This window comes from Pseudomonas sp. BF-B-30 (genome assembly GCF_019956305.1).
GTDB classification, from domain to species: domain Bacteria; phylum Pseudomonadota; class Gammaproteobacteria; order Pseudomonadales; family Pseudomonadaceae; genus Aquipseudomonas; species Aquipseudomonas jessenii.
Genome location: NZ_JAHBDG010000083.1, coordinates 115214 through 172884, shown reverse-complemented (window position 1 = coordinate 172884; position 57671 = coordinate 115214). Strand labels below are relative to the sequence as shown.

The following is a 57671-nucleotide window of genomic DNA, read 5'->3' as shown; positions in this document are numbered from 1 at the left end:
GCGTCAGTACGGTCTGCCCCGGGGCTTTCTGAATAACTACATTCACATCAGAAGTGTATTCATTTCCCGTCCCGACAGAGAACGTCATGTGCAGGTTGTAGCCAGTGGTCTGCTGGATGGCCTTGGACTCATCCTCGCCGATACCGCCGGACAGGTAGGTGATGCCGTTTTGTTCCTGGCTTTGCACCTGCACCCCCTGGCCGTCGATGGGCTCAAGGCTGGCGGCAGGTGTCATCGCTGGAAACAACAGCACGCCTACAGCGGTGAGGGGCAACAGGAGTGTATGGAGGTATTTCATGATGGCGACTCCCGGGTTCTGCGGAACCCAATCGTTACACTCTTTGGATTTCCAGCCGGAGGGAGGCGTTTAGATTGATTTGGCCTGAGTACGAAACGTACTACGCCATTTGTTCCTCAGCCCTCGCCCACCATCAGACCTGTCCTGCCGGACAACCCGGTATTTCCTGCCTGTTTCTCGGCAACCCCCGGCATCTTCGAAGGGGCTCTCTTGTCATTCTCTTTCGCTGTTCAACCTGCTGCGGAAGACCTCATGACGGCCCCCACCCCCAACGACACTCACGACCCACATCTGGCATCACTGCTTGGCAACCTTGGCAAATTGATCCATCAGGCACGTCAGAAAGTGCTTCGGGCAGCCGACACCGTGCAAGTGCAAACCTGTTGGCAAACTGGTCGGCATATCGTTGAGTTCGAACAGAACGGCGCGCGACGGGTCAGGTATGGCAAAGAGTTACCGTCGACGGTGGCCAAAGCACTAACTGCGGAGTTCGGAAAGGGATTTGACGCTTCCAACCTTCGGTACATGCGTCTGTTCTATCAAGCCTTTCCAATTCGTGACGCACTGCGTCACGAATTGAGCTGGACCCACTACCGCCACCTGCTTCGGGTCGACAACGACAGCGCTCGTCTCTGGTACATGAACGAATCAGCCACCCAAAACTGGTCAAGCCGCGCCCTGGAACGCCAGATCAATACGCTGTACTACGAACGCCTGCTGGCGAGCCGCGATCGCGGCAGCGTCAAGCAGGAGGCCGCCACCCACATTCAAAACATGAAGGCCAGCCCTCGGGATTTCGTCCGTGATCCGGTAGTACTGGAGTTTCTTGGTTTACCCAATGCCGGCAAGCTTCAGGAAAGCGAGATCGAACAAGCGCTTATCGAACAATTGCAGGGCTTCTTGCTGGAGCTGGGAAAGGGCTTCGCATTCATTGCCCGCCAGCAACGCATCAGTACCGACAGCAAAGACTTCTACATCGATCTGGTGTTCTACAACTACTTGCTCAAGTGCTTCGTCATCTTCGATATCAAGCGCGGTGAACTGACCCATCAGGATGTGGGGCAGATGGACATGTACGTACGCATGTACGACGACCTGAAACGCGGCGTGGAAGACGGCCCCACGGTCGGCATCATTCTCTGTGCGCAAAAGGATGAATCCGTGGTGCGGTATTCAGTGCTCGAAGGAAACGAGCAACTGTTCGCCAGCAAGTACAAGCTTGTCCTACCGAGTGAGGAGGAACTCCGTAATGAGCTGGATCGGGAACGGGTGGCACTTGAAGAACGATTGCTCAATCAGTAAATGCGTTGAGGCGAATGGATTGTTCATCAACGGCATCAAGACTATCGTTGGCAGCTACCCGCAAAGGTCTGACACCGATGAATTTGCAGGACACGCCTCCGCTGGCCCCCAGTCGCAACGAGTTGCCGCTGCCGGATACCACGCCCGGCAAACCGTTCAAGGAAACCGCCTCGGATGGTTTCATCCTCGGCGGCTTCACCTGGCGACACCCTTCTCGGGACACCGCTCGCCCGGTCGTGATCATCAATGCCGCCACCTCGGTCCGTTGTCACCACTACTCGCGCTTCGCCGACTACCTGTTCGTCCACGGCTTCGATGTCATCACCTATGACTACCGCGGCATCGGCGAGTCGCGGCCGGCATCGCTCAAGGGTCTTCAAGCCTCGTGGACCGATTGGGGAGCGCTGGATTTCGAGGCGATGCTCAAGCGCGCACAGCGTGAGTTCCCACAACAGCCTATCGATGTGGTCGGCCACAGCTTTGGCGGCTGTGCAGCGGGCCTGGGGGCGTCCGGGCACCTGATACGGCGCCTGGTGACGGTCGGTGCGCAATTCGCCTACTGGCGCGACTATGCGCCCGCTCAGCGCTGGCGAATGTTCGGCAAGTGGCATGTGGTGATGCCACTGGTGACGATGCTGTGCGGCTACTTTCCGGGCAAGCGCCTTGGCTGGCTGGAAGACACACCCGCCGGCGTGGTCCGTGACTGGAGCCTCTCCACTGCCCGCTACGAGAAACGCTCCAGCGGCCGCACAATCAGCAAAACCGCCGGGCAGCTGCCCTTTGCCGGCGTCACCGCGCAAACCCTGGCCATCAGCATCAGCGACGATCCCTACGGCACGGTCCCGGCCATCGAACGCCTGCTCGGCTACTTCACCGGCAGCACAAACTCTCACCTGCGTATCCGTCCTGAAGACATCGGCGAAGAAGAAGTCGGACATTTCGCCTTTTTTCGCAGCGCATACCAAGCCACACTATGGCCCATTGCATTGGCCTGGTTGCAAAACGGCGAACTGGTCCCCGGCACACCCGGGCGAACGGTGCCACGCAGCTGAGCCACCCGCCCCTTTCAACGAATTACGGAACGACGCCCATGGCCTCCGCCAACAAGCAGCAAAAACGCGCCTCCCGCGCCAAGGCCAAGGCCAAGCAAAACCGCACCCAGCGAGCTGCCGCACCGGTGGAACTGGACCCGAACGACGATCGCATCGACTTCGAATCGGTGGACCTGACCGAACTGTTCAAGAAAATGATCGACGCCGAAAAGATCAGCCAGCAAGCCCTGTGCACGGCCTTCCTCGAAGACCCGTTGCTGGAACTGGTGTACGAGCAGGAAGGCGAGGAAGGCGCGATGGACTTCATCCTTGCCGCGCTGATCGAATATCGCCAATGGTCAACCGAAACCGACGAAGCCGGCGCCCTGGCGTGGATCGAATCACCGGCCTTTCAGGCCGACTACGTGGCGGCGTCCGACGCCATTGCCGCGCAAACCCAACAGAAACCGAACTGAGTTCCCATGGCCTCCCTGAACAAGCAACAGAAACGCGCCAAGCGCGCAAAAGCCAAAGCCAAGCAGATCAATATCCACGGCCGAAAACCCGCCGCGCTGGACGATGATCTTGGCCACCTCGCCGAGCCGATCCCGGAATACACCCTGGCGATGTTCAGCAAAATGCGTGACGCGGAAGCCGTCAGCCGCAGCGAAATGCTCTCGGTGCTGCTGACGAACCTGGCCTTTATCATCATCGACCATCCAGAACTGCTGGACATGGAAAACGCCGACGACGAAGGCATGGCCGCCACCCACCTGGCCGCCGACATGCTGATCGACTACCGCATGTGGGCCGACGGCATGGACCGCGAGACCGCCCAGGCGTGGCTGAGCGAACCGCAGTTCATTGCTGACTTCGGTGACGCACTGGATGTCTACCGCGAGTCGCTGGAAGCGCCGGAAGAAAAAGCCGAGTAAGGGTTACGACTCAAACAAAAACGGCCGCTTGTCATCACTGACAGCGGCCGTTTTGCGTTACGCGGTATGGATCAGTTCAGCACTACCGCGCCACGCTTTTCCAGTTTGCGACGGCGAGCCACCAGCAAGCCGGCCGCTACCACCAGAGCACTGAGCAAGCCGGTCGCGAGAATTTCCACGCGATGGGCTTCCTGGAACAGCATGATGGTCAGGGCCGCGACGATGAAGACGATCACCGCGTAGGTCAGGCCCGGGAACAGCCACATGCTGAAGGCAATTTTCTCCCCGCGCGCTATACGCTGCTTGCGCATGCGCAGTTGCGAAATCGCAATCACCAGGTACACCAGCAATGCGATGGCGCCGGAGCTGGCCAGCAGGAATTCGAACACCGCAGCCGGAGCCACGTAGTTGGCGAATGTTGCCAGGAACGCTGCGCCAGTGGACAGCATCACCGCCCAGTATGGCGTGCCACTTTTGTTGGTGCGGGTGGACATGGCCGGCGCATCGCCGCGCTTGCCCAGGGAGAACAACATCCGCGACGAGGTGTAGAGCGCCGAGTTCAGGCAGCTGGTCACAGCGACCAACACCACGATGTCGACGATCATCTTGGCGTTAGGGATGCCCATGCGCTCAAGTACAGTCTGGTAGGAGCCCAGGCTTGCCAGTACCGGGTCGTTCCAAGGCACCAGAGCCACGACGATGAAGATCGACACGAGGTAGAACAAGCCGATCCGCCAGATAACCGAGTTGGTGGCCTTGGAGATTTGCTTGCCAGGGTTCTTCGATTCCGCGGCCGCGATGGTCACGATCTCGGTGCCCATGAAGGAGAACATGGTGGTCAGGATGGCACCCAACACCGCGCCCATGCCGTTTGGCAGGAAGCCTTGGGTGTCGAACAGATGGGAAACGCCGCTGACCTGGCTGCCCGGCAGGAAGCCGAAGATCGCCATGAGGCCCAGAACAATGAAACCGATGATGGCCAACACTTTGATCAGGGCAAACCAGAACTCGAATTCACCGTAGTTCTTCACGCTGAACAGGTTGGTCACGGTCAACAGCATCGTGATGACCAGGGCGAAGGCCCAGATGTCCACGCCAGGGAACCAGGCATGCAAGATGGTCGCGGCAGCGTTGGCTTCCAACGGGATCACCAGAACCCAGAACCACCAGTACAACCAGCCGATGGTGAAGCCGGCCCAGTGACCGATCGCGCGGTCGGCGTAAGTCGAAAACGAACCGGTGTCCGGCGAGGCAACGGCCATTTCGCCGAGCATGCGCATCACCAGCACCACCAACATGCCGGCGGCGGCGTAAGCCAACAGAACAGCCGGACCTGCAGCGGCGATGGCGTGACCCGAGCCAACGAACAAGCCGGCGCCGATAACCCCGGCAATCGACAGCATGGTCACGTGGCGCGGTTTGAGCCCCTGTTCGAGGCCATTAGAGCTTTGGGTACTGCTCATTAAAACTACCTTTGTAAGGAGAAGCGAATGCGTGCATCCCGTTCGGCGGACCTTCTCGTAAAAAGAAGCCAACAGGGCGTTCTGGATTCTGCACGCAATAATTGCGCCAAAATATTTCAAAACCCTCTAGCCCGGCGATCTCGCCTCGACCGGACGGTCATCGCAACCCTTTGAATTTAATGGCACTTTGCCAAAGCGTTACCCTGCGACCCACTTTTGCGGATACATCAGCGCACCGGAAACACACCTGAAAAGGGCTCCGCGCACATTAAAAGTGCACAAGCGGTGCATTTGGCCGGATAGCGCTTCCAACACCCTGTCAAAGCTGGCAACATCGCGCCTTTTTTTGCGGCAGCCACCGCGCTTTTTATCGACAGGCAAGGTTCAAACGGCTGTTCGGTTGTTGATGGGGCGACAGTCTGCTGCGCTGATGCGACAACCTGCCACGCACCAGCCGTTTACCGTCCCTAGCGCTGTTGGCTGCCATTGAAACGCTATGCTAGGTTGGCCGCCTCGCCAGGAAGGCCGCCAACAGCAGGAGCGCAACATATATGAGGAACGCACATGGCTGAGGCCACGCCCGCGCTTGAAATCCGCAACTTGCACAAACGCTACGGTTCGCTGGAGGTGCTCAAAGGCATCTCGCTGACCGCCCGCGACGGCGATGTGATCTCGATCCTGGGTTCCTCCGGCTCCGGCAAGTCCACGTTCCTGCGGTGCATCAACCTGCTGGAGAACCCGCACCAGGGCCAGATTCTGGTCGCCGGCGAAGAACTCAAGCTCAAGGCCGCGAAGAACGGTGAACTGGTGGCCGCCGACGGCAAGCAGATCAATCGCCTGCGCAGCGAAATCGGTTTTGTGTTTCAAAACTTTAATCTGTGGCCGCACATGAGTGTGCTCGACAACATCATCGAAGCCCCGCGCCGCGTGCTCGGTCAGAGCAAGGCCGAAGCCATCGAAGTGGCCGAAGCCCTGCTGGCCAAGGTCGGCATCGCCGACAAGCGCCATGCCTACCCGGCGCAGTTGTCCGGCGGCCAGCAACAACGCGCGGCCATCGCCCGCACCCTGGCCATGCAGCCCAAGGTCATCCTGTTCGACGAGCCCACCTCGGCGCTTGACCCGGAAATGGTCCAGGAAGTACTTAATGTCATCCGCGCGCTGGCCGAAGAAGGCCGCACCATGCTGCTCGTGACCCACGAAATGGGCTTCGCCCGTCAGGTCTCCAGTGAAGTGGTGTTCCTCCACCAGGGCCTGGTAGAAGAGCAAGGATCGCCACAGCAGGTGTTCGAAAACCCGCTTTCGGCGCGCTGCAAACAATTCATGTCCAGCAACCGCTAACGGAGCTACCCACATGCAAAACTACAAAAAGGTCTTCCTGGCTGCCGCCGTCACCCTGGCGTTCAGCGCCGGTGCCATGGCCGAAACCCTGAAGATGGGCATCGAAGCGGCTTACCCGCCGTTCAACAATAAAGATGCCAGTGGCAATGTCGTCGGCTTCGACAAAGAGATCGGCGACGCCCTGTGCGCCAAGATGAAAGTCGAGTGCACCGTCGTGACCTCCGACTGGGACGGCATCATCCCGGCCCTGAACGCCAAGAAGTTCGACTTCCTGATCTCCTCGATGTCGATCACCGACGAGCGCAAGCAAGCGGTGGACTTCACCGACCCGTACTACTCCAACAAGCTGCAGTTCATCGCCAAGAAAGACATCGACTTCAAAACCGACAAGGCCGCGCTCAAAGGCAAGATCATCGGCGCCCAGCGCGCTACCCTGGCCGGCACCTTCCTGGAAGACAACTATGGTGACGACATCACCATCAAGCTCTACGACACCCAGGAAAACGCCTACCTCGACCTGACTTCCGGCCGCCTGGACGGCATCCTGGCCGACAAGTACGTCAATTACGAATGGCTGAAAAGCGACGCTGGCCGTAGCTACGAGTTCAAGGGTGACCCAGTGGAAGAGAGCGACAAGATCGGTATTGCCGTGCGCAAGAAGGACCCGATCCGCGAGAAGCTGAACACCGCGCTGAAAGAAATCGTCGCTGACGGCACCTACAAGAAGATCAACGACAAGTACTTCCCGTTCAGCATCTATTGATACTGACCTGCCTGACCGGCGCCTGATGGCGCCGGTTCTCGGCCTTGCCTGCCGCGATTTGAAAAGAAATCCATGATTATCGACCTCTACGGATTCGGCCCGGCGCTCGCCGCTGGCGCGCTGATGACTGTGAAACTGGCACTCTCGGCCCTGTGCCTGGGGCTGGTACTCGGTCTGCTCGGCGCCTTGGCCAAGACTTCCCCGTACAAGCCGCTGCAATGGCTTGGCGGCACTTATTCGACCCTGGTTCGCGGTATCCCGGAATTGCTCTGGGTGCTGTTGATCTACTTCGGCACGGTCAACCTGATGCGTGCCCTGGGCGAGTTCTTCGGCAACCCCGACCTTGAACTCAACGCCTTCGCCGCCGGTGTGATCGCGCTGGGCCTGTGCTTCGGCGCCTACGCCACGGAAGTGTTTCGCGGTGCGATCCTCGCCATCCCCAAAGGCCATCGTGAAGCCGGCGTGGCCCTGGGCCTGTCGAAATGGCGCATCTTCACCAAGCTGATCATGCCGCAGATGTGGCGCATTGCCCTGCCCGGCCTGGGCAACCTGTTCATGATCCTGATGAAGGACACCGCGCTGGTGTCGGTGATCGGCCTGGAAGAAATCATGCGTCATGCGCAAATCGGCGTGACCGTCTCCAAGCAACCGTTCACCTTCTATATGGTGGCCGCGTTCATGTACCTGAGCCTGACGGTGCTGGCGATGACCGGCATGCACTTCCTGGAAAAACGTGCCGCTCGCGGCTTCGCGAGGAGCACCCAATGAACTGGGAAGTCATCATCAAGTGGCTGCCGAAACTGGCTCAGGGCGCAACCCTGACCCTGGAACTGGTGGCCATCGCCGTGATCGCCGGTTTGCTGCTGGCCATTCCACTGGGTATCGCCCGCTCGTCGCGCCTGTGGTGGGTGCGGGCATTTCCCTACGGCTACATCTTCTTTTTCCGTGGCACGCCGTTGCTGGTTCAACTGTTCCTGGTCTACTACGGCCTGGCGCAGTTCGACGCGATCCGTAACAGTTCGATGTGGCCGTACCTGCGCGATCCGTTCTGGTGCGCCACGGCGACCATGACCCTGCACACCGCGGCCTACATTGCGGAAATCCTGCGGGGCGCCATCCAGGCGATTCCACCGGGCGAGATCGAGGCGGCACGGGCGCTGGGCATGTCCAGACCCAAAGCGCTGTTCTACATCATCCTGCCGCGCGCCGCGCGCATCGGCCTGCCGGCCTACAGCAACGAGGTGATCCTGATGCTCAAGGCCAGCGCCCTGGCCAGCACCGTGACCCTGCTGGAATTGACCGGCATGGCCCGCACCATCATTGCCCGGACTTACCTCCCGGTGGAGATCTTCTTCGCCGCGGGCATGTTCTATCTGGTAATGGCTTACGTGCTGGTGCGTGGCTTCAAGCTGCTGGAGCGCTGGTTGCGCGTCGATGCCTGCCAAGGGCGTTGATACCGGCGTGTTGACGGGCGAGGCCCTGCTCGCCCGCTTCACCGCGCTGGATGCTTTTCTGACAGAGCATCAGGCACTGTGGAAACCCCGACCGTTCACTCATCGGCATCTTCCCTGGGAAGCGTCCTACCCGGAGCTGGCCGCATGGCTACGCAAGCGGTCGCTGGAAGACGCGGAAAACGCTCACAACCAACCTGCCCTTCTGAATGCACCGGAGCCCTTTGCTTCCCTGGCAACAATGTCCGCTGGCTTGAGTGCCGTGGATGAGTTGCCGGCTCGCACACTCAAAGCGGCGGGCCATCGGTTGAACGTCGATGTACCGGGGCGCAAATGGCAACAGATCGAAGCCTTCGCCAGCCGATTGCAGTTTTCCGAAGCACCGCAGCATTGGATGGACTGGTGTTCGGGTAAGGGACATCTGGGCCGCCGCCTACTGCAACCGGGGCAACAACTGACGTGCCTGGAATACGATCCGGCACTGGTAACCAGCGGCCAGGCACTCAGCCAGCGCCATCACCTGCATGCGCTGCATATCGAACAGGATGTGCTCGCGGCAGACGCAGCTTGTTTACTGGGTGCGTATCACACGCCCGTCGCGCTTCACGCCTGCGGTGATTTACATGTGCGGCTGATTCAACTCGCCAGCGTCACAGGCTGCAAACAGCTCGCCATCGCGCCGTGTTGCTACAACCGGATCAGTCTTGCCCAATACTCGCCGATTTCCTCGACCGCCCAAGGCTCCGGCTTACAGCTTTCCCTCGACGACCTCGCGTTGCCCATGAGCGAAACCGTTACCGCCGGTGCCCGCGTGCGACGTCAACGCGACACCTCCATGGCCCGGCGCCTGGGCTTCGACTTGCTGCAACGGCAACTGCGCGGAATGGACGAGTACCTGCCAACCCCCTCCCTGCCCAGCGCCTGGCTGGACAAACCCTTCGCCGATTACTGTCATCATCTGGCCACTCTCAAAGAGTTATCCACAATCGGCCCGCAAGATTGGTCAGCCCTCGAAGCCTCTGGTTGGCAGCGACTGGCCGAAGTGCGCAACCTTGAACTACTACGCGGACTTTTCCGACGCCCACTGGAGCTTTGGCTGGTCCTTGACCGGGCACTTTTCCTCACCGAGCAGGGCTACAGCGTCCGCGTCGGCACCTTCTGCGAACCCCCGCTCACGCCGCGTAATTTCCTGCTCCTGGCCGAACGCGCTTAAATACATCCGACCTGTGGATAACTCTGTTGATGAAATAATCGTGGATCCAATATCCACGCCTGTTTCAGGGCTAAATCCACACTGTTCATTTTTTATACACCCGCATAAAAAATCGAAAAAACAGGTATTTGCGAACAAACGAGAACGGATCCACAAATTCGGCCTAAACCCAGTGCGCTGCCAATGGCATTGTGCATAAGCATTTAATCAAAACGACATAAATGCCTAATCCCGGATCGCAGACAGGGGAAATTGCACCCTTTCATTACTCTTGATATACACACACGCAAGGGCGCCGGCAGCGCGGCCACGAACAAGAACATTCCTCCGACAGGATGCGCCAGTGACGTTCATTTCCTACGCACAGAATTTCGAAGACATACGCCTGTGGCGCGCCCTCAAAACCGTCGAGAACGGCTTCTACATCGACGTCGGGGCAAACGATCCCACCCATGACTCCGTCACCAAGGCGTTCTACGACAACGGCTGGACCGGCATCAACGTCGAACCGATGCCCAACTATTTCGAAGCCCTGAGCCAGCAACGTCCCAAAGACATCAACCTGCAGTGCGCTGCCGGGGAAAGTGCTGACGAACTGACCTTCTACGGCATCGCCGGCACCGGCCTCTCGACCCTGGACCCGGCCATGGCCAAACTGCACCGAGACGCCGGCATGGACGTGCGCAACCAAACGATCAAGTCCCGCACCCTGGCCTCCATCTGCGAAGAACACGCCCAGGGCCGCGCCATTCACTTCCTGAAAATCGATGTCGAAGGCCACGAAGAAACCGTCCTGCGCGGCATGGACTTCAGCCAATGGCGGCCATGGGTGATCCTTATCGAAACCCCCTGGGCCCGCGACCAGGCCTGGGAAACCCTCGTCACCGACGCCGGCTACCACTCCATCCTGTTCGACGGCATCAACACCTACTACCTCGCCGAAGAACACCTGAACCTCAAACCCGCCTTCGACATCCCGCCGTGCAACCTGGACGAGTTCCAGTTCTGCAAAGGCCACAAGTTCAGCCACCCCGTCAGCGACGCCGAACACCAGCTCGCCGCCGCCCTGCAACGCGCCGAGCAGGCCGAAGCACAGCTGCGCGCGATGCAAAACAGTCGAACCTGGCAAGCCATCCAGAAACTCAAGAAAACCCTGCTGCGAGCCTGACCTGAAGCCCGCGCAAAAATAGTCAAAATTCAGGGGTTTACAGAAGCCAACCAATCGCTATAATCGTCGCCCTGACACGCCGGTATAGCTCAGATGGTAGAGCAACTGACTTGTAATCAGTAGGTCCCGGGTTCGATTCCTGGTGCCGGCACCATACAAGGTTCCAGAGAAGGCTTTCAAAATCTCTGAAACCCCCGAAAAACCCGCCTTCTGGCGGGTTTTTTCGTTTTAGCGTTCCGTCGGGTTACGTCAAAATCTGGTGGATTCCAGCCGTTTTAGGGGTAGATTTAAGGGTACACAGCCAGTTCGATAAAAGGGAGTACCCTTATGTCGCGCACCACTGCCCCACTCAGCGATTCGGCCTGCCGCTTGGCAAAACCCACTGATCGCGCCTATAAGCTTTTCGACGGCGACGGCCTCTACCTTCTAGTCCAACCCAATGGCCGTAAAGGCTGGCGTCTCCGATACGTCAAACCTGACGGCAAAGAAGGGCTCACCTCGTTCGGTAACTATCCTGTCATTAGCCTCGCCGACGCTCGCCGCAAGCGCCTGGAAGCCAAGCGCCTCTTGGCCGAAGGGATTGATCCAGTCGAGAAGAAGCAGAAAGCCAAGGCCGACGCCGCAATTAAGGGGCGAACATTCGAAAGTATCGCAATGGCGTGGCACAAACAAATGTCGACGAAGTGGGCGCCAGGTCATTCCAAAACGGTGATGAGCCGCCTCAAGACCCATGTCTTTCCACTTCTTGGCGCTCGGAATATCGCAGAATTGGATACGTTCGACCTTCTCCAACCCTTGGAAGCGATCAAGCTACGGGGAACAATTGACGTCGCGTTAAGGGTACAAAACTACCTGCAAAGCATCATGCGCGAAGCCAAACGCTCTCGACTGATTACCGCGAACCCTGCGTACGACCTCGAAGGCTCGATCAAAGCTCCGCGAGTAGTTCACCGGCCTGCCCTACCCTTATCGCGTTTGCCGGAATTACTCGTACTCATCGATACCTACCACGGGCGAGCACTGACCCGACTTACAGTGCTGCTATCCCTACACGTGTTCGTACGCTCCAGCGAACTGCGCTTCGCCCGCTGGAGCGAATTCGATCTCAAGCGCGGCACCTGGGAAATACCGGACACTCGACCCGCGTTGGACGGAGTACCCTTTTCCACAAGGGGTACAAAGATGGCCGGGGATATCCACCTTGTCCCCTTATCGCCGCAAGCCGCAGCCCTGCTCGAACAGATCCATGTCCTCACTGGCAAATTCGACTTGGTGTTTGCAGGCGATGCCAAGCCCTGGAAGCCAATGTCTGAAAACACGGTAAACAGCGCGCTTCGAAAGATGGGTTTCGACACCAAAAACGAAATCTGCGGCCATGGCTTTCGCTCAATGGCCTGTAGCGCGCTGATTGAATCTGGACTGTGGTCCGAGACCGCTATTGAAAGGCAGATGAGCCACAAGGAACGCAACAACGTCCGCGCCGCTTACATCCACAAGGCAGAGTTTATCGAGGAGCGTAGGCTGATCATGAACTGGTGGAGCCGGTACCTGGAGGCCAACCGGCAGGAGCATGTCACTCCACACGAATTCGCGAACCAGACCGGAGCAAACGTCACTCGCCTAAAAACGAAGCGTGGCGCAACTGAGTAAGCGCTCGGTCTTCATATCTCAGTGATCCGCTTGTCCACGCGGGTCCATCCAACCAGGGCTGCAAAGCCGCCCTGGTTGGATGGACCTCACTTAAAAAATCTAATGCCCACGCAACTGTCTGTGGAAAACCACTGATATCCACCGGTGGATAATTTCATCCACAGCCGCAGAACCCCCAAAAAATCGAGCCTTGACCGAAATTATCCACAGGCGTAGAAAAGATCGTGCCAGCGCTGTCGTTGACAGCAACCCAGGTAGCCAGAACCTTTAAAGCTACGCCACTCCGTGGTGGTTCTCCCCCAAGTGCGATTAGCGTCCGGCGGCTCGCACAGTCACAGCAATGTGATGGATGCCTACTTCTCAGCTTTGCCTACTACGGCAAAATCCACCCTACCCGGCTGCCCTGCAGCAACCTATCCGCTTGGCCATTTCACTGCGCCAACCTGCGTCCGTCTCTTTCTTCCGGAAAGAGACGGACGCTCCTACCGCTGCTGCAGCCCAACTCGTACAAGGCTTTGCGGCATTCCCCCTCGTGATAATCGGCGTGACAAACACCGAAATCACCAGCAACAGCGATGCAGATGATGGTGCCGCAGCCCACGGAATGGACTGCACCTGACTGACAGTCAGGTATGCCCCGGTCGTCGCTTCACTGCCTTCACCTGACTCAGGATCTCGCGGCGCTGGTCTCGTCAGCCAATGCAGCCTCCACCCGCCCACTTCCTCGGAAGTGTTCAGGAGGCCAGATCATGAGATGCCCAAGCTCCCGGTCGTAAGGAGCCGCCAGTCCCGCGTTAGTGGACAACCCTCACAGGTCGCAGGGGCCTTGATCCCTGATAACACTCAACATTCTTGGCGGGATGACGTGGGGGAAGGTTTTAAGAGTTTGGCTTCGAGAGGAATGTGATCATGGCGTTGGTCGGTAGACGGGATGGGCGCAATTTTGGCTATGGTCGGCAGCTGAGCTATGCCGGGCCGCAAGCGCTAAAAGATCTGTTTGGCGGCGGGCATTACGGCACGGTGAAGGCGCACGGTGATCGCTGGCAGGCGTTTGTGCGCTGGTGTCGGTCGGAGGATGGCCCGGGGTTTAACGATGCTCGGCAGATTGATCGGCAGACCTTGTTGGACTATGCCGGACATCTGCGGCAGCAAGTTGAACAAGGGGCTATCTGCATCGCCACCGCGCAAAATCGGTTGTCCAGTGTCAACCGAACGATGGCTGCGCTTCGCGGTGATCAGTATGTGAAGGTGCCGAGCCCGAGCAAGGCGTTAGGAATGCGGCGCACCAGTGTTCGTCGCTCGGTGCCACAAGGCCAAGACCGCGAACACGTGAAGCGGATCGTCGACGCCCTCTGCGGACATCAGCAGCCACGTGCTGCCGCCATCGCGCAGTTGGCGCGAGCAACCGGGATGCGCTTGCGTGAGGCCATCTTGGCTGACCTTCCGCGCCTGCAAAGAGAAGCCGAAAACTACGACAAGATCAACATCCAGGATGGCACCAAAGGTGGCCGCGGCGGCGCAACCGCGCCTCGTTGGATCACGGTGGATGACCATATTCGCGAAGCGCTCAGGTACGCCGAACAGGTCTCTCCCGACGGTAGCCGCAACCTCCTGGCACCGAACGAGAGCTACCTTGATTTCCAACGGGAAATCGTCCGCCCCGCCCGAGATATCCTCCATACGCACAACCTCAAAGGCTTCCACGAACTGCGCGCGGCTTATGCGTGCGAACGCTATGAGCAGATCACCCATCACCTAGCGCCCATCAACGGTGGCAGGTGCAGGCGCCTCGATCCACGCCTTGATCGAGAGGCCCGCTTACAAATCAGCTATGAGCTGGGACACGGTCGAATCGACGTGGTATCGGCGTACATCGGTGGTCGGGTATGAATAAACCATTCGATATGGAGATCTTCTTGTCTGGGGCACTGACTGGCGCACATGCCACACGCGAACGTCACATCCGCCAGACCAAGACTATTCAAGCAGCCATTTCTGAACGCTGGAGCCGAGATAATCCATGGACATGGCAAAGAAAGCATCTCGTTTGGTTTTTGAACCATCACATGAGCTCAAACTCGAAATCGACGCGCTACTACTACCTGCTGACCACAAGCCTGATCACTCTGCGCCTAGGAAAATCCTGGAATTTTCCACGTTAGCCGAATGCCAGCAACTGCGCGCTCTGTATCCCTCACCGGCAGATTGAGCCAGCCAACGACTTGACGGGGATTAGGGCGGACCTCTTGAGCCCCTGAACCTAACCTCTGTTGTTTGATAACCTCTATGTATTACTGATGGACTGAGGGTTGTAGCTCGAGGCTACAGGCTTCACCTGAGACGTAGAGGCTGAAGGCGGTGATAAACAGTAGTCTGGTGGCGAAGCTAAGGGCTGAGAATGCAAGATTGGTTGCCTTGCTGGATGCTCATGGCATCGAATGGCGCCCGCCTGCTGAGCCAGTCAAGATAGCGATTGTCCAAGCAGAACAATCACAGCAACTCGATACTGATGGAAAGCTTGCCCTATTCCGAAGCTTGTTTCGTGGTAGGACGGACGTTTATCCCATCCGCTGGGAAAGCAAGGCAGGCAAATCAGGATACGCACCCGCTTGCGCAAACGAATGGAGGCCTGGCGTTTGTGAGAAGCCCCGAATTAAATGTGGCGACTGCGGTAACCGCCAGCTGCTTCCGCTGACCGATGAGGTGGTCTATCGCCATCTGGCGGGCGAAGTGGTCGTTGGTATCTACCCCCTACTCTCTGATGACACTTGTTATTTTTTGGCGGTCGACTTCGATGAGGCCGAATGGCGTGATGATTCCAAAGCTTTTGTGCAGTCATGCCATGAGCTGAACGTCCCGGTGGCGCTGGAAATATCGCGCTCAGGCCAAGGGGCTCATGGCTGGATTTTCTTTGAGCGTAATGTTCCTGCCTGCGATGCGCGCCGCCTCGGTGCCGCAATCATCAGTCATGCCTGTGAGCGCACCCGCCAGTTGGCGCTCAGCTCCTATGATCGACTGTTTCCAAACCAGGACTATATGCCCAAAGGCGGCTTTGGAAATCTCATCGCGCTCCCTTTGCAAAAGCGGGCCAGGGCTCACAACAACAGCGTTTTTGTAGACGACTCGCTTGAGCCTCATCCTGATCAATGGGCCTTCCTGGCATCGATTCAGCGCATGAGTCCAGAAGATATCCAGCCCGTTATTATCCAGGCGATGGGTAATCGGGACCCTCTAGGGGTCGCCTATGTCGATGACGAAGGTGATGCAGAACCTTGGAAAGATCGTGAATCGAGATCACGTAAATTGACATGCCCGTTGCCTGCTGCTGTCAACATCACGCTGGCTAACTTAATTTACTTTGAAAAGTCGGAATTGCCACAGCCATTGGCAAACCAGCTTGTCCGGCTCGCTGCCTTTCAAAATCCTGAGTTCTACAAAGCTCAGGCCATGCGCATGTCAGTGTGGAACAAGCCAAGGATTATCGGCTGTGCCCAGAACTTCCCCAAACATGTTGCGTTACCACGTGGCTGTTTGGATGCTGCGCTGGAGCTTTTAGGGGAAAACGGGGTTACCGCTATTCTTAAAGACGAACGCTTCGCGGGCGACCCCATCGACGTGAGTTTTCTCGGGACCCTGCGTTCTGACCAAGAGGCTGCTGTCAGCGCAATGCTAAGTCATGACACCGGTATCCTCTGCGCACCGACTGCTTTCGGTAAAACAGTGAGTGCTGCTGCGTTGATTGCCGCACGTGGCATTAACACGTTGGTGCTTGTGCATCGGACGGAACTGTTAAGGCAGTGGCAAGAGCGCTTGCAGGTGTTCTTGGGAGTCGGGAATGGTGTCGTTGGAACTCTTGGAGGCGGAAAAGCGAAGCTTACCGGCATCATCGACATTGCCGTAATGCAGTCGTTATCGCGAAAAGGCGAGATCAGCGATCAGGTAAAAAACTACGGCCAGATCATCGTTGATGAGTGTCATCACCTATCAGCAGTGTCATTCGAGGCACTACTGAGGAGCGCGACCGCGCGGTACGTGCTGGGACTCACGGCAACCCCAGTGCGCCGAGATGGGCAGCAGCCTATTATTTTCATGCAGTGCGGACCGATCCGACATTCTGCTGCTCGGCCAGCGAATGCGCCTCATGACCTATCTGTCGTGCCTCGATTGCTGTCCAAACCAATAGTGGTCCCCGACGGCTTTGGGATTCAGGACGTTTTTCGGCGTCTAGCCGACGACTCTGAGCGGACAGCCAAAATCGTCTCGGAGATTGAGCTGGCGTACAACGAGGGTAGAAAAATTCTAGTGCTAACGGAGCGGACGGAACATGTGGATGCCCTTGAATTAGAATTGAAGCAGCGTGTGCATAACCTTTTCACGCTTCATGGGCGAGTGCCTAAGAAACAGCGCCTTTCCCGTATGCATGAGCTTGAGTCCCTTCCCCCTGATGCTCCACGGGTGCTGTTGGCAACAGGAAAACTAGTAGGTGAAGGCTTCGATCACCCGCCGTTGGACACGCTGGTGCTGGCAATGCCCATCTCATGGAAGGGAATCCTTCAGCAATATGCGGGGCGGTTGCATCGATCGCATGCCGATAAGGCCGACGTGCGAGTGATCGACTTCGTTGACGAGGGTAATGTCGCGCTGCTGAGGATGTGGGATAAGCGCCAGGCGGGTTACAAAGCGATGGGCTACCGTATGGCTGATTCCATGGCCACCATGGACCTACTCTAACTCTAACGTGGTTGACAGTTGACACATATACGGCCCCACGTTCATAGACGAATGACCGGCCGCTGTGGGGTCGACTCCGGCCCTTCGCCGTTAGTCACGTCAAGCAAGATCCTCAGGCGTACGAGGACCTTGAGGTAGTGTTAGAGGTAGAATCGCACAGGACTTTAAATATTAATCAGCTAATTCAATAGCTTATAAAATAGTTCGACTCCTGGTGCCGCACCATATAGAATAACGACTTAGGCTCACCTTACGGTGGGCCTTTTTCGTTTCTGGCTCCAGACTCCTTCAATTTTCCCCGTTCGTTCCCCGTTTCGTGCCCGCCACTTCCTAAGTTCTTGAGCCGCCTCAAAAATATTGGGGAGTTGCACAGCGCAGCTCTTTATTGAGGCGCTATGGGAAATTGCAGTCCACCGCGATTGGCAGCAACCGGCCCAGGCTGTGTGAAAACGCACTGAGTACATCGAAAACTGTGGGCTACGGACGTTGCCTGCGAAACTGGCAGACGGAAGCGCGAATTACCCTAGTCAGCTACATAGGCGTTCGTAGTTGCTGTTTTGGCCGCGTCAGCAGCCCAAACAACCAATCACGGACGATCAAGCGGCTGGATTCACGCCCTGATCGCTTCAAGCAGTCCTGAGATGCCGAAGATGCTCATCATTCGTTTGAGGTTGTAGGCGAGTACATGAAGGCTCATCTCAGTACTTACCCTTGGTAGGGTTTTGGTCAGGAAGTGGGTACTTCCCATCCAGTATTTGAGCGTTCCAAAAGGATGTTCAACGGTCTGTCGGCGACGCCTCATCATCGTTGGATCATTTTCCAGCCGTACCTGCATCGCATCTCCTCAAGCACCTGACACATCCAACTGGTCAGGTGGAATGCAAATGGGTGGGCGAGTCGACGGAGTTATCAGCCGCACGTCGCTCCGTAGTGTCAGGGCTTGGGCAGTACCAGGATGCGATTTTCGCGTCCGCGAAAATGGAAGCTACCTCATGCTAATCACCCTGTGTGCCCCTGCTCAAAAGTTGAACGGGAACAGTTGAACACCTGGGGCAGTTTTCGGTCAGCGGCAGCATGCCAAATCATCACATAGTCAGTATTGCTCGTCATAATGACCATTAATTCGTTAAATCAACGCACTTTTCGTCTTATCGTCGCACTCGCTTGCTTCTAGACTACTTTCCCCTGCGGGCTCTGCCTTCTTGTTCACCAGGAGCGCGACCTGTCGAGTGTTACTTCTTCCATAGTGTCATACGAGTTCCATAACAGTACTCATGTGTCACAAGCGCTCATGTTGGTCCTTAGGAATAAAAACAATGAAAAGAAAATTTCTGACCCTTTCTGCGTTGGCTTTGTGTGTAGCTGCCGGTTCCGCGCTGGCCAAGGAGTACAAGGAGTTGCGCTTCGGCGTTGACCCCTCTTATGCGCCGTTCGAATCCAAGGCCGCCGATGGCAGCCTGGTGGGCTTCGATATCGACCTGGGCAACGCGATCTGCGCTGAGCTGAAGGTCAAGTGCAAGTGGGTTGAAAGCGACTTCGACGGCATGATTCCCGGCCTCAAGGCCAACAAGTTCGATGGTGTGATCTCTTCCATGACCGTCACGCCGGCACGTGAGAAAGTCATCGATTTCTCGAGCGAGCTGTTCTCTGGCCCGACCGCGCTGGTATTCAAGAAAGGCGCGGCCGTCGGCACCGATCCGGCTTCCCTCAAGGGCAAGAAAGTCGGCTACGAGCAAGGCACCATCCAGGAAGCCTACGCCAAGGCCGTGCTGGACAAGGCTGGGGTAGAGACGCAGGCCTACGCCAACCAGGACCAGGTGTACGCCGACCTGATCTCCGGCCGCCTCGATGCCTCGATCCAGGACATGCTGCAAGCCGAACTGGGCTTCCTGAAGTCGCCACCAGGCGCCGACTTCCAAATCAGCGAACCGGTCGAAAGCCCCCTGCTGCCAGCCAAAACCGCCGTGGGCCTCACCAAAGGCAACGCCGAGCTCCAGGCCTTGCTGAACAAAGGCATCAAGGCACTGCACGACAATGGCACCTATGCGGCCGTCCAGCAGAAGCACTTTGGCGATCTGAATCTCTACAGCGGCCAATAATGACCCTGCGCCCATTTCCGGATGGGCGCTTTCTGGATTGACGTAGGGCTGCCCAATGTTCGAAAACCTGTTGATGATCCTGGGGCTGTCAGGCTTCAGCCTCAAGGGCTTTGGCCCGCTGTTGCTGCAAGGTTCCTGGATGACTGTCAAATTATCCTTTCTGTGCTTGCTGGTGAGCGTTGGCCTGGGCCTGATCGGCGCCAGCGCCAAGCTTTCGAAATCGGCACTGCTGCGCGTCCCTGCGCAGGCCTACACCACACTGATCCGCGGGGTGCCGGACCTGGTGCTGATGCTGTTGATCTTCTACAGCCTGCAAACCTGGCTGACCAGCCTGACCGAAGCACTGGGCTGGGACTATATCGAAATCAACCCCTTTAGCGCCGGGGTCATTACCCTGGGCTTCATCTACGGGGCGTATTTCACCGAAACCTTCCGTGGCGCCATCCTTGCCGTACCCCGAGGGCAGATGGAAGCGGCTACCGCCTACGGCCTGACCCGCGCCCAGCGCTTTCGCCTGGTGGTGTTCCCGCAAATGATGCGTTTTGCCCTGCCGGGCATCGGTAATAACTGGATGGTGATCCTCAAGGCCACCGCGCTGGTGTCGATCATTGGCCTGGCCGATCTGGTCAAGGTGGCCCAGGACGCTGGCAAGAGCTCCTATCAGCTGTTCTTCTTCCTGATACTGGCCGCCTTGATCTATTTGGTGATCACCACCGTTTCGAACTACGTCTTGCGCCGGATGGAAATCTTCTACGCCGCAGGCACCCGGGAGGCCGTGCGATGATCGAGCTACTGCAGGAATACTGGAAACCGTTCCTGTTCCAGGACGGCACTCACATCACCGGGCTGGCCATGACCCTCTGGCTGCTCAGTGCCTCGATCTTCTTCGGCTTCGTGATGTCGATCCCGCTGTCTATAGCCCGGGTCTCGACCAATGTCTGGGTGCGCTGGCCGGTGCAGTTCTACACCTACCTGTTCCGTGGCACACCGCTGTATATCCAGTTGCTGATTTGCTACACGGGGATATACAGCCTGGCCGCGGTACGAGCTCAGCCAGTGCTGGATGCGTTCTTTCGCGATGCGATGAACTGCACCATCCTGGCGTTCGCCCTGAACACCTGCGCCTACACCACGGAGATCTTCGCCGGGGCGATTCGCAGCATGGCCCATGGTGAAGTCGAAGCAGCCAAGGCCTACGGCCTGACCGGCTGGAAGCTGTACACCTACGTGATCATGCCGTCCGCCCTGCGTCGCTCGCTGCCTTATTACAGCAACGAAGTGATTCTGATGCTGCACTCGACCACCGTGGCCTTCACCGCGACCATCCCGGACATTCTGAAAGTCGCGCGGGACGCCAACTCGGCGACCTTCCTGACCTTCCAGTCGTTCGGCATCGCCGCGTTGATCTACCTGGCAGTCACTTTCTCCCTGGTCGGCCTGTTCCGCCTGGCTGAACGCCGTTGGTTGTCCTTCCTCGGCCCGGCTCACTAATTCAGGATGCTTGTTCATGTACAAACTGACCGTTGAAAACCTGCACAAAAGTTACGGCAACCATGAAGTCCTCAAGGGCGTTTCACTAAACGCCAGGACCGGCGATGTGATCAGCCTGATTGGCGCCAGTGGTTCGGGCAAGAGCACCTTTCTGCGTTGCATCAACTTCCTGGAAACGCCCAACGACGGCGCCATGAGCCTGGACAACCAGCCGATTAAAATGGTCCATGACCACCACGGCATGCGCGTGGCCGACGCCAATGAACTGCAACGCATCCGCACTCGCCTGGCGATGGTGTTCCAGCACTTCAACCTGTGGAGCCACATGACCGTGCTCGACAACATCACCATGGCCCCGCGCCGAGTGCTGGGCGTCAGCAAGAAGGACGCGGAGGATCGCGCCCGGCGCTACCTGGACAAGGTCGGTTTACCGGCACGGGTTGCCGATCAATACCCGGCGTTTCTCTCGGGCGGTCAGCAGCAACGGGTCGCCATTGCCCGTGCCCTGAGCATGGAACCGGAGATCATGCTGTTCGACGAGCCGACTTCGGCCCTGGACCCGGAACTGGTGGGCGAAGTGCTCAAGGTGATCCAGGGCCTGGCCGAAGAAGGCCGCACCATGATCATGGTGACCCACGAAATGAGCTTTGCGCGCAAAGTGTCGAACCAGGTGCTGTTCCTGCACCAGGGACGGGTCGAAGAACAGGGTGCGCCCGAGGACGTATTAGGCAACCCCAAAAGCGAGCGCCTGAAGCAGTTTCTAAGCGGCAACCTGAAGTAAGTCCCATAAGCAGACATATCGTTTCGGTCACGGTGTTCGATAGCGCGTATCAGCAAGGAAAAATTGTGCCGAGCCGATATGTCTCGCTCCTTTAAAATGGTCGATCAAGTAGAAGCAACCGTGCCGCCAGAGCTGTCATCACCGCAGCGAAGCTATAGGCACCAAGGCGTTTAGATATCATGCCTTCGCGAAAGCGCACATGCAGCTGTCCGGCGCAAAATCCGAGCAGGGAATGGAAGATCAATGCGATCAGCGCAAGCAACAAACCCAAGAACATTAATTGCGAGGTGACACTACTGGTGCCTACGGTGACGAACTGCGGTAGGAATACCATGAAGAACAACAGCGCCTTGGGGTTTAACAAACTGTTGAGCGTGGCTCGGACAAAGATCTTCTTCAGCGAGGCCTGTGTGGCTTGAGATTCAATATCCGAAGTAGAAGTCTTCAATGCCTGCCACGCCAGCAACATCAGATAACAAGCCCCGGCCCAGCGCAGCAAGTCAAACGCCGGCGCCCAACTCATCACCAACACACCGAGGCCTGCGCTAACCATGACGGTCATCAGCACATCGGCCAGGGTTATTCCCAGTGCTGCAGCGAGGCCGGCACGCCATCCATGAGCAACCGCATGGCTGCTGACGATAGCCATGTTAGGGCCAGGAACGATCAACAACAGCAAGGCGGCAACAATGAACAGGTAAAGGTTAGTGGTATCCGGCATAGAGCATAAGTCCGTGAGTGAGGAGTAATGCTAACCAGTAGTAAATAGGCAGGAGCAGATACAGTGCGGATGGATTTGGCCGCAACAGTCTGGTTCGGACAGGAAAAATAATCTGGTCGACGGCATGGTAAAGCAGATGCGGTTGGCCGCTTCTGGCTGTGGATTCAACTGGTCGACGCAACAGATTGGCTAAATCGTTCAGCGGGTGTTTCGTAGTTTAGTGTTTTTCGAGGGCGGCTATTTAGCTGCCTTGCTACTTCATTGAGTGTGGCGTACGAATGAAAAGGCCGCATAGGCAAAAGCGTCGACAAAAAAGCGATCGCTAGCAGATTCAATCTGCCCTTCGAAGTATTGGCTTCCTGGCTCCACACCCTGACCTTCATCCGAAACTGCTGCACCCACCACTCACGGTTATGGAACCGAGAGCTCTCAATTCGACCATCCTTACCAAAAAAATGGGTTATTCCAAACAAAACCCTCGTAGCAATACGAGGGCTTTGTTGTTTCAGGGGTTTGAAAAAACGCTTTCAGTGTCCCGCGCTCTGACCACCGTCCACATGCAGGATTTCGCCAGTGACGAACTTGGCGCCGTCCAGATACACGACTGCTTGCGCAATATCATCGATCTCGCCCATGTGCCCGACCGGGTGCAGATTGCCCAGTGCGGCATGGGTTTCTTCGCCGTGCATCGGGGTCTTGATGATGCCCGGGCTGACTGCGTTCACCCGGATCCCGCGCTTGGCGTATTCGATGGCCAGGGATTTGGTTGCCGCGTTGAGGCCGCCCTTGGTCAGTGAAGCCAACACCGATGGCACGCCGTCGATGGCGTGGTCCACCAGGCTGGTGGTGATGTTGACGACGTGGCCGCTGCCTTGCTTTTCCATCTCGGCGATGGCGAGTTGGGTGATGTAGAAGAAGCCATTGACGTTCACCGACAACACATTGGCGTAGTCTTCTGCGGTGTACGCGGTGAACGGCTTGGCGATGAAGATCCCGGCATTGTTGACCAGGGTATCGATGCGACCGAAACGGGAAATCGCTTCACGGATGACGCGCTGGGCGGTTTCCGGCTCGCCGATGTCACCGGCCACGGTGAGAATGTCCGGATCGGTGGACGGCTTGATCGAGCGCGAAGTGGCGACGATCCGGTAACCGAGTTCACGAAAGGCTTTGACCATACCGTCGCCGAGACCTTGGGACGCGCCGGTGATAACGATGACTTTTTTCGAAATGCTCATGATGAAGACCTCTGACAATTAAAAGTGGGGTAGAAAATCTGTAATCAGGCGTTCGCCATTTGTCTCAACATCTGTTCGTAGTACTCGACCGATTGCGAACCGGACACCAGGTGGCGACCGTTCAGCACCATGGCCGGAACCGAGTTGATGCCGTGCTGGCGGTAATACATTTCAAGCTCACGCACTTCGCTGGCGAATGCGTCGGACGCCAGCACCTCTCTCGCCCCTGTCGCATCCAGCCCCGCTTCAGTCGCCAGACGCACCAGCGTCGAGTGATCGCTCGGGTTCTGGCCTTCGCTGAAGTAGGCCCGTAGCAGCACCTTCTTCAACTCGACTTGTCGCCCTTCCTGCAACGCCCACAGCAACAAACGGTGCGCATCGAAGGTGCTGTAGAAATGCGTGCGCTTCTCCAGATCGAACTTGAAGCCGATGGCCTCGCCGCGAGCGATCTGCATGGCCTTGCCGGCAGCGACTTCGTCGGCTGTTCTCCCGTACTTGCGCATCAGGTGCTCGACCGCTTGCTCACCTTCGGCCGGCATGTCCGGGTTCAACTCGAACGGCTTGTAGGTCAGCGCAACCGAGACTTCCCCGGCCACGTTCTCAATCGCCTGCTCCAGCGCCGTCGCCCCCAGCGCGCACCAGGGGCACACCACATCGGAGATGAAATCGATGGTGACGGAGGACGTCATGACTGCCCTTCCGCCTCAGCCAGTTGCTTGCGGTACTGGGTGGTGGTGATGCCGGCGTAACCCCAGTTATCGGTGTCGACTTCTTCGATCACGATGTGGGTCAGGTCAGGGCGTTTGTTGAGGACGCGCTCCAGTGTTTCAGTGATCTCGGCAATCACCTGAGCTTTCTGCTCAGTGGTAACGCCATCTCGGGTGATGCGTACGGTTACGAAAGGCATGAGGGAAACTCCAGTGACCTTCCCGTCGGGATGATGGGAGAGGCGTTGGAGCTCAATTTATGGAGTTTGCTGGAAGGGATAAAGGTGGGAGCGGGAACTTCATTCGTTACGCGGTGTAATGAGTACAGTAGGACTCTATACCGTTTTTTCTGTCATCCAATTACTTACGTGTCGCAATTTTCCACTTTTTGCGACACGTCTTCGGGACATGTCGCTGCGGACGACACGTTCGCGATGAATCGCGAATGCATTTGTTAAGGCTTACCCCGCGCGATAGAGCTGATGCGGCTCTCATTCATATCGCGAACAAACTCCAGCAAGTCCTTCTGAAACTGATTTGTTCGATATCCCCTTCTGTTACCTCCCACAGCAACCTCGATCACCTCGTCAACCGAGTCGATATTCCTGCGAATGGTTTGAGCATCAAGCATTGCGCAAGCCCGTTTCACTGCGCACACCAGCTATCCGCATTTCCGCCGAGGAATCATTACCCCTTGTTGTTTCGATCAATTTCTCCATTTTGTAATGGTCCCCATCGTAAAAAAGTCAGATGTCGATGTGCGCGACTTCGCCGATCTGACCAACACCACCACAAGGCTACCGCTCGGGTTGACACAAACATCATCTGTGACAGAGAATTTGCCCAAGAGCGCGAAACCGACTGCCTTCAGGTGGCAATAGTCGGCGTTAGGAACCCCGTTGATGACCTGAAAATCAGCGCTCGGGTGAGACCTCTTCTCCCTTGCTTGAGGGAGCACAATATCAAGCAAGCTTCTCAAAAAAAGCAGCCTACTCAGGCTGCTTTTTTTGTTTGGATAATAGGTAACGTTGATAAACCAACCCGCCGTGTCGGTGCTTGTTCAGCGCCTTTTTGTCACAGTTCATGAAGTTCCAAAGTACATACCCACGGTCAACATGGATTACTACCAACATTTGGTACTTTGTGTGGTATGCGCCAATGAAGGCGAGACGATAGGAGTCATCGCTGTAGGAAACCCGCCAGATTTCTAATGGATTCTTCAGCGTATCTACAGCAAATTCAGTGAAACGCTCTCGGGCGTTAGGGCGTTTTTCCACTATGTGACGTAGATGCTCACGCCGAACCGTCACGGGTAAATATGGCGTTTCGATCAGCACCGTGTCAGTCCCTTCATGCAATCCAAAACCTAGCGCTACCTGCCTTAGAGCGGAGCAGACATCAACGGCCCCTGGTAGCTCTCGAACCACCTTGGTTTCCAAGAGTATTGATATGTCTCGCAGATCCGGCAAACCTAGATCCTTCCAGCTTTCCTGATCAGGAGCTTCCTTTACCCCTGGAGCTTTCATTCGGTGATCTCTCACGGTAACAACTGCTATTTCAGCCTGTTGAATCGTCACGAGAAATCAGGTGGATCCTCTTTTTCCCTCAGAGACTTCCGACAATCTTGAAGGGCATCGCCATTGCCATTGAAAGAGCCGTTTGGAAAATTCCAATTAGTCACAAAAAGCCCCGAACCAGTCGGGGCTTCTTCTTTTTTCTCAGCCTTGCATCAGACCTCGAGACCACAACCCATCATCAAAAGACGTTGATCGGGAAATCCACAAACACACGCACTTCGTTGCCGCTGACGTTGTACTCGCTCGACTTCTGCGACACGCGCAGGACCGAGCTGCGCAGTTTCACGCTGAGGTCTTTGGCCGGGCCACTTTGGACGACGTATTTGATCTGGTTGAAGATCTCGCGCTCGGTGCCGCCTTCGCTGGTGGAGGTGGTGATGTTGTCACCGCGCACATAGGCCACGTTGTAGCTCAGGCCCGGTACACCGAAGGTGCTGAAGTCCAGGCCGTAGCCCATTTGCCAGCTGCGTTCGTCTTCGGCGTTGAAGTCGGACCAGTAGGAGTTCGCCAGGTAGATGGTGTTGCCACCGTCGCCGATGCGGCCTTGATCTTTCTGGTAACCGCCGTAGGCGTAGCCCAGGTTGCTGTCGTCGGTGCTGCGCTGGTGTGCGAGGGTGAACGAGTGCGGGCCGGTGATGAAGGTGGCCGCCAGGCTCCAGATCTTGTTGTCGTCTCCAGTGATACCGTTTTCGCGGACGTAGGAATCTTCCAGCTTGGTGCGGTAGCCGTTGAAGTCCAGGGTCAGGGACTGATCCTTGTCGATCGGGAACACGTAGTTGGCGTTCACGTATTGTTTCTTCAGCACGTCTTCGACGTCGGAAGCGTAGAGCGCGGCCTTGAATTGCTCGGTGAACTGGTAGCTACCGCCCAAGACGTTGATCGACTTCAAGCCACCGCTGTCACGGCCTTCGGCGCTTTTGCGCGATTCGGCGGTGAAGCGGCCGGCGTCCAGTTGCAGCCCTTTGATCTCCTTGGAGGTGATCAGGGTGCCGGTGTAGCTTTCCGGCAGCAGGCGCGAATTGTCGTAGTTCAGTACCGGCAGGGCCGGCATCTGGTCGCCGTAGGTCATTGTGGTGCTGGACAGGCGGAATTTGATCGCCGCGCCGCCCTTGGACAGATCGTCAGCCGGCTGGCCGCTGTCGCCCTTTTTGAAGAAATCGATGCCTTGCGCGCCGCTACGGTCTTCGTTGCGCTCCAGGTTCAGAGCGTATAACCCGAAAGCGTCCACACCCACGCCCACGGTGCCTTGGGTGAAGCCGGACGAGAACGTGCCGATGGCCGCCTGGCCCCACTCGGATTTATCCGGGTTGCCGTCTTTGTAGTCACGATTGATGTAAGCATTGCGCAGCAGCACTTTGAGGCTACTGTCTTCAACAAAACCCTTGGATTCGGCCTGGTCGTTCGCCATGGCCTGTGTCGCACTCAACATCCCCAGAGCGATCAGGCTGATTCGCTTGTTCAACATTTTGTTCTTTTCCTTATTTCCGGTTGATACGCGCTGTGCCGAACGGCCGAAACGGCGCTATCGCGCTCTTTTTTCATGACGAAAACAAAAAGGCCCGCCCACGATTTCTCGCGGCGGGCCTTTTTATAATTTTTGATCGTGGCGGTTGGCCACAGGCGTTGGGCTGGATCGTAGCTGCGCCCTTAACGATGTGTCAATTTCATGAATCTTCTAAAAATAGGCGAAAACCGTCTAAGAAATTGCTTTACGCAGCAGGAATGTTCAATTGCTGCAGCCATCGAGGCCGCAGGCTGCTACGGAAATGGATGATCCCTGATCGGGCAGCGACTGACTCAGCCACTGCGCAAATGCCTGGGGTTTGCCCAGCCACGGCCCGATATCGATCAGGGTGAATTGTTCATTGTGCTCAAGCGCCAGGGTCAGAAAGCCCTGCCCGCCGACCTTGGCCAAAAGCGCCCGGCTGTTCCTGATATGGCCTTCGGTGTCGGCCGCCCTGAAGGCTCTTTCGAAGGTTTGACGGTCCAGCCCCATGCCGTGGGCCAGTTCAAACAGTACCGATTCGTCGGCGATGCGGCGCCCCTCCACGTAGTGAGCACTTTGCAAACGTCCCAACAACTCCAGCCCGCGACCTCCCATTTGCTCGGCAGCCAGCACCGCAGCGATGGGTGGCGCCGAGTCGAACACGGCGGTGTGATCACGCAGCAAACCTTCGAAATAGGCCTCACCGAACGGCTGTCCGCTGTATTCGGCAATGCGCCGATCATGGGGCATGACGTAACTGCGCAGTTGTGGCGATACCTTTTGCCGATTGGCACCCGTCATCATGCCGCCGCCGTGGGCAATCACGGGCAGCACAGCCTGGGCGGCCTGCACCAGCGGTTTGGCGCCGTAGCACCAGCCGCACAATGGGTCGTAGATGTAATGCAGGATCATGGGAAGGCTCCGACAGAAATTCAGGAAAATTCGATGTCGGCAGGTTAGTGCTCCAGCGGCTCCGGAAAAACGCCGGATTGGCTTTCAGTCTGTTGCTTGAATCGGTCGAATGGTTGCGCAAGTCCTCTGTATCAACTCAGACACAACTCGAAACAATCAAATGATATAGATTCTCAATTACATCTAACAGCAGCAAATGACAAGCATTACTATTCGCGCCCCTTGCACGCTTCAACCTGAAAATTCTACGGATGCGCTTTTCAATGCCTGCCCCTTTTCGCCTTGCGCCCTACAGCCTTGGGCTTTCTGCCTTGTTGTCTGCCGGTTTTTCCTACGCTGCACCGACTACCTTGCCTGCCACATCGATCAGCGCCGAAGCTGAAGCCGACGACCCGCGCGTAACCCAAACCAGTACAGCAACCCGGACCGCGACACCGGTGCGCTACGTGCCACAAGCCATCGACTCGATCAAAACCTCGAACGTCATGGATTACGGCACCAACGATCTGGGCACGGCGCTCAGCGGTATCCCCAACGTCAGCAGCGGCGCCGATACTCGTTTCGACAGCCTGCGCATCCGCGGTTTCGACGCCAGCAACGACTTCTATCTCGATGGCATCCGCGACGACAGCCAGTACGTTCGCGACCTGCACAACATCGAACGCATCGACGTTTTGAAAGGCCCCGCCGCTGTGCTGTATGGCCGTGGCAGCCAGGGCGGCATCGTCAACCGGGTGAGCAAGCTGCCCGAGTTCGGTCGCCGCTCGACCATTGAAGCCCAGGGCGGCAGCGAGGATTTGCGCAGCCTGTATGCCGACCTCAGCGCCGACCCTTCCGAGAACATCAGCCTGCGCCTGAACATGGGCAACATGGACGAGAACAGCTTCCGTGATGGCGTGAGTGGCAATCGCCAGTTGTTCGCGCCCTCGATGAGCTGGCAGCTGACACCCGACCTGAACTGGTTGGTGCAGTACGAATACAGCCGCTACAACCGCACGCCGGATCGTGGCATTCCCGGCGTAAACGGTCGCCCGGCAGACGTGGGGCGCGATACAGCCTACGGCAGCGAAAACGATTTCATCGACGACAAGGCGCAGTCCCTGCGCTCGAAACTCACGTATGAACTGAGCGACAACTGGCAACTGCGCCAGACACTGGGTGTTTTCAAGCTCGACAGCGATTTCGACAATACTTACTTGACCGGCTATGTCCCGGCCACCAACAAGGTTACGCGCCAGCACTGGCAGCAGGACCTGAACACCCGCAATGTCTACAACAACGTCGAGCTGGAAGGTGGTTTCGATACCTTCGGCCTGGAGCACCGCTTGCTCACTGGCATCGAAATCGGCAGCCAGCGCCGCGACCCACTGCTGTACACCGCCGCCACTTCCGGACCGGGCAGTTCACCGGTGCCGGCGCTGGACCTGAACAACCCGGACCGCAATTTGCGTCATACCGGGCGCATGGTGGTGTCGAGCAACACCCACACCGAGGTCGAGAGCCGTGCGGTGTATGTGCAGGATCAATTGCGCCTGAACGATCAATGGCAATTGCTCGCCGGCCTGCGTTACGACACGTTCGATATCGAATCGACCAACAAGGTGCGCAACATTTCCGAAGACAGTGACAGTCATAGCACCAGCCCTCGCGTTGGCGTGGTCTGGACGCCGCTGCAAAATCACTCCTTCTACGCCTCCTGGAGCAAGACGTTCTCGCCGGTCGGCGGTGGCTTGATCGGCATCACCCCGGGCGCGGCAGGTAACAGCAATGACCTGAGCCCGGAGCGGACCAGGCAGAAGGAAATCGGGGTGAAGAGCGACTGGCTCGACGATCGCCTGAGCACCACGCTGGCCATCTATGAGCTGGAGCTCTACAACCGTCGCACCAGCGACCCGAACAACCCGACCATTACCCTGCTTTCAGGGCTGCAACGCTCTCGCGGGATCGAGCTGACCGCCGCTGGCAGGATTACCGGCAACTGGTACATGCGCGGAGGCGTGGGTCTGCAGGACGCAACCATCGAAAAGGACAACAACGGCCTGGAAGGCAAGCGCATCAACAACGTGGCCAAGCACAACGGCAGCCTGTTCCTGACCTGGAAACCGGAAATGGGCTGGTACGCCGAAACCGGCTTGACTCTGGTTGGCGACCGCTATGCCGATAACCTCAACACCACCGTGTTGCCGGGTTATGGTCGCTGGGACGCCTTGGCAGGCTTCCGCCAGAAGGATTGGGATTTGCGCGCGGCGCTGAACAATATCAGCGACAAAACGTATTACGAATCGGCAACCAGTGCATTCCAGATCCAGCCGGGGACACCGCGTAGTCTGGTGGTGACGGGGACCTACAGTTTCTAAACAGCATTTATCCCGGTGTGAACCAATAACACTGGTTCACACCATTCCCTTGTGGGAGCGAGCTTGCTCGCGATAGCGGTGGGTCAGTCAATATAAATGCTGACTGGTCGGGCGCCATCGCGAGCAAGCTCGCTCCCACAGGGGATCGCGGTGATTGCATAAATCTGCGCGCAAAAAAAAACGCTGCCATCCCGGCAGCGCTTTTTTTGTTCAATCCGTTGTTGTTCTTCTTATCCTTCCATCACATCCCACAACGCATCCAGTTCCGCTTCGCTGAATAAACCAGCAGGGTAACGCTCGATCATTGTCCGGCGCGGATCAGTATCGCTGATCTGACGCATTCCATTGGACTTGAACCAGTGCGCCAGGATCTGGAGCGATTCGCTATTTACGGCCAGGGGATGCAACGCCTTGTCGCTCACTACGTTCACTTCGGCGTTCATTTCAGCGCTCTCTCCCGGTTTGTGAGCGGCTAACTTATCCAAGGTTTATGACAGAACATGGAAGTCCTCCCTCCCCCGAGTTACAACAGCGGAGATACAAGAGCTGTGCCAAGGTTTCTGAAGTGTGGCCTGGCAGATACAAAAAAGCCCGCAGGCCTGTAGGGCCGCGGGCTCCGTGCAATGCGCAAGGCTGATCGACAGCCTGAGGGATTTCGTAATCAACTCAAGCTGTTACGACCTCACTCACTCCTTGTGTGGCGCGGGTTGTTGCTGGGTAAGACAGTGAATATTGCCGCCCCCCAGTAACAGTTCGCGACCAGGCACCATTACCACTTCATGCTGTGGGAACAGGTTCTGCAAGATTTCCTTTGCCGGACCATCCTGCGGGTCGTCAAAGCTCGGCGCGATGATGCCGCCGTTGACGATCAGGAAGTTCACGTAGGAACCGGCCAGACGAACAATAGGATTACGTTCCTGCGTACCATCAACCGGATCGACACCGGCACACTCTTCCTCGGTCGCAAACAGCGGACCCGGGATCGGCATCTTGTGCACCGTGAACGGGCGCCCCTTGGCATCGGTGCTGCTTTGCAGCTCTTTCATCGCCGCCTGACAGCGCGGGTAGTTCGGGTCCTGCGGATCATCGGTCCAGGCCAGCAGCACTTCACCCGGGCGCACGTAGCAGCAGAAGTTATCCACATGGCCATCGGTTTCGTCGTTGAACAAGCCATCCGGCAGCCAGATGATCTTATCCACAGCCAGGTTTGCACTCAGGACCGCTTCGATTTCCGCTCGATTCATGTGCGGGTTGCGATTGCGGTTGAGCAGGCATTCTTCGGTGGTGATCAGGGTGCCTTCGCCGTCGACGTGAATCGAACCGCCTTCCAGCACGAAGCCTTCGGTGCGATAGCGGGGGCTGCGCTCGATCTCGAGGATCTTGCCACCAACCTGCGAGTCACGGTTCCACGGCGAATACAGGCCGCCGTCAAAACCGCCCCAGGCATTGAAGTCCCAGTTCACGCCACGGACTTCGCCACTGTTGTTGATGACGAAGGTAGGACCGGAGTCGCGAACCCAGGCGTCGTCGCTGGACATTTCCACCACACGAATATTCGGTACGTCCAGACGGGCACGGGCGTTTTCGTACTGGCCGGCGGAAACCGCCACGGTCACCGGTTCGAAACGGGCGATGGCCTTGGCCACTGCCACGTGAGCGGCTTGTGCCGGTTTGCCACCCAGGCGCCAGTTGTCCGGGCGCTCGGGCCAGATCATCCAGGTCTGGGTTTGCGGTGCCCATTCGGCTGGCATATAGAAGCCGTCGGCGCGAGGGGTGCTGTTCAACGTGGTCATGGCTCAGGACTCCGGAGTGACATTGATACCTGACAGAAATGGAAGCGTATGTGTAAACGCCGTGGGCTGTGGCGACTTTATATCCGATAAATATCGGCTTTTAAAGCACCTTACATCCACCGTTACAAAAACAATCGATTAAAAGCCGATATCAATCGAATTAACACCACACCCCATGTGGGAGCGGGCTTGCTCGCGAAGACGGTGTATCAGTCGAGTTCAATACTGCATGACACACCGCTTTCGCGAGCAAGCCCGCTCCCACATTGGCCCGCATTTACAGGGGGGGATGTGTTTACAGCCCTTCTGCGAGCACCTTCGACAGCATGTCCACGAAGAAATCCACACTCTGGCGCGAAGTGACCATCGGCGGCTTGATCTTGAGGATGTTCAGGTAATCGCCGGTCGGTTGCATGAAGATCCCCAGCTCACGCAAGCGATCGCACAGTGCGGTGGTTTCTTCGGTGGCCGGCTCCAGGGTTTCACGGTTGCGGATCAACTCGACGCCCAGGTAGAAACCGGAACCGTGCACCGCGCCCACTAACGGATGAATATCGATCAACGCTTCGAGTCGCTCCTTGAAGTGTCCGCCAACGACCTGGGCGTTCTCCCAGAGTTTTTCCTCTTGCATCACATCCAGCACGGCCATGCCGACCTGGCAACTGACCGGGCTGCCGCCGGCGGAAGAGAAGAAATAACCCTCGGCCTCCAGCGCCTCGGCGATTTCCCGGCGGGTGATGACCGCGCCCAGTGGCTGGCCGTTGCCCATGCCCTTGGCCATGGTGATGATGTCCGGCACGACGCCCTGCTCTTCGAAGCCCCAGAAGAAATCGCCCATGCGCCCGTAGCCGACCTGCACTTCATCGGCGATGCACACACCGCCCCTGGCCCGGACCATGGCATAGACTTGTTTCAAATAACCTGGTGGCAGCGAGATACCGCCGGCATTGCCGTACACCGGTTCGCAGATGAAACCGGCCAGTTGGCGTTTCTGCTCGGCGATTTTCGCCAGGTTGTGTTCGACGCTGCGTACATAATCCGGCGCACTGTCTGGGCCACGGAACTCACCGCGATAGGTGTTTGGCGCGGTCACCGGGTGCACCCAGTCCGGGCGGCTGCTCAAGGCCTTGGGGTTGTCAGCGATCGAGGTCGACACCGAATCCGCGCCCACCGTCCAGCCGTGATAGGCCTCCAGCACACTGAGCATGTCGCGACCGCCGCTGTAGGCCCACGCCAGGCGAATCGCCAGGTCGTTGGCCTCGCTGCCGCTGTTGACCAGGAACACGCGGTCCATGCCGTCAGGGGACAGCTTCAGCAAACGTTCGGAGAACTCGGCCACGGCTGCGTAGTTGAAGCGCGAGTTGGTGTTGAGCAACGACCACTGGCGGCTGGCGACTGCCGCCATGCGTGGATGGCCGTGGCCCAATACCGCTACGTTGTTGAGCATGTCGAGGTAGGAGCGACCCTGCATGTCGATCAAATGGTTGCGCCAGCCGCGTTCGATGCGCGGTGGATCAACGTAATAGTGTTTTTGTGTGCGGGCGAAGCTGGCATCGCGCCGGGCCAGCAAGGTCACTCCGTCGAGCTCGGCTTCGGCATCACAGGCCAGCCCCAGCAGCGCCGCAGGTGACGGGCACAACGCCTGCCAGGCGGCGGCGCGCGATGGCGTGCAGAACAACGGCGCATCGATCGACGCGCCACGGCACAACTGCACGATCAATGGCCCGCTGACAGAACCCAGCACCTGGCCTTTGACCAGGGCCGCGCCGCTGTGCAGCGACGGCGTGACACCCCAAAGCCGCACACTCAGTTGCGGGCCATCCAGTTGCAGCACGCCCGCCGATGGCTGGTGCACAACCCCGGCAAACGGCGCTTCGACCGCCGTGCCCTGAGGCACTCGCAACTCGACGTGCAGCGGGCAGGTGTCCGGTTCAGCGGCGCTGTCCGGACGGGTGTGGGACAGGCGGTATTGCCCGTAACGACTGGCCGCCAGGCCATGTGCCGCGGCCGCTTCATCCAGCAGACGCTGATCGACACCCTCCTGCTCCCAGTTACCGGCCTCGAAATGCGGGCTGAGCACACCGAGGTCGATCAAGGCGAACTCACGTCCCACCAGGCTCGGTAACAGCGGCGCGAAGCCTTCGCTGCCGATGGTGGGCAGGTTCTGGCCGACGGCGGTGAGGATCGCTGCTTCCATCAGCGCCAACGGCACCGACGTGGCCACACGGAAGATCTCCCATTCGTGGACCAGGTTGTCGCGGCTGTAGACATTGCCCGGATCGATGCTGACCTGTTGTTCGCCGCTGAGCACCAACACCGCCGCGCGGGCGATGATCAGCGGCCACAACGCCAGCAGCTCTTCGTGTTGCAACGGGTTGACCGCGTGATACGCCTGGATTGCCGGCAAAATGCAGAACGGATCGCCCTCGCCATGATGCAGCAGCGCGGCACAGGTCACCGACAGATCGGTAATGCGCCAAGTGCGCACCAGGTCGCCGAAATCGATCACGCCTTGCAGTTGCCAATGGCGCTGCGCATCGCGCTGCCACACCACGTTGTCGTCGGTAATGTCCATGTGAATGGCCTGCACCGGCAGTTTGTCCTGCAGTGGCTGCAAATGCCGCTCGGCTTGCCCGGACGCTTCGACGATCAGTTTGCGCTGGGCTTCATCCTTGATCACTGGCAGCAAATGCGCGATCAGGGCGTGGGCATGGCGGGCGTCCCATTGCAGGGTTCGCACCAGCCCCGGATGGTCGAAATCCGCCAGGGCCAGGTCCATTTCACCGCACAGGCGGCCGAAGCCTGACACCACCGTCGGGTTGAAATGGCCCAGGCTCGTCAGTGGCTGGCCTTCGATGTAGTCGAGCAAGCGAACGTGCACCGCCTGGCCACCCACGTCCAGCGACAGCAGGTCTGCACCGTTTTTCGCCGCGATAACACGCGGCACATTTACATCGGGGTGCTCGCCCAGATGCTTGAGCCCGGCGTGTTGCGCCTGAAGCTCCAGTACCGAGTAGTCGCCACGGCAGATTTTCAGGACGAAACGTCCCCGCTCGCTGTCGACGCGGTAGTTCAGGTCTTGCTGGCTGCCAAGGGCCTGCAACCTGCCGCTGAACCCGTAATGTTCTTCCAGCAGCCCTAGCGCTTGCTCCGCAGACACCTGCGGGCTGGGCAAACTGGCGCGATGAATCAACGTGGCGAGCGGCATACAACAACCCCTGAAATTTTATTAGGCGCCTATATCGCCACTGGTTCGGGCGATACGCAACCCCCCCGGAACCGGCAATGGTCATTTGCCGGGGCTGGAACAGGCCGGTAGATTTTAACTTGAGTACTCGCCCCGGTCGGCGCTTTGCGCAAGAATGGCGGCCATTCAACGCACACTGCTGGAGAGCCACCATGAATGTAGTGACCACCGACCTGCCCGGTGTTCTGATCCTTGAACCCAAGGTCTTTGGCGACGAACGTGGTTTCTTCTATGAGAGCTTCAACGCCAAGGCTTTCGAAGAAGCTACCGGCCTGAATCCTCAGTTTGTTCAGGACAACCATTCCCGCTCGCAAAAAGGCGTGTTGCGTGGTTTGCATTACCAACTGAGGAACACACAAGGCAAACTGGTTCGTGTCACAGCCGGTGAAGTGCTCGACGTTGCCGTGGACATCCGCCGCAGTTCGCCACATTTCGGCAAATCGGTGGCGGTGGTCCTGTCCGCCGACAACCATCGCCAGATCTGGATACCGGAAGGCTTTGCCCACGGTTTCGTGGTGCTGAGCGATTTCGCCGAGTTCCTCTACAAAACCACCGATTACTACACCCCGTCCGCCGAGCGCAGCATTCGCTGGGACGACCCGGACCTGGCTATCGATTGGCAACTGGAAGGCACGCCGCAGCTGTCGGCAAAGGACCAGGCCGCTGCATTCCTCAAGGATGCCGAAGTCTTCGCCTGAAAACCCGGCGCAAGATTCAGCGCAAAAACGCACCTGCCCTACAGTGCGCAGACTGCGCCCGCAAGCCTAGGCATAATGCGCCTGTACCCACAGGCGCATGCTGCTCATGAAACCGACTCTCCCTCCCAGACCCCGTTGGCGCAGCCTGGCCCTGCTGGCACTGTGCCTGGCGCCGTTGTTGTGGCCGCTGGAACATCTCGCCGAGCGTTACTACCGCAGCGAGCTGGCCAGTCAGAATCGTCAGACCCTCGACCTCTACGTCGCCAACCTGCTGGGTACCCTGCATCGCTATGAAGTGTTGCCGCAGATCCTCGGCGACCTGCCGGCCCTGCGCGCCGTGATCGGCGCACCGGACGATGGCGTCACCCAAGGCAACGCCAACCGCCTGCTGAAAAACATCGCCGCCCAGACCGGTGCCGAAGTCATGTACCTGATGGACACCACCGGCAAGACCCTGGCCGCCTCCAACTGGGACAAACACGACAGTTTCGTCGGGCGCAATTTTTCCTTCCGGCCGTATTTCAGCGAAGCCATGGCCGGGCGGCTCGGGCGCTTTTTCGGCCTGGGCACGACCTCGGCCAAGCGCGGTTACTTCTTCGCCGCTGGCGTGCGCGACGGTGAAAAAATCGTTGGTGTGCTGGTGGTCAAGGTCGACCTCGACCACACCGAAAGCCTGTGGGGCAAAACCCCGGAACAATTGCTGCTGACCGACCACAACGGCGTCGTCATTCTCACCTCGCGACCGGAGTGGCGATTCCGCTCGACCCGCCCGTTGAGCGAGGGCGAAAGCAAGGCCATCACTGCGATCCAGCCCTATCCAACCCGCGATCCAAAACCGCTGAAGCTCAACCCGGACGCCTGGCTGACCCAGACCCGGCAGATCGCCGAAACCGGCTGGGACGTCAGCATCCTCGCCCCGCGCACCTTGATCGACCGCCCGGTACGTACGGTGGTGGCCATCGGTGGCGCAGCGCTGCTGGTGTTGATGCTGCTGCTTGGCCTGATGATGCAGCGCCGCCGCCATTACCTCGAGCGCATTGCTTTCGAAGCCAAGGCCCGCCGCGAACTGGAAGGCCGGGTTGCCGAGCGCACCAGCGATCTCGAAGGCCTGAACCGGCGCCTGAAACAGGAAGTGCTGGAACGCGAACAGGCCCAGCAGGAGCTGGTACGCGCCCAGGATGATCTGGTGCAGGCCGGCAAATTGTCGGCACTGGGCACCATGTCGGCGAGCATCAGCCACGAACTCAATCAGCCGCTGGCAGCGATTCGCAGCTACGCGGAAAACGCCGAAGTATTGCTCGATCACCAACGCACCGACGATGCCCGTGGCAACCTCAAGCTGATCAGCGAATTGACCGGTCGCATGGCCTCGATCATCGCCCACCTGCGCGCCTTTGCCCGGCGCGACCGGCATGCCCCGGAAAGCGTCGCCCTGCAACCGGCGCTGGACGATGCCCTGGCCTTGCTGGCCAAGCGTCGACGCAGCATGGAAGTCGAGCTGATCCGCGACTTGCCCGCCGCCACCTTGTGGGTCGAAGCCGGGGAAACCCGCCTGCGCCAGGTACTCGGCAATCTGCTGGCCAACGCCCTGGATGCCCTGACGGAAAAAGGCCCGCCACGTAAACTCTGGCTCAGTGCCCAATCCACGGCCGATGGCGTCAACCTGTACATTCGCGACAACGGCCCCGGCTTTTGCATGGAAGCCCTCGGGCGCGCCAGCGAGCCGTTCTACACCACCAAGACCCGCACCCAGGGCCTCGGTTTGGGGCTGGCGATTTGCGAAACCCTGATGCGCGCCTTCGGCGGTGAACTGTCGTTCGCCAACCACAAGGAAGGCGGCGCCCTGATTACCCTGAAGCTGCGCGCAGGCGCACCGGGCGTGAGCCTGCAACCGTCCGAGGACCGAAGTGCATGACCATCGACAACCGCATTCAGGTCGTGTTGATCGACGACGACCCTCATTTGCGCCAGGCCTTGAGCCAGACGCTGGATCTGGCCGGCCTGAAAATCCTGCCGCTGGCCGAAGCCAAGGGCCTGGCCGCGCAACTTGAACGTGATTGGCCAGGGGTGGTGGTCAGTGACATTCGCATGCCCGGCATGGACGGTCTTGAGCTGTTGACCGAACTGCACGCCCAGGACCCTGAGCTACCGGTGCTGTTGATCACCGGCCACGGCGACGTGCCACTGGCGGTGCAGGCCATGCGCGCCGGGGCCTATGACTTTCTGGAGAAACCTTTCGCCAGCGACGCCCTGCTCGATAGCGTGCGCCGCGCATTGGCCCTGCGCCGGCTGGTGCTGGACAACCGCAGCCTGCGGCTGGCCTTGAGCGACCGCAACGAGCTGAGCACACGGCTGGTTGGCCACTCACCTTCAATGTTGCGACTGCGCGAGCAGATCGGCGCCCTGGCCGCGACCAAGGCCGATGTGCTGATCCTCGGCGAAACCGGCGCAGGCAAAGAAGTCGTGGCCCGGGCGCTGCACGATTTATCCAGCCGTCGCAACGGTCCGTTCGTGGCGATCAACGCCGGTGCACTGGCCGAATCAGTGGTCGAAAGCGAGTTGTTCGGCCACGAGCCCGGCGCCTTCACCGGCGCGCAGAAACGCCGCATCGGCAAGTTCGAATTCGCCAATGGCGGCACGCTGTTCCTCGATGAAATCGAAAGCATGAGCCTGGATGTGCAGGTCAAATTGCTGCGCTTGCTGCAAGAGCGGGTGGTCGAACGCCTGGGCGGCAATCAACTGATCCCGCTGGACATCCGCATCATCGCCGCCACCAAGGAAGACCTGCGCCAGGCAGCGGATCAAGGGCGTTTCCGTGCCGACCTGTATTACCGCCTGAACGTTGCGCCGCTGCGGATTCCACCGCTGCGCGAACGGGGCGAAGATGCGCTGATGCTGTTCCAGTATTTTGCCGATGAAGCCAGTGCCCGCCACGGCTTGCCGCCCCATGAACTGCAACCGGGGCAACGTGCCTTGCTGCTGCGCCACACCTGGCCCGGCAACGTGCGCGAGCTGCAAAATGCGGCCGAACGTTTTGCCCTCGGGCTGGAACTGGCCCTCGACAACAGCGCGCCGGAAGGCAGCGCTGGCAACAGGGTCGAAGTCGTCAACGGCGGTTTGAGCGAGCAAGTGGAGAACTTCGAAAAAACACTCATCGCCGCCGAACTGGCACGTTCGCACAGCTCCGTGCGCAGCGTCGCCGAAGCCCTCGGCATTCCGCGCAAGACCCTGCACGACAAACTGCGCAAGCACGGTCTGAGTTTCGCCGACAGTGGCGCCTCGGCCCACCCTGACGATCTCGACTGAGCTACCGTCCAATCATCCACTTCAAGCGAGAGGCCCCTGAATGAGCCGCGACAGTCGACAACTGGAATCAGTCCTCCATCACGACATTCCCCTCACCCGGGACATGGGCCTCAAGGTGCTCGACTGGCATGACCAGCAACTGCGCCTGCACTTGCCGCTGGAAGCCAACGTCAACCACAAGAGCACCATGTTCGGCGGCAGCCTGTATTGCGGCGCGGTCCTGGCCGGTTGGGGCTGGCTGCATTTGCGCCTTAAAGAAGAAGGCATTACCGACGGGCACATCGTGATTCAGGAAGGGCAGATCAGCTATCCGCTGCCGGTGACGGGGGATGCCAACGCCATTTGCCAGGCGCCGGACCCGGTGATCTGGAAGAAATTCCTGACCACCTTCCAGCGATACAGCCGAGCTCGGTTGACGCTGCATACACGGGTCGTCAACGAAGGCCGTGATGAGGATGCGGTGAGGTTTGTCGGGCAGTATGTATTGCACCGCTGATGCAGGATGACAGAGGGTAATGCATAGCGCAGTTTTATACGATCCACCGAGGACTCGGACCGCGTGCAGACGTATATTATAAAGTTATGCGATTAGATCAGTTTGTTGCCGGAAGCTTGTTGTATGTAACAACCACGTCTGCAATGCCTTCGGAAGCAGGTTGATGGTTCTGCTTATTCTCACCAGGGTTGCAAGTCACCGTTTTGTACCCGACAAGGTCAATCGTTACGCTAAAACCAATAAATTCCTTATTGATCCTGCAAGTATTTTGATTACTTAGCGCCCCGACTGGTTTTGGCCAATGAGAAATCGTTTCCATACCAATTATTTTGTTTTCGGCTTCTGGCGAAATATTGATATTAATAACCTCTTGGGCTGAAGTTAATACCATATCCGGATCGCCATACTTTATTACCCCGCTAGTAGTTTTTAACGTTAATCCTGGGGGAGGGGACTTGATGGTCACAGTACCGGCCAAAGCCATCCCTGTGAAAAATGAAAGACCAAAAAACAACATCACATGCTTTATATTCATGTAGTAATCACTCTGGCTGGCTGATCGATTAAAAGCACTCTAGAAATAAATTCTGCGCGACAACACTCGAGCGGCCATTTAAACAGCGAGCCGCTTTTCACCCTTGCGCCGAATATCCAAAGTTACAAGCTGAATGTTAGCACCCGATCAGCCAATTGAAACCTGTCAAACATGACAGTGTATAAAAGCACAGCTGTCGAACCAAGTCTCAGCCTGCAATCAACGTTTCAGATTAAACTCAACGCCAGTAACTTTTCTCGCCATGACGCACCTGCTGGAAGCGCCACGAAAAAGTTATTCAGCAAAGACTCCCGCGCCGGATAGCTGAATGGCTCACCACTCAACTCCAGCACCTCACCGCCCGCACCTTCCAACACACCTTGCGCCGCCGCCGTGTCCCACTGGGAAGTCGGTGCCAGGCGCGGATAACAATCCGCCGCCCCTTCGGCCAGCAGGCAAAACTTCAACGAGCTGCCGATATTGGTCAGTTGCAGCTCGCCAAGGCTGGCGCTCAGTCCGGCCAGCAAACGCTCCTGCTCCGGGCTCGAATGACGACGGCTGGCCACCACGGTGAACGACTCGCCGGGCGCTAGCGCATCACGCACCTTGATCGCCACGGGCGTGCCACCTTTATCGCCACGCCAGGCGCCGAGTCCCGCACCACCGACGTAAAAACGCCCGTTGGTCGGCATCGACACCACACCGAACACCACCCGACCGTTTTCGATCAAGGCGATGTTGACGGTGAACTCTTCGCTGCCGCTGATGAACTCCTTGGTGCCATCCAGCGGATCGACCAGCCACCAGCGCTGCCATCCGGCCCGCACGTCTTGGGGAATGTTGGCGTCTTCCTCGGAAAGCACCGGGATGCTCGGATCAAGCGCCGTCAACCCGGCCAGAATCAAGTGGTGCGCAGCCAGGTCGGCAGCGGTCACCGGCGAGTCATCAGCCTTCGCCGTGACGGCCGTGCCTGTGCGCCAGAACGGCAGGATCGCCTCACCGGCCTGCAAGGCCAGCTCAATGACCGGCGCCATCAACGGATGCGGGAAATTCATGGCTGGAACGCTCCGCGCTGAGTCAACAGGTCTCGGGCCAGGTACAGCGCCGCCAAGGCGCGGCCTTCGGTAAATTGCGGGTTTTGCGCCAGCGCCGAGAGCTCACGCAGATTGACCCTGTCCACCCGCATCGGCTCTGGCTCGTCGCCTTCCAGATGCTCTTCGTAGAGGTCGGTAGCCAGCACTACTTGAATCTTCTGGCTCATGTAGCCGGGGGACAGCGACAACTCGGTCAGGTGCTCCAGTTGCCGCGCGCCAAAACCTGCCTCTTCCTTGAGCTCGCGCTCGGCCGCCGCCAGCACGTCTTCGCCCGGCTCGATCAAACCCTTGGGCAATGACATTTCATATTCATCCGTGCCGCCGCAATACTCCTCGACCAGCACCGCATGCTCGGCATCGAGCATCGCCACGATCATCACCGCGCCGTACCCGGCACCCTTGCCGACCAGGCGTTCATACGTGCGCTCCACGCCATTGGAAAAGCGCAGCTTCAGCTCTTCCACGCAGAACAATCGACTGGTGGCGACAATTTCGCGGGCGAGTATGGTGGGTTTCTGGCGCATGCAAAGCTCCTTGGCGTGAACGCGCTACTATAACGCGGCTTTCCCGATTGTTTACGCCAGAAATCTTTCTACTGCCCGAGACGTTGCCATGCCTTCATTACCCTGGTCCGACATTGATACCGTACTGCTGGACATGGACGGCACGCTGCTGGACCTGCATTTCGACAACCACTTCTGGATGGAGCACCTGCCCCAGCGTTACGCCGAACTGCACGGAGTCAGCCGGGCCATGGCCGAGATGGAATTGCAGCCGTTGTTCGAGCGCAATGCCGGCCAGTTGCAGTGGTACTGCCTGGACTTCTGGAGCGCCGAACTGAAACTGTCGGTGCGCGACCTGAAACTGGAAACCGCGCATCTGATAGCCCTGCGCCCGGATGCCGACACCTTTCTGTCGGCGATCAAACGGGCCGGCAAGCGCGTGGTGCTGATCACCAATGCCCATCGGGATGCGCTGTCATTGAAGCTGGAAAAAATCGAACTGGCGCCCTACTTCGAGCGTTTGATCAGCTCCCATGACTACGGCTTTCCCAAGGAAAATCCGCAGTTCTGGGATGCGCTGCAAGCCGATATCGATTTCGATCCGGCGCGCAGCCTGTTCATTGACGACACCTTGCCGATCCTGCGCAGTGCACGGGACTTTGGCGTGGCGCATTTGCTGGCAGTGCGAGAGCCGGATAGCCGCAAGGGACCGAAGGATACGGCGGAGTTCGCGGCGGTTGGGGATTATCGGGATTTGATTGCAGGGCTCTAGACCGAGTTGCCTGCTATCGCGAGCAAGCTCGCTCCCACAGGATCTGCGTCGTTCGCAACCTTCGTGATCGACTCAGATCCTGTGGGAGCGTGGCTTGCCCGCGATGGCCATCACGCGGTTTGACGACTTACTCAGGAATCCGCAATGACTGCCCCGGATAGATCTTGTCCGGGTGCGTCAGCATCGGTTTGTTGGCTTCGAAAATCTTGTTGTACTTGTTGGCGTCGCCGTACACGCGCTTGGAAATCGCGCTGAGGGTGTCGCCCTTCACCACGGTGACAAACACGGCCGCCTTCACCACCGGTCCGGTCACGGTGATCTGATCATCCACGCTGCCCACCCCGGCGATGTTGCCCACCGCCAGCAGGATCTTTTCCTTCTCTTCCTGACTCGCCACTTCACCGGTCACCGTGACCTTGTCGCCATCGACCGTCGCCTGCACATTCGGGTTGCCCAGGCCGACCTTGCTGATGTGCTCCTTCAACTGCTCACTGGCGTTGGCGTTACCTGGCGTCAGCAAATCCAGCAATTTTTCGCCTGCTTCCTTCACAAAGCTCAAAAGACTCATGGTGCACTCTCCTTGGGTTTCGGGTTCCAGACATCAGAGCCTAGACCACGGTCGTCACCTACGAATCCAACCCGACCAATGACCCCGCTTGCGATAGAATCCGCACCTTCCCAACCCCTGGAGCGCAGATGGACATCAAGCAGCTGAAATTCCTCATCGCGCTCGACGAAACCCGCCATTTCGGCCAGGCCGCCGCACGCTGCCACATCACCCAGCCGACCCTGTCCATGCGCCTGCGCAGCCTCGAAGAAGAACTCGACCTGCCACTGGTCAATCGCGGCCAGCGCTTCGAAGGCTTCACCGCACCGGGCGAACGGGTGCTGGCCTGGGCGCGCACCGTACTGGCGGCCTATGACGGCTTGTACGCCGAGGCGGCCGCCTGTCGCGGCAATCTGGTCGGCACCTTGCGCCTGGGCGTAGTGCCGTTGTCGAGCTTCGATCCGCTGCCACTGATGCAACGCTTGCACGCCGAACACCCGAACCTGCGCTTCGAACTCTCGGCCCTGAGTTCCGAACAGATCCTCGAGCAACTGGCGAACAATCGCCTGGATCTCGGCGTGTCATACCTGGAACGCCTGGATGCCGAACACTTCGACTCCCTGGCCTTCAGCGAAACCCGCATGGGTCTGCTCTACGATCAACGCTTCTTCACCTTTGGCGAAACGCCATTGAGTTGGGAATCGTTGATCGAACTGCCGCTGGGCATGCTCACCAGTGGCATGCACTTTCGCCAGTCCATCGACCATAACTTCCACAGCCGTGGCTTGACCCCGCAGCCGTTGTTGCAGACCGATGCCGTGCACCAACTGTTACAAGCCGTGCACGGCGGCTTGTGTTGCGCCGTGATGCCATTGGACGGCGGCCTCGAAGGCCTGACCGAGCATTTGCGCCTGCAGCCGATCGAGAACGCCCAGACCCTTGGTCGCCTGGGGTTGATCATGCGTCGCAGCGCACCGCGCTCGGCGCTGGCAGAAGCCTGTTTTGCCCTCTATCAGCAATCGCTGATTGGCGGTTGATCGACGGCATCTATCGGCAGATCAGTATTAGCGATTAGACGCGACAAGTTGCCGCGCCTAGTCTTAAAGCTGATCAAACCGTCGGTGATGCCATGAACACCAAGCGCCCTGCATGCGCGGCGCCTGCCCTCGAAACGCCCGCGCCCGCCGCAAGCCAGACGTACAGCTATAGCAATCTCGAATACTCCGAATCGGCCAGCACCGCGCTGGCCGAAGAAGTCGCGCTGGCGATTGCCTTCAACGGCATCAGCCAGGCGGTCATGCTGGTCACGCCCACGGACCTGGAAGATTTCATCGTCGGCTTCAGCCTGGGCAGCGGCATCATCCAGGACGCCACGGACATCTACGACCTGCAACTCAGCGGCTCGGGGTCGGCGCAATACGCGCAAGTGACCATCGCCAACCGCGCGTTCTGGAACCTCAAGCAGCAGCGCCGACAACTGGCAGGCACCAGCGGTTGCGGGTTGTGCGGCGTGGAAGCGGTCGAGCAGGCGTTGCCGGACCTTCAGGTATTGCCTGGTGCCCCGTTGCCGCCGATCGAATGGCTTGATGGCCTGCGCGAGCGCATCGGCGCCTTCCAGCCCTTGGGCCAGCATTGCGGCGCGGTGCATGCGGCAGTGTTCATGAACGACAAGGGTGAGTTGTTGCTGGGCCGCGAAGACATCGGCCGGCACAACGCCCTCGACAAACTGATCGGCGGATTGATCCGCCAGAAAATCCCCACCGCTGGCGGGCTGGCGATTGTCACCAGCCGCTGCAGCCTCGAATTGATCCAGAAAGTATTGCGTGCCGGCATCCAGACCCTGGTCAGCCTGTCGTCGCCCACAGGCCTTGCCGTGCAATGGGCCCGTCGCCACAACCTCAATCTCATCCATCTGCCACAGAAGAATGCGCCGCGGGTCTACAGCCCAACGTTGGAGAATCAAGCGTGAGTCAACACCGTCAAGCCGACCAGAAACCCGTCCCTCGCTTCAAGCCCTACAAAGGCCCGGCCGGTGGCTGGGGGGCACTGATCAGCGTGGCCCAGGCCTGGTTGACCAGTGACAACGCGCTGAAGAACCTGCGCATCATGCTCAAGACCAACCAGAACGGTGGCTTCGACTGCCCGGGTTGCGCCTGGGGCGATTCTCCGGAAAAGGGCATGGTGATGTTCTGCGAGAACGGCGCCAAGGCGGTGAACTGGGAGGCGACCAAACGCCGTGTCGATGCCAAATTCTTCGCCAAACACAGCGTCACTTCTCTGCTGGAACAAAGTGACTATTGGCTCGAATACCAGGGCCGCCTGACCGAGCCGATGAGCTACGACGCCGAGACTGATCGCTACAAGCCGATCAGTTGGGACGACGCATTCGCCCTGATCGCCAGGCATCTGAACGGCCTGTCGAGCCCCGATCAGGCCGAGTTCTACACCTCGGGCCGGGCGAGTAACGAAGCGGCGTACCTCTATCAGCTGTTCGTGCGCGCCTACGGCACCAACAACTTCCCCGACTGCTCGAACATGTGCCACGAGGCCAGCGGTGTCGCGTTGTCGCAAAGCGTCGGGGTCGGCAAAGGCACCGTGACCTTCGACGACTTCGAACACGCCGATGCAATTTTCGTCTGGGGTCAGAACCCCGGCACCAACCACCCACGGATGCTCGAACCACTGCGCGAAGCGGTGAAGCGCGGCGCTCAAGTGGTGTGCATCAACCCGCTCAAGGAGCGGGGCCTGGAGCGCTTCCAGCATCCACAGCACCCGATCGAAATGCTGATAAACGGCTCCGAGCCGACCAACACCGCGTTCTTCCGCCCGGCCCTGGGCGGCGACATGGCGATCATGCGCGGCATGGCGAAATTCCTCCTGCTGTGGGAGCGCGACGCGCAGAAAGCCGGCGACCCGGCGGTGTTCGACCACGACTTCCTCAATGAGCACAGCGCCAACGTGCTGGATTACCTGGCCGTCATCGACGAAACCCCGTGGGAGCAGATCGTCGAGCAGTCCGGCCTGAGCCTGGTAGAAATCGAGCAAGCGGCGCGCATGTACGTCAAGGGCAAGAACATCATCATGTGCTGGGCCATGGGCATCACCCAGCATCGTCATTCGGTGGCGACCATCCAGGAAATCGCCAACCTGATGCTGCTGCGCGGCAATATCGGCCGGCCGGGTGCAGGCCTGTGCCCGGTCCGTGGCCACAGCAACGTGCAGGGTGACCGGACCATGGGCATCAACGAACGCCCTCCTGTCGCGCTCCTCGATGCCCTGGAGCGTCGCTTCCAGTTCAAGGTGCCACGCGGCAACGGCCACAACGTGGTCGAAGCGATTCATGCGATGGCTGAAGGCCGGGCTAAAGTCTTCATCGGCCTGGGCGGCAACTTCGCCCAGGCCACGCCGGACAGCCCGCGCACGTTCCAGGCCCTGCAAAACTGCGACCTGACCGTACAGATCAGCACCAAGCTCAACCGCAGCCATTTGACCCACGGCAAGGACGCGCTGATCCTGCCGTGTCTGGGCCGCACCGACATCGATATCCAGACCCAAGGCCCGCAAGCGATAACCGTCGAAGACTCGTTCAGCATGGTCCACGCCTCCAATGGCCAGCTGCAGGCGCTGTCGAACCAGATGCGCTCGGAACCGGCGATCCTGGCCGGCATCGCCGCCGCAACCCTGGGCAGCCACCCGGTGGACTGGAACTGGCTGGTGGCCGACTACAGCCGCATCCGCGACCTGATCGCCGAGACCATTCCCGACTTCAAGGACTTCAACGAGAAGATCAAGAACCCTGGCGGCTTCTACCTGGGCAACAGTGCCGGCGCACGCAAGTGGAACACCGCTTCGGGCCGGGCCAATTTCCGCTCGAACGCGCTGCCCAAAGACCTGGTGCACGAACGCACCCGCGCCACCGGCGTACTGCCGGACCTGATCATGCAATCGATGCGTTCCCACGATCAGTACAACACCACTATCTATGGCCTCAACGACCGTTATCGCGGTGTGAAGGGTCAGCGGGATGTGTTGTTCGTCAACGAAGCCGACCTCATTCGCCTGGGCTTCAAGCCAGGGCAAAAGGCGGACATCGTTTCGCTCTGGGACGATGGCGTTGAACGTCGGGTAAAAGGTTTCACGCTGCTGGCGTTTGATATCCCGGCCGGGCAAGCGGCGGCCTACTATCCGGAAGTGAACCCGTTGGTGCCGCTGGAAAGCACCGGCGATGACAGCCATACGCCGACGTCGAAATTCGTGGCGATCCGGTTGGAAGCGGCGAGTGAGACCGGGTTGATCATGGCCAGGTCGGCGTAACACGTCGTTTGATCTGGCCTCTTCGCGAGCAAGCCCGCTCCCACATTGGAATGCGTTCCCATGTGGGAGCGGGCTTGCTCGCGAATACGGTAGATGAAACAACAAACATTCCAGATTCAGTACTTTCCTTTCGCCCACAAAAAAGGCCGTTCTCTGATGAAAACGGCCTTTGCGAAGTAGTAAAAGACCGGCAAAAAAACGTTAAGTTCCGTCCAAAAAACAGTAACTTGCAATATTGTATACAAGTCGTGTTATTCGTCGGATTTCGATTGTCACGCCCATTCCAGAGCCTCAGGATCGCGCCGTCATCCCCTTGAGGTTCCTCCATGAAGTTCTCCTCGATTCTCTTGTTGTCCCTTGGCCTGGTCAGCGGTATCGCATCTGCTGGCGGCACCACCGAAGCCGGTGTAGGCGGCGCATTGGGCGGGGTTCTAGGCTCGGTCGTCGGTCAGTCGTTAGGCGGCAGCACAGGTTCCACCATCGGCGCGGCCCTGGGTGGCGCGGGTGGTAGCGCCGTCGGCGCAAACAAACACAGCCGTGGCGAAGCCGCCCTTGGCGGTGCGTTGGGCGCAGCAGGCGGTAACGTGGTCGGCCGCAGCATGGGCGGCACCACCGGTAGCCTGATCGGCGCCGCAGCAGGCGGCGGTGCCGGTGGCGCGCTGGGTAACTACATGGGCAAAGAGTACGATCATGATGACGACGACGATCGTCGTTCGTATCGCGGCCATGGTGATCGTCGTTACTACCGTGACGGCCATCCGGGCCGTGGTCATGCCTATGGCCATCGCAAGAAGCACCACAAGTACTACCGCGACTAAGGCCTCGAGCGCCTCGCTGGTAAGTACAACAAAAATCGCAGCCCAAGGGCTGCGATTTTTTTTGCCTTACTGAACCACCAGACGCTCCAGCGCCCCGCGCAACCCTGCAGGAATCGCCACAGGTTGATTCGACGCACGATCGACAAACACATGCACGAAGCGCCCCGCCGCGCAGGCCTCGTCTTCCCCTTGCTTGAACACGGCCAGTTCGTATTGCACCGAGCTGTTGCCCAACTTGCCCACCCGCAGACCGATCTCGATGCGGTCCGGGAAAGCAATGGAAGCAAAGTAATCACAGGAGGAGCTCACCACGAACCCCACCACCTCACCGTCATGGATATCCAGGCCGCCGACTTCGATCAGGTAAGTGTTCACCGCCGTATCGAAGAAGCTGTAGTAGGTGACGTTGTTGACGTGACCGTAAGCATCGTTGTCGTGCCAGCGGGTGGTGATGGGCTGGAAGTGGGGGTAGTCGGTGCGTTGGGGCATCAGCGTTGATTCCTGGAGTGGGTTCGCCAGTCTAAGGCGAAAACCGCGTTATCGTTCTTCGCGAGCAAGCCCGCTCCCACATTTGATCTTCGGTGAACACAGATTTTGCGTACGACCGATATCCAATGTGGGAGCGGGCTTGCTCGTGAAGGCGCCCTTGCAGGCGCCGCATCAATCACTTGTCAGCGAAGCCCTTGCCAGCCGCCGCCAGCTCCCCAATCACCCGCGCCGGATTCCAGTGATCACCCTGACGCGTCTCAAGGTCGATCAAGCGCCGGTGAATGTCCGCCAACCCTTGCTGATCCGCCCAGGCCATCGGCCCGCCCTTGTCCGCCGGGAAACCGTATCCGTTGAGGTAGACCAGATCGATATCGTGAGCCGACCCGGCGATGCCTTCCTGAAGGATCTTCGCGCCTTCGTTGACCAGTGCCAGCAAGCAGCGCTCGAGAATCTCCTCCGGGCCGATCTCGCGGCGCTGGAACCCCAGCTCCTCACTGACTTGAAGCACCAGTGCGTCGACCTGCGGATCGTGTTCGGCCTGACGACTGCCCGGTTCATAGTGGTAAAAGCCGTTGCCACTCTTCTGGCCGAAACGTCCCTGCTCACACAAACGGTTATCCACCTGGACCTCCGGAGCATCCTGCCCAATCCCGGATAACTGGCGCGAGCGCCATTGCAGGTCGACGCCCACCACGTCGAACATGCGGAACGGCCCCATGGCAAAACCGAAGGCTTGCAGCGCTGCGTCCACCTGGTAGGGATAAGCGCCTTCGAGCAGCATTTTTCGCGCTTCGAGCACATAGGTATTGAGCATGCGGTTGCCGATGAAACCATCGCAATTGCCCGACACCACACTGACCTTGCCCATGCGTTGGCCGAGCGCCAGTGCCGCGTCGAGCACCGCCGGTGCAGTCTGCGCGCCACGGACGATTTCCAGCAGTTTCATGATATGCGCCGGGCTGAAGAAGTGCAGGCCCAGCACTTGCTGCGGCCGACGTGTGACCGCGGCGATGGCATCGATGTCCAGTGCCGAAGTATTGCTGGCCAGAATCGCCTCAGGTTTGAGCAGGCCATCGAGCTCGCGGAAAATTTTCTGCTTGAGCTCAAGGTTTTCGTACACCGCTTCGATGACCAGGTCGACATCGCGGATGGCCACATAACCATCCGCCGCCGTAACGCGCGCGACACGGGCATCGGCTTCGCCCTGATCAATGCGGCCCTGACGCACGTTGTGGGCATAGGTGTCCGCCACGGTGGCCAGCGCTTGCTCCAGCATTTGCGGATTGTTGTCGACCCACTGCACGGCCACTCCGGCGTTGGCCAGGCACATGACAATGCCACGGCCCATGGTGCCCGCGCCGATGACGGCGGCGCGCTGAATATTCGACGGTGTCTGGCTCATGTTTTGTTCTCTTGTTGGCGATCCGAAGACAGCCACCACCATAGTCAGCCACCGGCTTTTTTTGAAATTTATTCCTGTGATGAGCAACATTCAGCGGATGGATGTAGCCCTTTGAGTACACCGCAAATCCCTGTGGGAGCGGGCTTGCTCGCGAAGGCGATCCATCTGTTGGCAGTGATGGTGACTGACCCACCGCTTTCGCGAGCAAGCCCGCTCCCACACTGACCGTGTTTCAACCGAGTAGATGCCGCTCGGCCCACTCCCGCACCCCGGCATACGGATAATCTTCCAGCGCCGCAAACCCGGGAATCGACCGCGCCTTGAGCTTGGTGAACAACGGCACGCTGATCCCGCACAGAAACCGTGTTACGCGTTCAGCCGAGGGCACGTTGCCCGTGTGCTGCTCGTGCCTGTGGATAAAACCGCCACACAGCGCCTCGAAATTCTTATCCACAAGCGCCGGCAACTCCGGTGGTGCCGGTAGCCGCGCCACTTGCCCATGACACACCGAACAATGTCCACATTGCTGCGGGGCATTGTGGTCGCCGAAATACTCGGCCAGGCGATAACCCAGGCAACGGTCGGTGGCGAACAGATCCAGCATCGCGTGAATCCGCGCGATCTCGGTGCGCTCATGCCGAGTGAAATAGCCGTGCAGTTCCTCGCTCAACGCGACGTTGTCGAACCCGCTTTGCAGCACGCTGTAGACCTCGGTCATCTGCTTGCTTTCGAGCTCCACCCAGCCTTTTTCCTGGAAGTAATCCAGCGCCTTGACTACCCGACTGCGCTCGGCCTGATGCTGCTCGTACAGCGCCTCGAAATTCACCGTGGCCCAGGTCCGGGCGCGGCTGGAGGTCTGGATGATCGCAGCGACAAAATCCCTGCGCTCGCCTTCGAAACGCGCCAATAGCACCTCGGGCTCCTGCACATACTTGAAACGGTACTCGGCGTAGTACGCGTAGCGCGGGGCGATCAACCCGCGCAATTCGAGTTGCACCAGCAAGGTCTTGAGCGGCAACTGGCGAATATTGCTCTGGTCTGCCAACGGCCCCAGCAGAAACTCCCACTGCCCTTCGGTTGCAGCGGCATGCATCTCTTCAAGCACGCAACGGATGCCATCCAGTTCGGGTGTGTCGCCGTAGACGAAATTCTCCAGCACGTTGAGGCTGTCGCGGTTGGCCAATACCAGGCAGTCCGACGGCTGCCCGTCACGCCCGGCGCGGCCGATTTCCTGGCTGTAGTTTTCGATGGATTTGGGCAGGTCGAAATGCACCACGTTGCGGATGTCACTTTTGTCGATGCCCATGCCGAAAGCGATGGTGGCGACGATGCAATTGGACTGCCCGCCCATGAAGCGACGCTGGATCGCTTCCCGTTGCTCATGGGGCAACCCGGCGTGATAAGCCTCGGCCTGAATGCCGTTGCGGTTCAGGTGTTCGGCGATGTGCTCGGCTGTTTTCTGCAAAGTGACATAGACGATGCTCGGCTGGTCCGGACGCTGGCTCATCCATTCGACCAGGCGTCGGCGCTTGTCCGCTCCGCGAACCGGCTCCACCAGCAAATTGAGGTTCGGGCGATAGAAACCGGTGGTCACCACATCGTCGGCGGCGATGGCGAATTTCGCCTGCATGTCGGCGATGACCTTGGGCGTCGCCGTTGCGGTCAACAGCAACACCTGCGGGATGTTGAACTGGCGTTGATAGTCGGGAAGCTTGAGGTAGTCCGGGCGAAAGTTATGCCCCCATTCGGAAATGCAGTGCGCCTCGTCCACCACCAGTAGCGAGATCGGTACTTGCTGTAAAAAATGTCGGAAGCGCTCGTTCTTCAGGCGCTCCACGGAGATCATCAAAATCTTCAGTTCGCCGGATTTTGCCCGGGCCATGACGTCGCTGGCGTCATCGCGGCTCTGGGCCGAATCGATACTGCCCGCCGAGATGCCGTGGCGTTGCAGGAACGCCAGTTGATCCTGCATCAACGCCAGCAAGGGTGAGACCACCAGCGTCAGGTGCGGCAGCAACAACGCCGGTAATTGGTAGCAAAGGGATTTACCGGAACCGGTGGGGAAAATCGCTGCCGCCGAGCGCCCGGCCAGCACGGCACTGACGGCCGCCTCCTGACCGGGTCGAAATTGTGGATAACCGAAAACCTGTTCCAGGGTGTTGTGCATAAGCTGTCACTCCGTTGACTGCTGCGGAGTCAAAAGCCTGGCCGGCGATCGCAGCGAGTCGAGAAAAGGTCGGGGGCAAAAACGATACCGGATGATACAGCGGATGGCTGGAAGGGCTTGAGATCGCTTTCGCGAGCAGGCTCGCGAAGAGGCCAGCACACCCACCGCAAAACTCGAAATACCCGACAGCTTCCAAAGCCCTCTCTGCCGATACTTGCTAAACAGCGACCAATAACCCCGTAGGCATTTTTACCGGCAGCGGCTACGGCGCACAAACCTCCGAAAATGTGTAAGCCTTTTCCTCGGAACACGATAAATACCCTACAACGCCTGTCCATTTCAGCCATCTTGTCCTGCAACGCCAGGTCCTCCTATAGTTTCCGGCGCGGCTGAAAACAGTGTCTCGGCCTGCCGGGAACACTTGCCGATTTCGCACAGGACCCACTCGATGAAGAAAGCCGACACGCCGACAGCCCGCTATCACCCGCTCAAGAGCCGCTACAGCGAAACCCCAGTGCTGGTCATCGATACCGAGGCCGACCCCTACGAGATCCTCGACGCCGCCCGACAACGCATACGCGCCGCCAGCGACCTGCTCGAAACCCTTTATTGCACGTGTTTCAAACAGGCCGAAGCGAGCGACATCCCCAAGATCGTCGGCGCCCTGTACCTGCTGACCCAGGACGGCAACGACCTGCTCGACATCGCCCGGCAGCGCCTGCCGAAACTCACCGACTGAAGCCCCACCACAATCTCCTGTGGGAGCGAGCTTGCTCGTGATGAACGATAACGCGGTCCTTCTGAGGACAAGCACATTCTGGAAATCTCGCTGTGGATAACTCCGTCAGCAACGACCTATGAAAGCTTCGGCAAGGTCCTACAAAACAAGACAACTTGTCGGCTATCGATGAACAGTGACCCACTCCTATAGTCCGGAGTGTCGCTGCCAAATCAGCGACTCGGGCTTGGTCACCCGATGGAACACATAAACGCGTCCGTTGTATGCTGCCGGCACTCAAGTGTCTGCACGTTTTATGGTGGCTGTGTTTGGGACGCCTTCGAGCGTGCCGGTTTTGTGTGTTCTCCCGGTTGACCAACCCGAACACAGTCCGCCTCCCATCGCTTGGTCACGATGGCGGTGGTTTCATCTAAAACATTTGAGAATACATAAAATGAACAAATGGAACCCGTTCACCAACGAACGCTACCGTCCACTCCAATCCAACCTCACCGACACCCGGCCCCTGATCATCGACACAGAGGCCAACCCTCAAGACATCCTCGAAGCCGCCCTCCAGCGCATCCGGGCCTCCAGCGAATTGCTGCAAACCCTGCACTGCCAATGCTTCAAACACGGCGACCTCAAAGACATCCCGCACATCACCCACGCGCTCTACCTGCTGACCCAGGACGGCTGCGACCTGCTCAAAGTCGCCCAACAACGCATGCTCAACTGGAAAGCTCCGGTCTGATCTTTAATGGAGATCGCTCCCACGCACTGCGCAGGAGCGATCAAGAAACAAGATTTGCTCCGTTGGAAACAAACCACTCAATGCCCTCATCGGATACAGAAGGAAACCATGAGCAGTTTTTTTGATGAGCTAATGGAAAGCGTGCAACAAATGAACGAGATCCTACGGGGTGAACGTCGGTCCTCCTTGCAAACTGAAAATGCTGAGCCGAGAGCAATCAACTCAGCCGGCCCTTCCTCTCAAGTCCGACGACCAATAAGATCCGTTAAGGACCAAACGGATCTCCCCCAATGAACCTCGCCTCCAACCTCCCCGACGACCACTTGATGCAGCAACTCATGCAACTGCTGCATGAGGAGCTTGGCTTCCCCGAACGCAAAACCATCAGCCTCGGCACCTCGATCAATTTCGACCTGGGCTGCAACGGTGCAGACGCCCGGCATTTGATCGAAACTCTGGAAGACTACTTCGTCATCGACTTCGTGGATTTCGACAGTTATCGCTATTTCCAGCCCGACGGCTTTGACGTGAATCTCAAGCGAAAAGCCAAGGGTCGCGGCGAGAAGGTGCCATTGACCATCGGCATGCTCTACCGGGCCATCAAGGCCCAACGCTGGGACACGGATGAGCTCGAAGGCCTGTAACGGCCCGACGCATTCTGACTTGCCCGCGAAAAACTGAATTTTGCGCACAAAAAAGCCGCCCCGAGGGGCGGCTTTTTCGTTAGCTCAATCCAACGCTTAGAGCTTTGGACCAGCAGCCTTGATCGCGTCGCTCACTTCGAACTTCTTGAAGTTCTCGATGAACAGGCCGGCCAGTGCTTTGGCGGCTTCGTCGTAGGCGGCTACGTCGGCCCAGGTGTTGCGTGGGTTCAGCAGGCCAGTCTCAACGCCCGGTACGGCCACTGGCACGTCGAGGTTGATGGTGTCCAGGTGCTCGGTCTCGGTACCGATCAGCGCGCCGCTCTGGATCGCTGCGATCACGGCACGAGTGGTCGGGATGTTGAAGCGTTTGCCGACGCCGTAGCCACCGCCGGTCCAGCCGGTGTTGACCAGGTAGACCTTGGAGCCGAAGCCGCGGATGCGCTTGATCAGCAGCTCAGCGTATTCGCCGGCTGGACGCGGGAAGAACGGCGCGCCGAAGCAGGTGGAGAAGGTCGACTTGATGCCGCTGCCCGAACCCATTTCGGTCGAACCGACCAGGGCGGTGTAACCGGACAGGAAGTGGTAAGCCGCTTGTTCTTCGTTGAGGATCGACACTGGCGGCAGTACGCCGGTCAGGTCGCAGGTCAGGAAGATCACAGCGTTCGGCTCGCCACCGAGGTTCTTCTCGGAGCGCTTGGCAACGTGCTCCAGCGGGTAGGCGGCACGGCTGTTCTGGGTCAGGCTGACATCGGCGTAGTCGGCGTGCTTGGCGTCGTCGATAACGACGTTTTCCAGTACCGCGCCGTGCTTGATGGCTTTCCAGATAACCGGCTCGTTCTTCTCGGACAGGTCGATGCACTTGGCATAGCAACCGCCTTCGATGTTGAACACAACGCCTTCGCCCCAGCCGTGCTCGTCGTCACCGATCAGGTAACGGCTTTCGTCGGCCGACAGGGTGGTTTTACCAGTGCCGGACAGACCGAAGAACAGGGTCACGTCGCCTTCTTCGCCGATGTTGGCGGCGCAGTGCATTGGCAGTACGTCGGCAGCCGGCAGCAGGAAGTTCTGCACCGAGAACATGGCTTTCTTCATTTCACCGGCGTAACGCATGCCGGCGATCAGCACTTTCTTCTGTGCGAAGTTGATGATCACGCAGCCGTCGGAGTTGGTGCCGTCACGCTCTGGCACGCACTCGAAGTTGGCAACGTTGAGGACCTGCCACTCGTCACGACCCGCCGGGTTGTACTGAGCCGGGTTGATGAACAGGCAACGGCCGAACAGGTTCTGCCAGGCAGTCTGGGTGGTCATCTTCACGGCCAGGTAGTGCTCGGAAGCCGCACCTACATGCACGTGGGAAACGAAATGCTCTTGCGCGTTGTTGAATGCCTCAACGCGAGCCCACAGGGCGTCGAACTTGTCGGCCGGGAACTTGCGGTTGATCGGGCCCCAGGCGATGGCAGCCTGGGTGCTTGGCTCTTCAACGATGAAACGGTCGACTGGCGAACGGCCGGTACGGTGACCGGTACGAACAACCAGCGCGCCGGTATCGGCAAGCTCGCCTTCACCGCGATTGAGGGCTTCTTTAACCAGATCATCAACACTCAGATCGGTGTACACGGCATTGTTGGCTTGCGTCATGAGGTTCCCCGTCGGCCAGTGGCCGAGTGCTCCAAACGTTTTTGTAGTAGAAAGTCGTGCACTACTACCGCGAAAAAAGTGGGCCGGATTATGCCAGAAAAGCCCAAAAAGAGTAGGCCCCTCCTGTCGTAACGGCGTTAATCCGGCGCAAGGCAGTGAATTTACCTGCGCTGAACCGTTTTAGTGACGGGTATCTGACGGCATCTCGATACCCGCCCCGGCGAACAATTGAGTGACATCGGCCGCGTCAAACAGGTAGCGCTGGTTGCAGAACTGGCAATCGATTTCGATGTTGCCACCGTGTTCGTCCACCAATTGCTGCGCGTCTTCCATACCCAGACTGACCAGCGCATTGGCCGAACGTTCGCGCGAGCAACTGCAACGGAAGCGCAGCTTCTGCACATCGAACAGACGCACCTGCTCGTCGTGGTACAGGCGATGCAGCACGGTTTCGTTGTCCAGGCTCAACAGCTCATCGGCGGTCAGCGTACCGCCCAGAGTGGTGATGTGCTGCCAGCTGGCGGCGCGTTCGTCTTCGTCTTTCAAACGATCGGCCGGCAGTTGTTGCAGCAACAGACCACGGGCACGACGACCATCGGCGTACAGCCAGAAACGCGTGCCGACTTGCTGGGACATGACGAAATAGTTGGTGAAGCATTCGGACAGGGTGGCGCCGTCGAGGTCGACGATGCCCTGGTATCGCTGGCCCTGTTTCGGGTCGATGGTCAATGCCAGGACGCCTTCAGGCATCAGGTCGGCCAGGGTGGCATCGGGAGCGATGCGATCCGCGTCGTAACGGGCCAGGCCACGGATGTCGCGCTCGCTGGAGCACTCGATCATCAGCAGCGGGATCGGGCCTTCGGAGCGGGCTTGCAGAATCAGCAAGCCATCGAACTTCATCGTGCCGACCAGCAACGATGCGGCCGCCATCAGCTCGCCGAGCAGTTGCGCGACCGGCTGCGGGTAGGCGTGTTTGGCCAGGACTTCGGCGTAGCTGAGCTCCAACGAAACCAGCTCGCCACGG

The 57671-nt window shown here is 58.7% G+C and carries 53 protein-coding genes, 1 tRNA gene and 1 pseudogene (2 of these 55 running past the window's edge); 33 read left to right on the top strand and 22 right to left on the bottom strand.

The features are described 5' to 3' along the window. Positions 1-298, bottom strand: the 5' portion of a protein-coding gene (locus tag KGB29_RS28570; protein WP_154861224.1) for a carboxypeptidase regulatory-like domain-containing protein. 152 nt of this gene lie to the left of the window's left edge; the window shows 298 of its 450 coding nt (coding positions 1-298); the start codon lies at positions 296-298; its stop codon lies beyond the left edge, outside the window. Positions 299-550: 252 nt separating this feature from the next. Between KGB29_RS28570 and KGB29_RS28565 the strand changes: the two genes are divergently transcribed. The 4 genes from KGB29_RS28565 to KGB29_RS28550 all read left to right on the top strand — a co-directional run bounded on the left by KGB29_RS28565 (position 551) and on the right by KGB29_RS28550 (position 3566). Continuing rightward, entirely contained in the window at positions 551-1600 is a 1050-nt protein-coding gene (locus KGB29_RS28565) for a YhcG family protein (RefSeq protein ID WP_154910708.1), read from the top strand. A 77-nt stretch (positions 1601-1677) separates the two neighbouring features. Continuing rightward, positions 1678-2652 (top strand): alpha/beta fold hydrolase, encoded by a 975-nt coding sequence (locus tag KGB29_RS28560; protein ID WP_223616509.1) that lies wholly within the window; start codon positions 1678-1680, stop codon positions 2650-2652. Positions 2653-2690: 38 nt separating this feature from the next. Next, on the top strand, positions 2691-3107 hold the full coding sequence (locus KGB29_RS28555) for a hypothetical protein (protein ID WP_090452584.1): 417 nt from the start codon (positions 2691-2693) through the stop codon (positions 3105-3107). Positions 3108-3113: 6 nt separating this feature from the next. Next, the gene (locus KGB29_RS28550) at positions 3114-3566 is read left to right on the top strand and encodes a hypothetical protein (RefSeq protein ID WP_057712423.1); all 453 of its coding nucleotides are present in this window, start codon (positions 3114-3116) and stop codon (positions 3564-3566) included. Positions 3567-3637: 71 nt separating this feature from the next. On the opposite strand, the gene gabP is transcribed toward KGB29_RS28550, so the two are convergent. After that, positions 3638-5029: a GABA permease gene (gabP, locus tag KGB29_RS28545; protein WP_057712424.1), complete on the bottom strand. Its 1392-nt coding sequence runs from the start codon at positions 5027-5029 to the stop codon at positions 3638-3640. A gap of 564 nt (positions 5030-5593) precedes the next feature. Between gabP and KGB29_RS28540 the strand changes: the two genes are divergently transcribed. The 11 genes from KGB29_RS28540 (at position 5594) to KGB29_RS28490 (ending at position 17343) form a co-directional block, all read left to right on the top strand. After that, complete coding sequence (locus KGB29_RS28540) at positions 5594-6367, top strand: ABC transporter ATP-binding protein (protein ID WP_007972784.1); 774 nt, start codon at positions 5594-5596, stop codon at positions 6365-6367. A 13-nt stretch (positions 6368-6380) separates the two neighbouring features. After that, complete coding sequence (locus tag KGB29_RS28535) at positions 6381-7130, top strand: ABC transporter substrate-binding protein (protein WP_015093061.1); 750 nt, start codon at positions 6381-6383, stop codon at positions 7128-7130. Between the two features lie 72 nt (positions 7131-7202). Next, entirely contained in the window at positions 7203-7898 is a 696-nt protein-coding gene (locus KGB29_RS28530; RefSeq protein WP_057712425.1) for an ABC transporter permease, read from the top strand. Beyond that, positions 7895-8584, top strand: coding sequence for an ABC transporter permease (locus KGB29_RS28525; protein ID WP_008046525.1), 690 nt, complete (start codon positions 7895-7897; stop codon positions 8582-8584). Before KGB29_RS28530 ends, KGB29_RS28525 begins: the two co-directional genes overlap by 4 nt. After that, positions 8565-9794: a methyltransferase gene (locus KGB29_RS28520; RefSeq protein WP_154910710.1), complete on the top strand. Its 1230-nt coding sequence runs from the start codon at positions 8565-8567 to the stop codon at positions 9792-9794. The genes KGB29_RS28525 and KGB29_RS28520 overlap by 20 nt, the downstream gene beginning before the upstream one ends. 343 nt (positions 9795-10137) lie before the next feature. Then, positions 10138-10962, top strand: coding sequence for an FkbM family methyltransferase (locus KGB29_RS28515; RefSeq protein ID WP_150812013.1), 825 nt, complete (start codon positions 10138-10140; stop codon positions 10960-10962). A 78-nt stretch (positions 10963-11040) separates the two neighbouring features. After that, positions 11041-11116: transfer RNA gene (locus tag KGB29_RS28510), tRNA-Thr, on the top strand. Between the two features lie 173 nt (positions 11117-11289). Next, positions 11290-12612, top strand: a complete 1323-nt coding sequence (locus tag KGB29_RS28505) for a tyrosine-type recombinase/integrase (RefSeq protein ID WP_223616508.1) — start codon at positions 11290-11292, stop codon at positions 12610-12612. 909 nt (positions 12613-13521) lie between these two features. Then, positions 13522-14502 carry an integrase domain-containing protein gene (locus KGB29_RS28500; protein ID WP_223616507.1) on the top strand — a complete coding sequence of 327 codons (981 nt, stop codon included), beginning with the start codon at positions 13522-13524 and terminating at the stop codon, positions 14500-14502. Next, positions 14499-14774 (top strand): hypothetical protein, encoded by a 276-nt coding sequence (locus KGB29_RS28495; RefSeq protein WP_223616506.1) that lies wholly within the window; start codon positions 14499-14501, stop codon positions 14772-14774. Before KGB29_RS28500 ends, KGB29_RS28495 begins: the two co-directional genes overlap by 4 nt. A 196-nt stretch (positions 14775-14970) precedes the next feature. After that, the gene (locus tag KGB29_RS28490; protein ID WP_223616505.1) at positions 14971-17343 is read left to right on the top strand and encodes a TOTE conflict system archaeo-eukaryotic primase domain-containing protein; all 2373 of its coding nucleotides are present in this window, start codon (positions 14971-14973) and stop codon (positions 17341-17343) included. A 610-nt stretch (positions 17344-17953) separates the two neighbouring features. Here the strand turns inward: KGB29_RS28490 and KGB29_RS28485 are convergent. Next, positions 17954-18184, bottom strand: a pseudogene (locus tag KGB29_RS28485) (transposase); the annotation flags it as partial. 475 nt (positions 18185-18659) lie between these two features. Between KGB29_RS28485 and KGB29_RS28480 the strand changes: the two are divergent. The 4 genes from KGB29_RS28480 to KGB29_RS28465 are packed head-to-tail and all read left to right on the top strand — an operon-like array spanning position 18660 to position 21714. After that, complete coding sequence (locus tag KGB29_RS28480) at positions 18660-19442, top strand: transporter substrate-binding domain-containing protein (protein WP_154861232.1); 783 nt, start codon at positions 18660-18662, stop codon at positions 19440-19442. A gap of 55 nt (positions 19443-19497) precedes the next feature. Next, positions 19498-20226 (top strand): ABC transporter permease, encoded by a 729-nt coding sequence (locus tag KGB29_RS28475; protein WP_057712432.1) that lies wholly within the window; start codon positions 19498-19500, stop codon positions 20224-20226. Beyond that, entirely contained in the window at positions 20223-20933 is a 711-nt protein-coding gene (locus tag KGB29_RS28470) for an ABC transporter permease (RefSeq protein WP_057712433.1), read from the top strand. The genes KGB29_RS28475 and KGB29_RS28470 overlap by 4 nt, the downstream gene beginning before the upstream one ends. Before the next feature lie 16 nt (positions 20934-20949). Next, positions 20950-21714 (top strand): ABC transporter ATP-binding protein, encoded by a 765-nt coding sequence (locus tag KGB29_RS28465; protein ID WP_102671510.1) that lies wholly within the window; start codon positions 20950-20952, stop codon positions 21712-21714. A 91-nt stretch (positions 21715-21805) separates the two neighbouring features. Here KGB29_RS28465 and KGB29_RS28460 read toward each other — a convergent pair whose 3' ends face one another. Continuing rightward, on the bottom strand, positions 21806-22435 hold the full coding sequence (locus tag KGB29_RS28460; RefSeq protein ID WP_154910719.1) for a LysE family translocator: 630 nt from the start codon (positions 22433-22435) through the stop codon (positions 21806-21808). A gap of 291 nt (positions 22436-22726) precedes the next feature. Here KGB29_RS28460 and KGB29_RS28455 point away from each other — a divergent pair, with 291 nt between their 5' ends. Then, positions 22727-22981, top strand: a complete 255-nt coding sequence (locus KGB29_RS28455; protein WP_411740520.1) for an Abi family protein — start codon at positions 22727-22729, stop codon at positions 22979-22981. On the opposite strand, the gene KGB29_RS28450 is transcribed toward KGB29_RS28455, so the two are convergent. The 6 genes from KGB29_RS28450 to KGB29_RS28425 form a co-directional block, all read right to left on the bottom strand. Next, positions 22963-23673 (bottom strand): SDR family NAD(P)-dependent oxidoreductase, encoded by a 711-nt coding sequence (locus tag KGB29_RS28450; protein WP_057712436.1) that lies wholly within the window; start codon positions 23671-23673, stop codon positions 22963-22965. The genes KGB29_RS28455 and KGB29_RS28450 overlap by 19 nt on opposite strands. A 44-nt stretch (positions 23674-23717) precedes the next feature. Continuing rightward, the gene (locus tag KGB29_RS28445) at positions 23718-24362 is read right to left on the bottom strand and encodes a DsbA family oxidoreductase (protein ID WP_154910721.1); all 645 of its coding nucleotides are present in this window, start codon (positions 24360-24362) and stop codon (positions 23718-23720) included. Further along, on the bottom strand, positions 24359-24580 hold the full coding sequence (locus KGB29_RS28440) for a tautomerase family protein (RefSeq protein ID WP_008046542.1): 222 nt from the start codon (positions 24578-24580) through the stop codon (positions 24359-24361). The genes KGB29_RS28445 and KGB29_RS28440 overlap by 4 nt, the downstream gene beginning before the upstream one ends. A gap of 789 nt (positions 24581-25369) precedes the next feature. Continuing rightward, a complete protein-coding gene (locus tag KGB29_RS28435) occupies positions 25370-25957 on the bottom strand; it encodes a PBECR2 nuclease fold domain-containing protein (protein WP_223473864.1) in 588 nt (195 codons plus the stop codon). Between the two features lie 178 nt (positions 25958-26135). Further along, a complete protein-coding gene (locus tag KGB29_RS28430; RefSeq protein WP_154910722.1) occupies positions 26136-27422 on the bottom strand; it encodes an OprD family porin in 1287 nt (428 codons plus the stop codon). A gap of 261 nt (positions 27423-27683) precedes the next feature. Further along, positions 27684-28355 (bottom strand): DsbA family protein, encoded by a 672-nt coding sequence (locus KGB29_RS28425; protein WP_223616504.1) that lies wholly within the window; start codon positions 28353-28355, stop codon positions 27684-27686. 263 nt (positions 28356-28618) lie between these two features. Between KGB29_RS28425 and KGB29_RS28420 the strand changes: the two genes are divergently transcribed. Then, the gene (locus KGB29_RS28420; RefSeq protein ID WP_154910724.1) at positions 28619-30712 is read left to right on the top strand and encodes a TonB-dependent receptor; all 2094 of its coding nucleotides are present in this window, start codon (positions 28619-28621) and stop codon (positions 30710-30712) included. A gap of 230 nt (positions 30713-30942) precedes the next feature. Here the strand turns inward: KGB29_RS28420 and KGB29_RS28415 are convergent, their stop codons facing one another. The 3 genes from KGB29_RS28415 to KGB29_RS28405 form a co-directional block, all read right to left on the bottom strand. Beyond that, positions 30943-31155 (bottom strand): hypothetical protein, encoded by a 213-nt coding sequence (locus KGB29_RS28415; protein ID WP_057712441.1) that lies wholly within the window; start codon positions 31153-31155, stop codon positions 30943-30945. Between the two features lie 243 nt (positions 31156-31398). Continuing rightward, entirely contained in the window at positions 31399-32505 is a 1107-nt protein-coding gene (gene aguA, locus KGB29_RS28410; protein WP_154910725.1) for an agmatine deiminase, read from the bottom strand. Between the two features lie 295 nt (positions 32506-32800). Continuing rightward, positions 32801-35713: an aminotransferase gene (locus KGB29_RS28405; RefSeq protein ID WP_154910726.1), complete on the bottom strand. Its 2913-nt coding sequence runs from the start codon at positions 35711-35713 to the stop codon at positions 32801-32803. A 191-nt stretch (positions 35714-35904) separates the two neighbouring features. Between KGB29_RS28405 and rfbC the strand changes: the two genes are divergently transcribed. The 4 genes from rfbC to KGB29_RS28385 all read left to right on the top strand — a co-directional run bounded on the left by rfbC (position 35905) and on the right by KGB29_RS28385 (position 40252). Further along, positions 35905-36450 carry a dTDP-4-dehydrorhamnose 3,5-epimerase gene (gene rfbC, locus KGB29_RS28400; protein ID WP_154910727.1) on the top strand — a complete coding sequence of 182 codons (546 nt, stop codon included), beginning with the start codon at positions 35905-35907 and terminating at the stop codon, positions 36448-36450. A gap of 106 nt (positions 36451-36556) precedes the next feature. Then, positions 36557-38365, top strand: coding sequence for an ATP-binding protein (locus KGB29_RS28395; RefSeq protein ID WP_150812025.1), 1809 nt, complete (start codon positions 36557-36559; stop codon positions 38363-38365). Further along, positions 38362-39756, top strand: coding sequence for a sigma-54-dependent transcriptional regulator (locus tag KGB29_RS28390; protein ID WP_150812026.1), 1395 nt, complete (start codon positions 38362-38364; stop codon positions 39754-39756). The genes KGB29_RS28395 and KGB29_RS28390 overlap by 4 nt, the downstream gene beginning before the upstream one ends. Before the next feature lie 40 nt (positions 39757-39796). Further along, positions 39797-40252 (top strand): YiiD C-terminal domain-containing protein, encoded by a 456-nt coding sequence (locus KGB29_RS28385; protein WP_008003181.1) that lies wholly within the window; start codon positions 39797-39799, stop codon positions 40250-40252. Positions 40253-40349: 97 nt separating this feature from the next. On the opposite strand, the gene KGB29_RS28380 is transcribed toward KGB29_RS28385, so the two are convergent. The 3 genes from KGB29_RS28380 to nudE form a co-directional block, all read right to left on the bottom strand. Further along, positions 40350-40787: a hypothetical protein gene (locus KGB29_RS28380; protein ID WP_154861241.1), complete on the bottom strand. Its 438-nt coding sequence runs from the start codon at positions 40785-40787 to the stop codon at positions 40350-40352. Between the two features lie 227 nt (positions 40788-41014). Next, positions 41015-41842 (bottom strand): 3'(2'),5'-bisphosphate nucleotidase CysQ, encoded by an 828-nt coding sequence (gene cysQ, locus KGB29_RS28375; RefSeq protein ID WP_154861242.1) that lies wholly within the window; start codon positions 41840-41842, stop codon positions 41015-41017. Then, positions 41839-42405, bottom strand: a complete 567-nt coding sequence (nudE, locus tag KGB29_RS28370; protein WP_150812028.1) for an ADP compounds hydrolase NudE — start codon at positions 42403-42405, stop codon at positions 41839-41841. Before nudE ends, cysQ begins: the two co-directional genes overlap by 4 nt. Before the next feature lie 88 nt (positions 42406-42493). Here nudE and yrfG point away from each other — a divergent pair, with 88 nt between their 5' ends. Continuing rightward, complete coding sequence (gene yrfG / locus KGB29_RS28365) at positions 42494-43156, top strand: GMP/IMP nucleotidase (protein WP_057712448.1); 663 nt, start codon at positions 42494-42496, stop codon at positions 43154-43156. Positions 43157-43283: 127 nt separating this feature from the next. Here yrfG and lysM read toward each other — a convergent pair whose 3' ends face one another. Next, positions 43284-43724 carry a peptidoglycan-binding protein LysM gene (lysM, locus tag KGB29_RS28360; protein ID WP_150812029.1) on the bottom strand — a complete coding sequence of 147 codons (441 nt, stop codon included), beginning with the start codon at positions 43722-43724 and terminating at the stop codon, positions 43284-43286. Positions 43725-43852: 128 nt separating this feature from the next. Between lysM and KGB29_RS28355 the strand changes: the two genes are divergently transcribed. The 4 genes from KGB29_RS28355 (at position 43853) to KGB29_RS28340 (ending at position 48835) form a co-directional block, all read left to right on the top strand. Beyond that, positions 43853-44740, top strand: coding sequence for a LysR family transcriptional regulator (locus KGB29_RS28355; protein ID WP_150812030.1), 888 nt, complete (start codon positions 43853-43855; stop codon positions 44738-44740). 92 nt (positions 44741-44832) lie between these two features. Beyond that, entirely contained in the window at positions 44833-45672 is an 840-nt protein-coding gene (gene fdhD / locus KGB29_RS28350) for a formate dehydrogenase accessory sulfurtransferase FdhD (protein ID WP_057712451.1), read from the top strand. Next, on the top strand, positions 45669-48017 hold the full coding sequence (locus KGB29_RS28345; protein WP_154910728.1) for an FdhF/YdeP family oxidoreductase: 2349 nt from the start codon (positions 45669-45671) through the stop codon (positions 48015-48017). The genes fdhD and KGB29_RS28345 overlap by 4 nt, the downstream gene beginning before the upstream one ends. Before the next feature lie 326 nt (positions 48018-48343). Then, the gene (locus tag KGB29_RS28340) at positions 48344-48835 is read left to right on the top strand and encodes a glycine zipper domain-containing protein (RefSeq protein ID WP_057712453.1); all 492 of its coding nucleotides are present in this window, start codon (positions 48344-48346) and stop codon (positions 48833-48835) included. A 66-nt stretch (positions 48836-48901) separates the two neighbouring features. Here the strand turns inward: KGB29_RS28340 and KGB29_RS28335 are convergent, their stop codons facing one another. The 3 genes from KGB29_RS28335 to KGB29_RS28325 all read right to left on the bottom strand — a co-directional run bounded on the left by KGB29_RS28335 (position 48902) and on the right by KGB29_RS28325 (position 52893). Next, positions 48902-49324, bottom strand: a complete 423-nt coding sequence (locus KGB29_RS28335) for an acyl-CoA thioesterase (protein WP_007972849.1) — start codon at positions 49322-49324, stop codon at positions 48902-48904. A gap of 175 nt (positions 49325-49499) precedes the next feature. Continuing rightward, positions 49500-50726, bottom strand: coding sequence for a 3-hydroxyacyl-CoA dehydrogenase (locus tag KGB29_RS28330; RefSeq protein WP_154946657.1), 1227 nt, complete (start codon positions 50724-50726; stop codon positions 49500-49502). Between the two features lie 232 nt (positions 50727-50958). After that, a complete protein-coding gene (locus KGB29_RS28325; RefSeq protein ID WP_154910730.1) occupies positions 50959-52893 on the bottom strand; it encodes an ATP-dependent DNA helicase RecQ in 1935 nt (644 codons plus the stop codon). 448 nt (positions 52894-53341) lie between these two features. Here KGB29_RS28325 and KGB29_RS28320 point away from each other — a divergent pair, with 448 nt between their 5' ends. From KGB29_RS28320 to KGB29_RS28310, 3 genes are all read left to right on the top strand, one after another. Continuing rightward, on the top strand, positions 53342-53632 hold the full coding sequence (locus tag KGB29_RS28320) for a hypothetical protein (protein WP_150812035.1): 291 nt from the start codon (positions 53342-53344) through the stop codon (positions 53630-53632). Between the two features lie 433 nt (positions 53633-54065). Further along, the gene (locus tag KGB29_RS28315) at positions 54066-54365 is read left to right on the top strand and encodes a hypothetical protein (RefSeq protein WP_154910731.1); all 300 of its coding nucleotides are present in this window, start codon (positions 54066-54068) and stop codon (positions 54363-54365) included. Positions 54366-54655: 290 nt separating this feature from the next. Next, positions 54656-55009, top strand: a complete 354-nt coding sequence (locus KGB29_RS28310) for a DUF1493 family protein (RefSeq protein WP_154861249.1) — start codon at positions 54656-54658, stop codon at positions 55007-55009. A 96-nt stretch (positions 55010-55105) separates the two neighbouring features. On the opposite strand, the gene KGB29_RS28305 is transcribed toward KGB29_RS28310, so the two are convergent. Then, on the bottom strand, positions 55106-56647 hold the full coding sequence (locus KGB29_RS28305; RefSeq protein WP_057712463.1) for a phosphoenolpyruvate carboxykinase: 1542 nt from the start codon (positions 56645-56647) through the stop codon (positions 55106-55108). 180 nt (positions 56648-56827) lie between these two features. Next, positions 56828-57671: the 3' portion of an Hsp33 family molecular chaperone HslO gene (hslO, locus tag KGB29_RS28300; RefSeq protein WP_154910732.1), read on the bottom strand. The gene runs 59 nt beyond the window's last position; the window shows 844 of its 903 coding nt (coding positions 60-903); the start codon falls outside the window, past its right edge; its stop codon occupies positions 56828-56830.

Bases quoted from the DNA above. Each gene is read 5' to 3' on its own strand.
- KGB29_RS28440 (WP_008046542.1), bottom strand. From the start codon at position 24,580: ATGCCTTTCGTAACCGTACGCATCACCCGAGATGGCGTTACCACTGAG.
- yrfG (WP_057712448.1), top strand. From the start codon at position 42,494: ATGCCTTCATTACCCTGGTCCGACATTGATACCGTACTGCTGGACATG.
- KGB29_RS28560 (WP_223616509.1), top strand. From the start codon at position 1,678: ATGAATTTGCAGGACACGCCTCCGCTGGCCCCCAGTCGCAACGAGTTG.
- KGB29_RS28520 (WP_154910710.1), top strand. From the start codon at position 8,565: ATGCCTGCCAAGGGCGTTGATACCGGCGTGTTGACGGGCGAGGCCCTG.
- KGB29_RS28425 (WP_223616504.1), bottom strand. From the start codon at position 28,355: ATGATCCTGCATTACATCTACGACCCATTGTGCGGCTGGTGCTACGGC.
- KGB29_RS28415 (WP_057712441.1), bottom strand. From the start codon at position 31,155: ATGAACGCCGAAGTGAACGTAGTGAGCGACAAGGCGTTGCATCCCCTG.
- KGB29_RS28310 (WP_154861249.1), top strand. From the start codon at position 54,656: ATGAACCTCGCCTCCAACCTCCCCGACGACCACTTGATGCAGCAACTC.
- KGB29_RS28470 (WP_057712433.1), top strand. From the start codon at position 20,223: ATGATCGAGCTACTGCAGGAATACTGGAAACCGTTCCTGTTCCAGGAC.
- KGB29_RS28500 (WP_223616507.1), top strand. From the start codon at position 13,522: ATGGCGTTGGTCGGTAGACGGGATGGGCGCAATTTTGGCTATGGTCGG.
- KGB29_RS28555 (WP_090452584.1), top strand. From the start codon at position 2,691: ATGGCCTCCGCCAACAAGCAGCAAAAACGCGCCTCCCGCGCCAAGGCC.
- cysQ (WP_154861242.1), bottom strand. From the start codon at position 41,842: ATGAATTTCCCGCATCCGTTGATGGCGCCGGTCATTGAGCTGGCCTTG.
- KGB29_RS28355 (WP_150812030.1), top strand. From the start codon at position 43,853: ATGGACATCAAGCAGCTGAAATTCCTCATCGCGCTCGACGAAACCCGC.
- KGB29_RS28450 (WP_057712436.1), bottom strand. From the start codon at position 23,673: ATGAGCATTTCGAAAAAAGTCATCGTTATCACCGGCGCGTCCCAAGGT.
- KGB29_RS28525 (WP_008046525.1), top strand. From the start codon at position 7,895: ATGAACTGGGAAGTCATCATCAAGTGGCTGCCGAAACTGGCTCAGGGC.
- KGB29_RS28390 (WP_150812026.1), top strand. From the start codon at position 38,362: ATGACCATCGACAACCGCATTCAGGTCGTGTTGATCGACGACGACCCT.
- KGB29_RS28405 (WP_154910726.1), bottom strand. From the start codon at position 35,713: ATGCCGCTCGCCACGTTGATTCATCGCGCCAGTTTGCCCAGCCCGCAG.
- KGB29_RS28340 (WP_057712453.1), top strand. From the start codon at position 48,344: ATGAAGTTCTCCTCGATTCTCTTGTTGTCCCTTGGCCTGGTCAGCGGT.
- KGB29_RS28320 (WP_150812035.1), top strand. From the start codon at position 53,342: ATGAAGAAAGCCGACACGCCGACAGCCCGCTATCACCCGCTCAAGAGC.
- KGB29_RS28380 (WP_154861241.1), bottom strand. From the start codon at position 40,787: ATGAATATAAAGCATGTGATGTTGTTTTTTGGTCTTTCATTTTTCACA.
- fdhD (WP_057712451.1), top strand. From the start codon at position 44,833: ATGAACACCAAGCGCCCTGCATGCGCGGCGCCTGCCCTCGAAACGCCC.
- nudE (WP_150812028.1), bottom strand. From the start codon at position 42,405: ATGCGCCAGAAACCCACCATACTCGCCCGCGAAATTGTCGCCACCAGT.
- lysM (WP_150812029.1), bottom strand. From the start codon at position 43,724: ATGAGTCTTTTGAGCTTTGTGAAGGAAGCAGGCGAAAAATTGCTGGAT.
- KGB29_RS28395 (WP_150812025.1), top strand. From the start codon at position 36,557: ATGAAACCGACTCTCCCTCCCAGACCCCGTTGGCGCAGCCTGGCCCTG.
- KGB29_RS28420 (WP_154910724.1), top strand. From the start codon at position 28,619: ATGCCTGCCCCTTTTCGCCTTGCGCCCTACAGCCTTGGGCTTTCTGCC.
- gabP (WP_057712424.1), bottom strand. From the start codon at position 5,029: ATGAGCAGTACCCAAAGCTCTAATGGCCTCGAACAGGGGCTCAAACCG.
- rfbC (WP_154910727.1), top strand. From the start codon at position 35,905: ATGAATGTAGTGACCACCGACCTGCCCGGTGTTCTGATCCTTGAACCC.
- KGB29_RS28335 (WP_007972849.1), bottom strand. From the start codon at position 49,324: ATGCCCCAACGCACCGACTACCCCCACTTCCAGCCCATCACCACCCGC.
- KGB29_RS28445 (WP_154910721.1), bottom strand. From the start codon at position 24,362: ATGACGTCCTCCGTCACCATCGATTTCATCTCCGATGTGGTGTGCCCC.
- KGB29_RS28385 (WP_008003181.1), top strand. From the start codon at position 39,797: ATGAGCCGCGACAGTCGACAACTGGAATCAGTCCTCCATCACGACATT.
- KGB29_RS28305 (WP_057712463.1), bottom strand. From the start codon at position 56,647: ATGACGCAAGCCAACAATGCCGTGTACACCGATCTGAGTGTTGATGAT.
- KGB29_RS28530 (WP_057712425.1), top strand. From the start codon at position 7,203: ATGATTATCGACCTCTACGGATTCGGCCCGGCGCTCGCCGCTGGCGCG.
- KGB29_RS28480 (WP_154861232.1), top strand. From the start codon at position 18,660: ATGAAAAGAAAATTTCTGACCCTTTCTGCGTTGGCTTTGTGTGTAGCT.
- KGB29_RS28465 (WP_102671510.1), top strand. From the start codon at position 20,950: ATGTACAAACTGACCGTTGAAAACCTGCACAAAAGTTACGGCAACCAT.
- KGB29_RS28315 (WP_154910731.1), top strand. From the start codon at position 54,066: ATGAACAAATGGAACCCGTTCACCAACGAACGCTACCGTCCACTCCAA.
- KGB29_RS28540 (WP_007972784.1), top strand. From the start codon at position 5,594: ATGGCTGAGGCCACGCCCGCGCTTGAAATCCGCAACTTGCACAAACGC.
- aguA (WP_154910725.1), bottom strand. From the start codon at position 32,505: ATGACCACGTTGAACAGCACCCCTCGCGCCGACGGCTTCTATATGCCA.
- KGB29_RS28550 (WP_057712423.1), top strand. From the start codon at position 3,114: ATGGCCTCCCTGAACAAGCAACAGAAACGCGCCAAGCGCGCAAAAGCC.
- KGB29_RS28330 (WP_154946657.1), bottom strand. From the start codon at position 50,726: ATGAGCCAGACACCGTCGAATATTCAGCGCGCCGCCGTCATCGGCGCG.
- KGB29_RS28475 (WP_057712432.1), top strand. From the start codon at position 19,498: ATGTTCGAAAACCTGTTGATGATCCTGGGGCTGTCAGGCTTCAGCCTC.
- KGB29_RS28325 (WP_154910730.1), bottom strand. From the start codon at position 52,893: ATGCACAACACCCTGGAACAGGTTTTCGGTTATCCACAATTTCGACCC.
- KGB29_RS28430 (WP_154910722.1), bottom strand. From the start codon at position 27,422: ATGTTGAACAAGCGAATCAGCCTGATCGCTCTGGGGATGTTGAGTGCG.
- KGB29_RS28460 (WP_154910719.1), bottom strand. From the start codon at position 22,435: ATGCCGGATACCACTAACCTTTACCTGTTCATTGTTGCCGCCTTGCTG.
- KGB29_RS28495 (WP_223616506.1), top strand. From the start codon at position 14,499: ATGAATAAACCATTCGATATGGAGATCTTCTTGTCTGGGGCACTGACT.
- KGB29_RS28565 (WP_154910708.1), top strand. From the start codon at position 551: ATGACGGCCCCCACCCCCAACGACACTCACGACCCACATCTGGCATCA.
- KGB29_RS28505 (WP_223616508.1), top strand. From the start codon at position 11,290: ATGTCGCGCACCACTGCCCCACTCAGCGATTCGGCCTGCCGCTTGGCA.
- KGB29_RS28535 (WP_015093061.1), top strand. From the start codon at position 6,381: ATGCAAAACTACAAAAAGGTCTTCCTGGCTGCCGCCGTCACCCTGGCG.